Annotated in this window: 49 protein-coding genes (2 of these 49 only partly in view); 16 read left to right on the top strand and 33 right to left on the bottom strand. The window is 60.7% G+C overall.

What is annotated here, in order from left to right; all coding sequences use genetic code 11:
- Positions 1-305, top strand: partial view of a hypothetical protein gene (locus L8U58_RS04505; RefSeq protein ID WP_043012329.1) — the 3' portion only. Its footprint begins 121 nt before the window's first position; the window shows 305 of its 426 coding nt (coding positions 122-426); its start codon lies beyond the left edge, outside the window; its stop codon occupies positions 303-305.
- A gap of 125 nt (positions 306-430) precedes the next feature.
- Here the strand turns inward: L8U58_RS04505 and rplE are convergent, their stop codons facing one another.
- From rplE to rplN, 3 genes are read right to left on the bottom strand one after another with little or no spacing between them, the layout of a single operon-like run.
- Positions 431-1000: a 50S ribosomal protein L5 gene (gene rplE, locus L8U58_RS04500; protein ID WP_034971089.1), complete on the bottom strand. Its 570-nt coding sequence runs from the start codon at positions 998-1000 to the stop codon at positions 431-433.
- A gap of 2 nt (positions 1001-1002) precedes the next feature.
- The gene (rplX, locus tag L8U58_RS04495; RefSeq protein ID WP_005291939.1) at positions 1003-1317 is read right to left on the bottom strand and encodes a 50S ribosomal protein L24; all 315 of its coding nucleotides are present in this window, start codon (positions 1315-1317) and stop codon (positions 1003-1005) included.
- A complete protein-coding gene (rplN, locus tag L8U58_RS04490; RefSeq protein ID WP_034971088.1) occupies positions 1318-1689 on the bottom strand; it encodes a 50S ribosomal protein L14 in 372 nt (123 codons plus the stop codon).
- A 648-nt stretch (positions 1690-2337) separates the two neighbouring features.
- Between rplN and L8U58_RS04485 the strand changes: the two genes are divergently transcribed.
- Together L8U58_RS04485 and L8U58_RS04480 are read left to right on the top strand one after the other, a co-directional pair.
- The gene (locus tag L8U58_RS04485; RefSeq protein ID WP_269954773.1) at positions 2338-2709 is read left to right on the top strand and encodes a hypothetical protein; all 372 of its coding nucleotides are present in this window, start codon (positions 2338-2340) and stop codon (positions 2707-2709) included.
- 172 nt (positions 2710-2881) lie between these two features.
- Complete coding sequence (locus L8U58_RS04480; RefSeq protein ID WP_269954772.1) at positions 2882-3751, top strand: siderophore-interacting protein; 870 nt, start codon at positions 2882-2884, stop codon at positions 3749-3751.
- On the opposite strand, the gene L8U58_RS04475 is transcribed toward L8U58_RS04480, so the two are convergent.
- The 9 genes from L8U58_RS04475 to L8U58_RS04435 form a co-directional block, all read right to left on the bottom strand.
- Positions 3748-4542: an ABC transporter ATP-binding protein gene (locus L8U58_RS04475; protein WP_269954771.1), complete on the bottom strand. Its 795-nt coding sequence runs from the start codon at positions 4540-4542 to the stop codon at positions 3748-3750. The two genes, L8U58_RS04480 and L8U58_RS04475, sit on opposite strands and share 4 nt — an antisense overlap.
- On the bottom strand, positions 4539-5591 hold the full coding sequence (locus L8U58_RS04470; protein ID WP_034976805.1) for a FecCD family ABC transporter permease: 1053 nt from the start codon (positions 5589-5591) through the stop codon (positions 4539-4541). Before L8U58_RS04470 ends, L8U58_RS04475 begins: the two co-directional genes overlap by 4 nt.
- A complete protein-coding gene (locus tag L8U58_RS04465) occupies positions 5588-6649 on the bottom strand; it encodes a FecCD family ABC transporter permease (protein WP_080716777.1) in 1062 nt (353 codons plus the stop codon). The genes L8U58_RS04470 and L8U58_RS04465 overlap by 4 nt, the downstream gene beginning before the upstream one ends.
- 6 nt (positions 6650-6655) lie before the next feature.
- Complete coding sequence (locus tag L8U58_RS04460) at positions 6656-7612, bottom strand: iron-siderophore ABC transporter substrate-binding protein (protein ID WP_269954770.1); 957 nt, start codon at positions 7610-7612, stop codon at positions 6656-6658.
- Between the two features lie 317 nt (positions 7613-7929).
- Positions 7930-9987 (bottom strand): siderophore-interacting protein, encoded by a 2058-nt coding sequence (locus L8U58_RS04455; protein WP_034972581.1) that lies wholly within the window; start codon positions 9985-9987, stop codon positions 7930-7932.
- A gap of 57 nt (positions 9988-10044) precedes the next feature.
- A complete protein-coding gene (locus L8U58_RS04450) occupies positions 10045-17418 on the bottom strand; it encodes a condensation domain-containing protein (protein ID WP_035001372.1) in 7374 nt (2457 codons plus the stop codon).
- Between the two features lie 128 nt (positions 17419-17546).
- The gene (locus tag L8U58_RS04445) at positions 17547-18554 is read right to left on the bottom strand and encodes an ABC transporter substrate-binding protein (RefSeq protein WP_034971081.1); all 1008 of its coding nucleotides are present in this window, start codon (positions 18552-18554) and stop codon (positions 17547-17549) included.
- A gap of 95 nt (positions 18555-18649) precedes the next feature.
- Positions 18650-20317 carry an amino acid adenylation domain-containing protein gene (locus L8U58_RS04440; protein WP_034971080.1) on the bottom strand — a complete coding sequence of 556 codons (1668 nt, stop codon included), beginning with the start codon at positions 20315-20317 and terminating at the stop codon, positions 18650-18652.
- Positions 20314-21717 carry a SidA/IucD/PvdA family monooxygenase gene (locus L8U58_RS04435; protein ID WP_269954769.1) on the bottom strand — a complete coding sequence of 468 codons (1404 nt, stop codon included), beginning with the start codon at positions 21715-21717 and terminating at the stop codon, positions 20314-20316. The genes L8U58_RS04440 and L8U58_RS04435 overlap by 4 nt, the downstream gene beginning before the upstream one ends.
- Before the next feature lie 210 nt (positions 21718-21927).
- Between L8U58_RS04435 and L8U58_RS04430 the strand changes: the two genes are divergently transcribed.
- The 8 genes from L8U58_RS04430 to L8U58_RS04400 are packed head-to-tail and all read left to right on the top strand — an operon-like array spanning position 21928 to position 30217.
- Positions 21928-22581, top strand: a complete 654-nt coding sequence (locus L8U58_RS04430) for a GNAT family N-acetyltransferase (RefSeq protein WP_237744578.1) — start codon at positions 21928-21930, stop codon at positions 22579-22581.
- Positions 22578-23603, top strand: coding sequence for a FecCD family ABC transporter permease (locus L8U58_RS04425; protein WP_034971077.1), 1026 nt, complete (start codon positions 22578-22580; stop codon positions 23601-23603). The genes L8U58_RS04430 and L8U58_RS04425 overlap by 4 nt, the downstream gene beginning before the upstream one ends.
- Positions 23603-24706: a FecCD family ABC transporter permease gene (locus tag L8U58_RS04420; protein ID WP_034971076.1), complete on the top strand. Its 1104-nt coding sequence runs from the start codon at positions 23603-23605 to the stop codon at positions 24704-24706. The genes L8U58_RS04425 and L8U58_RS04420 overlap by 1 nt, the downstream gene beginning before the upstream one ends.
- Positions 24703-25578, top strand: coding sequence for an ABC transporter ATP-binding protein (locus L8U58_RS04415; protein WP_034971075.1), 876 nt, complete (start codon positions 24703-24705; stop codon positions 25576-25578). The genes L8U58_RS04420 and L8U58_RS04415 overlap by 4 nt, the downstream gene beginning before the upstream one ends.
- A 29-nt stretch (positions 25579-25607) precedes the next feature.
- Complete coding sequence (locus L8U58_RS10270) at positions 25608-25898, top strand: NAD-dependent epimerase/dehydratase family protein (protein ID WP_284804077.1); 291 nt, start codon at positions 25608-25610, stop codon at positions 25896-25898.
- Complete coding sequence (locus tag L8U58_RS04410) at positions 25823-26449, top strand: SDR family oxidoreductase (RefSeq protein ID WP_420839828.1); 627 nt, start codon at positions 25823-25825, stop codon at positions 26447-26449. Before L8U58_RS10270 ends, L8U58_RS04410 begins: the two co-directional genes overlap by 76 nt.
- Before the next feature lie 37 nt (positions 26450-26486).
- The gene (locus tag L8U58_RS04405) at positions 26487-29993 is read left to right on the top strand and encodes an isochorismate synthase (RefSeq protein WP_269954768.1); all 3507 of its coding nucleotides are present in this window, start codon (positions 26487-26489) and stop codon (positions 29991-29993) included.
- Positions 29993-30217, top strand: a complete 225-nt coding sequence (locus L8U58_RS04400) for a phosphopantetheine-binding protein (RefSeq protein WP_034984987.1) — start codon at positions 29993-29995, stop codon at positions 30215-30217. The genes L8U58_RS04405 and L8U58_RS04400 overlap by 1 nt, the downstream gene beginning before the upstream one ends.
- A 394-nt stretch (positions 30218-30611) precedes the next feature.
- Here the strand turns inward: L8U58_RS04400 and rpsQ are convergent, their stop codons facing one another.
- Genes rpsQ through rpsJ form a run of 11 tightly spaced genes read right to left on the bottom strand, consistent with a single transcriptional unit; the run spans position 30612 to position 35803 of the window.
- Positions 30612-30905, bottom strand: coding sequence for a 30S ribosomal protein S17 (gene rpsQ / locus L8U58_RS04395; protein ID WP_034971073.1), 294 nt, complete (start codon positions 30903-30905; stop codon positions 30612-30614).
- The gene (gene rpmC / locus L8U58_RS04390; protein ID WP_005291954.1) at positions 30902-31135 is read right to left on the bottom strand and encodes a 50S ribosomal protein L29; all 234 of its coding nucleotides are present in this window, start codon (positions 31133-31135) and stop codon (positions 30902-30904) included. Before rpmC ends, rpsQ begins: the two co-directional genes overlap by 4 nt.
- The gene (gene rplP / locus L8U58_RS04385) at positions 31135-31551 is read right to left on the bottom strand and encodes a 50S ribosomal protein L16 (protein WP_034971072.1); all 417 of its coding nucleotides are present in this window, start codon (positions 31549-31551) and stop codon (positions 31135-31137) included. Before rplP ends, rpmC begins: the two co-directional genes overlap by 1 nt.
- Before the next feature lie 5 nt (positions 31552-31556).
- Complete coding sequence (gene rpsC, locus L8U58_RS04380; protein WP_005291959.1) at positions 31557-32300, bottom strand: 30S ribosomal protein S3; 744 nt, start codon at positions 32298-32300, stop codon at positions 31557-31559.
- Positions 32300-32662, bottom strand: a complete 363-nt coding sequence (gene rplV, locus L8U58_RS04375; protein WP_005291960.1) for a 50S ribosomal protein L22 — start codon at positions 32660-32662, stop codon at positions 32300-32302. Before rplV ends, rpsC begins: the two co-directional genes overlap by 1 nt.
- A gap of 2 nt (positions 32663-32664) precedes the next feature.
- Positions 32665-32943, bottom strand: coding sequence for a 30S ribosomal protein S19 (gene rpsS / locus L8U58_RS04370; RefSeq protein WP_005291963.1), 279 nt, complete (start codon positions 32941-32943; stop codon positions 32665-32667).
- A gap of 16 nt (positions 32944-32959) precedes the next feature.
- Complete coding sequence (rplB, locus tag L8U58_RS04365) at positions 32960-33802, bottom strand: 50S ribosomal protein L2 (protein WP_011274164.1); 843 nt, start codon at positions 33800-33802, stop codon at positions 32960-32962.
- Between the two features lie 39 nt (positions 33803-33841).
- Entirely contained in the window at positions 33842-34147 is a 306-nt protein-coding gene (gene rplW, locus L8U58_RS04360; protein ID WP_005291980.1) for a 50S ribosomal protein L23, read from the bottom strand.
- Positions 34144-34797 carry a 50S ribosomal protein L4 gene (gene rplD, locus L8U58_RS04355; protein WP_011274166.1) on the bottom strand — a complete coding sequence of 218 codons (654 nt, stop codon included), beginning with the start codon at positions 34795-34797 and terminating at the stop codon, positions 34144-34146. The genes rplW and rplD overlap by 4 nt, the downstream gene beginning before the upstream one ends.
- Positions 34794-35450 carry a 50S ribosomal protein L3 gene (rplC, locus tag L8U58_RS04350; protein ID WP_005291985.1) on the bottom strand — a complete coding sequence of 219 codons (657 nt, stop codon included), beginning with the start codon at positions 35448-35450 and terminating at the stop codon, positions 34794-34796. The genes rplD and rplC overlap by 4 nt, the downstream gene beginning before the upstream one ends.
- A gap of 47 nt (positions 35451-35497) precedes the next feature.
- Positions 35498-35803, bottom strand: coding sequence for a 30S ribosomal protein S10 (gene rpsJ / locus L8U58_RS04345; protein ID WP_010120790.1), 306 nt, complete (start codon positions 35801-35803; stop codon positions 35498-35500).
- 739 nt (positions 35804-36542) lie between these two features.
- On the opposite strand from rpsJ, the gene L8U58_RS04340 reads away from it, so the two are divergent.
- Positions 36543-36890: a hypothetical protein gene (locus L8U58_RS04340; RefSeq protein ID WP_269954767.1), complete on the top strand. Its 348-nt coding sequence runs from the start codon at positions 36543-36545 to the stop codon at positions 36888-36890.
- Positions 36887-37645: a GntR family transcriptional regulator gene (locus tag L8U58_RS04335; protein WP_034980329.1), complete on the top strand. Its 759-nt coding sequence runs from the start codon at positions 36887-36889 to the stop codon at positions 37643-37645. Before L8U58_RS04340 ends, L8U58_RS04335 begins: the two co-directional genes overlap by 4 nt.
- A 130-nt stretch (positions 37646-37775) precedes the next feature.
- Here L8U58_RS04335 and tuf read toward each other — a convergent pair whose 3' ends face one another.
- From tuf to rpsL, 4 genes are all read right to left on the bottom strand, one after another.
- A complete protein-coding gene (gene tuf / locus L8U58_RS04330; RefSeq protein ID WP_034971065.1) occupies positions 37776-38966 on the bottom strand; it encodes an elongation factor Tu in 1191 nt (396 codons plus the stop codon).
- Positions 38967-39453: 487 nt separating this feature from the next.
- Positions 39454-41568: an elongation factor G gene (fusA, locus tag L8U58_RS04325; RefSeq protein WP_269954766.1), complete on the bottom strand. Its 2115-nt coding sequence runs from the start codon at positions 41566-41568 to the stop codon at positions 39454-39456.
- 265 nt (positions 41569-41833) lie between these two features.
- Positions 41834-42304 (bottom strand): 30S ribosomal protein S7, encoded by a 471-nt coding sequence (gene rpsG, locus L8U58_RS04320; protein WP_005291999.1) that lies wholly within the window; start codon positions 42302-42304, stop codon positions 41834-41836.
- 3 nt (positions 42305-42307) lie between these two features.
- Entirely contained in the window at positions 42308-42679 is a 372-nt protein-coding gene (gene rpsL / locus L8U58_RS04315; RefSeq protein WP_034971062.1) for a 30S ribosomal protein S12, read from the bottom strand.
- 434 nt (positions 42680-43113) lie between these two features.
- On the opposite strand from rpsL, the gene L8U58_RS04310 reads away from it, so the two are divergent.
- Both L8U58_RS04310 and L8U58_RS04305 read left to right on the top strand, forming a co-directional pair.
- The gene (locus tag L8U58_RS04310) at positions 43114-44070 is read left to right on the top strand and encodes a hypothetical protein (RefSeq protein WP_269954765.1); all 957 of its coding nucleotides are present in this window, start codon (positions 43114-43116) and stop codon (positions 44068-44070) included.
- Positions 44071-44110: 40 nt separating this feature from the next.
- Positions 44111-46531 (top strand): ATP-dependent RNA helicase, encoded by a 2421-nt coding sequence (locus tag L8U58_RS04305; protein WP_269954764.1) that lies wholly within the window; start codon positions 44111-44113, stop codon positions 46529-46531.
- 17 nt (positions 46532-46548) lie between these two features.
- On the opposite strand, the gene L8U58_RS04300 is transcribed toward L8U58_RS04305, so the two are convergent.
- The 6 genes from L8U58_RS04300 to rplJ form a co-directional block, all read right to left on the bottom strand.
- Complete coding sequence (locus tag L8U58_RS04300) at positions 46549-46743, bottom strand: DUF4236 domain-containing protein (protein WP_034972486.1); 195 nt, start codon at positions 46741-46743, stop codon at positions 46549-46551.
- Positions 46744-46872: 129 nt separating this feature from the next.
- Positions 46873-50844, bottom strand: a complete 3972-nt coding sequence (locus L8U58_RS04295; RefSeq protein WP_043012338.1) for a DNA-directed RNA polymerase subunit beta' — start codon at positions 50842-50844, stop codon at positions 46873-46875.
- Positions 50845-50978: 134 nt separating this feature from the next.
- Complete coding sequence (gene rpoB / locus L8U58_RS04290) at positions 50979-54491, bottom strand: DNA-directed RNA polymerase subunit beta (RefSeq protein WP_034971303.1); 3513 nt, start codon at positions 54489-54491, stop codon at positions 50979-50981.
- Positions 54492-54848: 357 nt separating this feature from the next.
- Positions 54849-55895 carry a cell envelope lipid trafficking protein PgfA gene (pgfA, locus tag L8U58_RS04285; protein WP_230580194.1) on the bottom strand — a complete coding sequence of 349 codons (1047 nt, stop codon included), beginning with the start codon at positions 55893-55895 and terminating at the stop codon, positions 54849-54851.
- 177 nt (positions 55896-56072) lie between these two features.
- Positions 56073-56459, bottom strand: coding sequence for a 50S ribosomal protein L7/L12 (gene rplL, locus L8U58_RS04280; RefSeq protein WP_005292020.1), 387 nt, complete (start codon positions 56457-56459; stop codon positions 56073-56075).
- 94 nt (positions 56460-56553) lie between these two features.
- The gene (gene rplJ, locus L8U58_RS04275; RefSeq protein WP_034971057.1) at positions 56554-57069 is read right to left on the bottom strand and encodes a 50S ribosomal protein L10; all 516 of its coding nucleotides are present in this window, start codon (positions 57067-57069) and stop codon (positions 56554-56556) included.
- A 466-nt stretch (positions 57070-57535) separates the two neighbouring features.
- Here rplJ and L8U58_RS04270 point away from each other — a divergent pair, with 466 nt between their 5' ends.
- Positions 57536-57671 carry the 5' portion of an esterase/lipase family protein gene (locus L8U58_RS04270; protein WP_034972488.1) on the top strand. The gene runs 794 nt beyond the window's last position, so only the first 136 of its 930 coding nucleotides appear in the window; the start codon lies at positions 57536-57538; the stop codon falls past the right edge of the window.

Raw genomic sequence — 57671 nt, 5'->3', positions numbered from 1 at the left:
CCGAGAACGAGGCTGGCAACAACGAGGCTGGCGCCGACGAGACCAAGCCTGCCGACGAAGCAAAGCCAGAGGACGAGTCCAAGCCTGCCGACGAGACCAAGCCCGAGGACGAGGCTGGCGCCGACGAGTCCAAGCCGGCTAACGGCTCCGCTGACAGCGAGAAGGGCCAGAAGCTGAAGGGCTCCATCGACAAGCTGATGGGCTGGGACGAGTCCACCTCCGTACTGAAGAAGATCCAGGACGTCATGGGCTTCATCGGCAAGATCGTGAAGACCTTCGCAGGTATCCCGGGCTCCTCCAAGTAAGAGGCCACCGCGCCGTGCCGATGGGCGCGCACCTAGACAAATAGAAAGACCCCCACTTCCCTACCTTCGAAGTTTCCTCGAAGGGGAAGCGGGGGTCTTTGTTGCGTTAGCGACTCAGCACTGAATTACTCAGCGGAGCCCTTCTGCTTGAACGGGAAGCCCAGCTCGCGCAGCAGTGCGCGGCCCTCGTCGTCGTTCGTAGCAGTGGTCACGACGGTGATGTTCATACCGCGCGGACGGTCGATCTTGTCCACGTCGATCTCGTAGAACATGGTCTGCTCGGTCAGGCCGAAGGTGTAGTTGCCGTGGCCGTCGAACTGTTGGTCGGACAGGCCGCGGAAGTCGCGAATACGCGGCAGCGCGACGGTCAGCAGGCGGTCCAGGAACTCCCACATACGGTCACCACGCAGGGTAACGCGGGCACCGATGGGCATGCCTTCACGCAGCTTGAAGTTAGCGATAGCCTTCTTCGCGGTGCGGATCTGCGGCTTCTGACCGGTGATCTTGGTCAGATCTTCGATTGCGCCGTTGATCAGCTTGGAATCGCGAGCAGCGTCGCCGACACCCATGTTGACGACAACCTTGGTGACGCCCGGGATCTGCATGACGTTCTCGTAGCTGAACTCGCCGTTCAGCTTCTCGCGGATTTCCTCACGGTAGCGAGTCTTCAAACGTGGGGTGTAGTTTTCGCTCATCGTTAGATGTCCTTCCCGTTGCGCTTGGACACGCGGATCTTCTTACCGTCTTCGTCGAAGCGGTAGCCGATACGGGTCGGGTTGCCGTCGGAGTCAACGACCATCACGTTGGACACGTGGATCGGAGCTTCCTGGGTAACGATGCCGCCGGACTCAGCGCCGCGCTCTGGAGCGGAGTTTGCAACGTGCTTCTTGATTCGGTTGACGCCCTCGACCAGGACCTTGTCGCGCTGCGGGTAGGCCTCGATGACCTTGCCCTTGGCACCCTTGTCCGGGCCGGAGATAACCAGTACGGTGTCGCCCTTACGGATCTTCATTTAGAGCACCTCCGGAGCCAGGGAAACGATCTTCATGAACTTCTTGTCGCGAAGCTCACGTGCGACCGGGCCGAAGATACGGGTGCCGCGGGGATCGTTGTCGTTTGCCTTGATGATGACAGCCGCGTTCTCGTCGAATGCGATGTAGGAGCCGTCCGGACGACGGGTCTCCTTCTTAGCGCGGACGATGACAGCCTTGACGATGTCGCCGGCCTTGACAGTGCCGCCCGGTGCAGCTTCCTTGACGGTTGCTACGACGACATCACCGATACCAGCGGAGCGTCGAACGGAACCACCGAGAGCACGGATGACCAGGATTTCCCGGGCACCGGTGTTGTCGGCAACTCGCAGACGCGATTCTTGCTGAATCACTTGAGTCTCCTAATTGACCTAGATGTTTTTGCGAATCGTGCGTGGGATTTCCGACCCTCGCGCACGCGGTCTGCGCCAGTGTGGCAGCCGGTTCTTCGTGAACTCGATGCGCCTTCTGGCAACCGCTATATTCTTCCACACCCCTACTGACCCAACAAAATCGCTCGTATCAGACATTCGGGAGTAGAGGCGCCATTTGTCCCACCGGGGGTGGTTTACCCTACCCCCGGCGGAATCTTTCTCTTTCCTTAATGACGCCACCCTGTAGATCAGTATTTTTGGACATCAAAAGGGTTTTCTAGGGAGCGCCGGTTAGCGCAACCCGGAGCACCCCAACCGCGAGTTTTTCTAATCCCCAGCCACGTTTCCCCACGCCAGCGCGCCATCAACTATAAACTGAGAGCTTTTCAAGATCGCCGACCTTCGCGCGCTAAATGCACCCCTCGTCCCAAGCAGCGCGTTTGCGTAATGCCGAAATACCACGCGCCAGCGATTACTCAAACGGTTATCAGCTCCCGCCAAGCACCCTCTAGGCGGACGAGGAGCTAATTCCCACTGTGCTTCCATGCAGCACCCGTGCTAGGTTGTTTGACGTACCCCGGCCCAAACCAGGCCGAAGCCCCCAACTTTTTCGTGAGGATTTAACACATGAAGCTCAAGAAGTCCCTGCTGGCTCTGACCACCGCCGCTACCGTTGCAGTTGCTGGCACCACCGCTGCAGTTGCTGCGGAAAACACGACCGCCGGCTCCCCTGCTACCACCCCCGGGAACGGCACCGACAACGGTGACAAGACCGACCCCGATCCGAGCAAGGAGCTGACCGACAAGGAGAAGCAGAAGAAGGAGCGCCAGGAGAAGCTGGCCGGCTCCGCAAACAAGTTCTTCGACTGGAACGACAAGACCTCCGGCCTGGATAAGATGAAGAGCGTTGTCACCCTGATCACCACCATTGGTGCTCTGGTTGCCGGCATCGTTACCCTGGCTTCCAACTTCGGCAAGATCGAGAAGCTGTTCAAGTAAGAACACTCGGTTCCACTAGGAACTTTAAGCCTCGCCGCGGTCCCTGGATCGTCGCGGGGCTTAATCTATATCCTCATCTTTTCTATTTGCTTTAGGCAAGGGTAAGCTAACCCTCACTATGACCTCGAGCCCTTCTGCCTTAAGCACCCCAGCGAACACTTCCGCGTACCGCGTGGCCTTCTCTGACCACCAACTCCTGACCGCCCCAGCTGAACCACACCACCGGATCATCCGCGCCACCGTTTACGACGTCAACACCCCAGCAGAAAACCTGAAACGGATTGTCATCCATTCCCCCGAACTGGTCGGCTTTCAGCTTTCCGGCCCCGACGAGTTCTTTGGTCTTCTTATGCCGCCAAACCCCCACGAGGATCTTCATTTGCCTCTCTACAGTGGCGACACCAATATCCGTGCATGCGTCGCAGGCATGCCAGACGACCAGCGCCCAAATCTACGTTGGTATACCGTTCGCTCATTCGATCCCGAGCGTGGGCTGATAGCCTTCGACGTAGCGACTCACGGCGTCAAGAACCCTAATGATGAGAACGTCGGACCAGGACTTGCCTGGACCCTTGAGGCTCGCACCGGCGATCAGGTAGGAATCTGGACAGGCCGGGGGCTATGGCACCGTGCACACAGTTCGCAAACGCTAGTCGCAGACCCATCTGCCGCGCCTTCCGTTCGTGCCATCTTGGAATACATGCAAACCTTCGTCCCGGAACAGTTGTGCGACATGCACGTCATTGTGGTCGCCGAGAGCCAGCAGGACCTCGAGCCGTCCCTCATCGCCGACTGGGAAAGCAAACTGGGCAGCCTAGAAGTGTTGTTCAGCGCGACAACGGATTTCAGTACGGCAGTGATGTCTCACCTGCAGCAACTGGACCGCGTCGAACACCCTGCAACGCAATCGAAGTACGTCTGGGTCGCTGGCGAAGGCCAGCTTTGCAAGGATGTTCGACACCACGTAGTTCACACTTGGGGCCTCAACATTGAATCCGTGAAGTGGCACCCGTATTGGTTCCTTGGCAGGGCGCGACCTTAATTAGCTACAATTCCTCGCGGCACGATGATCGGCGCCGGACCGCGGGGATCTTCCCACACCTCGGCATTCAGGCCATATGCCTCGCGCAGGACATCCACCGTCAAAGCCTCCTTTGGAGACCCCTCGGCGATCTTTTGCCCATCCTTCATGACGATCATCTCGTCGCTAAAAGCTCCCGCCAGGCCAAGATCATGAAGCACGGTAATCACCGTCTTGCCCTCTTGAGCGAGCTCCCGCACGATACTTAGAATCTCTATCGCATGCGCCGGATCTAGGTAGGTAGTTGGTTCGTCCAACAGCACAACTGGCGTATCCTGCGCCAATACCATCGCCATCCAGACGCGCTGCCGTTGGCCGCCGGATAGCTCCGCCACGTCGCGGGCAACAAGATGGTCAACCTTCGTCTTCTTCAGCGCCTCGCGCACCTTTTCTTTATCTTCTGACGCCGTCGCTCCCCCACCCCAGAGCGATCGACGATAAGGGTGACGTCCGCGCTCCACAAGTTCTCCAACGGTCAACCCCGCCGGACACAGCGGGTGCTGTGGCAAAAGCGCAATTAGTTGGGCGGCTTCACGCGCCCGCAAACGATGCACGTCCTTATCCTCTGCAAGAACACGTCCTTCGGTGGGAGCAAGCAGCCGAGAAAGCGTCTTGAGCAGCGTTGACTTACCACAACCATTGGGGCCTAAGAGCGTGGTGACCTTCCCCGGCTCTGCAGTGAAAGACACGTTCTTAACAATGCTTGGGCCGTCGTTGTAGCCCACGGTGACGCGATCAACACGAACGTTCATTGAACCATTCCTTTCAGAGTTCCGCGACGGGCTGCCAACCACACAAGCAACACCAGCGCGGGGCCACCGATGATGGCGGTAACCAAACCCACAGGGGATGTAAATGGCAGTGCGCCCGCTACGACGGCGCACGCAGCTAATAGAGCTGCACCTGCGAAAGTAGAGCACAGCGGATGGGGCGTGGGCGTTCCGGCCACCAGCTTGGCCAGCTGAGGAGCCAACAGTGCCACGAATCCAATTGGGCCGACAAAGGAAACCACCACCGCGACAATGCCCGTTGCGGCAATGAGCAAAATAGCGCGCACCCTCGTGACATCTACACCAAGTGTGGACGCGGTGGCGTCATCATGAGAAAGCAGAGGAACGTCGCGCGTAACGCAAAGGCCTAAAACTACGAAGGGCAATAGGCCCAACGCCATAGGCAACAATGCCTCCGTACGCACAAACCCGGTAGATCCAGCGAGCCAGGTTTGGGCATCCGTGGCACGAGTCAAGTCAGCCCTGAGCAGGAGATACTGCACTAAGGACTGTGTGAGGAACGACAGTGCCAGGCCGATGACCACTACGCGCTGGGACGTCCCGAAACCACCGAGTAGAACGAGCAAACCAACGATTACTAGTGCGCCAACCAAAGCGAGTGCAGCACGCCACCAGAATGTCGGCAACTCCTCGCTCCATGCGGGGCGGGCGACTACGGTACCCGCCACTACCAAAACCGCCGCGCCACCGGAGACACCGAGAATGTCCGGGCTAGCTAGCGGATTGCGAGCCATGGTCTGGGTCCACGCGCCGGCCAGCCCCAGCGCCGCGCCGACCAGAACGGTAGCGATTGCTACAGGCAGGCGGAGATCCCACACCACGTTGATTGCTTGCTGCGTTCCTCCACCGGTGAGCACTTCGATGACCTCCACCGGACTGAGCTTCACCGCGCCTTGCCCCAGAATTAGGCAATAACAAAAAGCTGCTATGAGGGCGAACCCTGAAGTAGCTGCCAGGATGCGTCTTTTTCGTGAACGCTTGATGCTACCGATAGACGTCGTATTACTCATATCGCTAGCTCCGAGTTATTCGAGGTTGGAGAGTTTTCCTTACGCCGTACCGCCAGAATCATCACCGGGGCACCGACAATCGCCAGGACAATGGACATTTCTAGCTCGTTAGGCTGCAGGACGAAGCGGCCAACAATATCGGCCAGCAACACAGCCGCGCCACCAACAATGCCGGTCGGCAGCAAGAGTCGGGTAAGGGCCGGACCAGTGAACGGGCGCAGTAAGTGCGGCACGGCGAAGCCCACGAAGGTCACAAGCCCCACGGTAGCTGTCGCGGAACCGGCGAGGATGATCACCGCTGCTGCCGCCAACACACGGGTTCTCGTGGGCGAACTGCCAAGGGAACGGGCGGAGTCCTCTCCCATCGCAAGTAGATCCAGCGGGCGTGCTGCAAGCGCACCGCATAGAGCGCCTAGCGCTAGGCCTAAAGCGGCCAATGCCACGTCGTCCATACCCCGCCCAGCCGTAGAGCCAACAGTCCACCGGCGGAGCCCCTCCAGGGTGTCGGAAGAGTAGAGACTCAGCATGTTCGTCGCCGCTTGCAGGGCAAAGGTTACTCCCACGCCCACGAGTACCAGAGTTAGCGGGTTACGCGATACACGGGAAATCAACAGCACGATCAGAGCAGCGACGGTCGCTCCGAGGAGCCCCACAAGTGTCCGCTCCCCGACCGTCGTTGCCCACCCCAACGTCAGCGCTGTGGCGACTGCGAAACTCGCCCCAGCGTTCACGCCGATAATGCCAGGATCTGCCAAGGGGTTGCGGGTCCAGCTCTGGGAAATGGCACCCGCCATAGCCAGAGCTGCGCCTGTGATCACAGCCAAGAGAGTGCGCGGAACGCGCAGATCCCAAATAATGCCGGACTGTTCAGCATTAATGCCGGACTGCACGGACGGGTGCGGACCATGCATGAGAATGCTGGTCACTTCGCCAATGGAAAGGTCCTTGGAACCCAGGTACAGGGAGGCGACCAGCAGCAATGCCAAGCCAACGAGTGTGGCCAGAATATGCAATCGCCTGGAATGAACCAAAGAATGTCGAATTATTGACACGGACACTTTCAACTAAACTGCGTCAGAGAATTTCTCGACTGCCCAGGGGATAGTCAATGGATTCGGCATGCTCATCGCATTTCCGACGTTTTCATCCATCCAGTGGACCTTGCCTTCGCGAACGACATCCAACTTGCTGAATGTCGGATCCTTCTTCAGGGTATCGGCAGCTCCCTGGTAATCAAGAACGAACAGGTAATCGACATTGTTGAGGTCGCTGTAGTTTTCAGGCGCGATGTCGCGGTAGAACTCGCCCCCGTTACCTTCGAGTTCCTTCGGGATCTCGAATCCTAGGTTTTCGATGAACTGGCCTCGGCCGTCACCGGAGGTGTACAAGCCGATCTTGCCCTGATAGGGCATGACGATAGCCGCTCGCTTACCCTTGAGTTCAGGGTGCTGCTTTTTGAAGTCGTCGAAGGCCTTCTGCGTTTCCTTGACGAGCTTGTCGCCTTCTGCTTGCTTGTCTACAGCGCCGGCGATCTGGTTAACCTGATCCCGCCACGGAATCTGCCAGTCCGTCGCCCCCTCTGGCTTGAGGGTGGTCGGGGCAATGTCGTTGAGGGCCTTCTTCGCCTGCGCATCCACAGCGGAGTTCACCGCAATGATCTTGTCCGGATCAGCGGCAGAGATCTTCTCCAAGATCTCAGCAGTGAATCCGGTGGCCGTACCGTAGACCACCTCTGGTTTGTTGTCGCCAAGCTTGTCGGTAGCCCATGGGCCGACGCCGGACGCATCAACATCTCCCTCAGCACCCCAGGGCGCTACGAGGACTGGTTGGATGCCAAGGGCGAGCAAGGTATCGCTGTCTCCCAGGCCAACTGCGGCGATGCGCTCGTCCCCGGTGCCCTCATTTTTTGACGCCGCCGCGTCATCGCCTCGGGAGCAACCAGACAGAACAAGAGTGGATGCTGCCAAGACAGCGGCGGTCTTCAGTGCCGCTCGACGGGTCAGCGAATTGTTTCGAAACATGTGGAAGCCTAACGTGTAAGGAACTCTTTGAGGCGCTGTAAAGTACCCGTAGCCCCAAGAGACTGATGGCCTCTTTCAGCTACGGTGGATTCAGCAATCGCGCCCGTTTTACACAGGGTAGGCTAACAACAAAACAGGCTACCCTAAGTTAATTATTTTGGGGGATGTGTAGCCGCCGATATGGAGGCAGCTCAGCCGCTAGGGGCCAGCCGACAGGGGGCACTTTAGAAACGGTTTAGCAAACCACCAAACGTCCGCCACTCCTCCGCACGCTTCGCCCGAGACAAATATCCTGAGGTTCGCCCTACCACCGGCAGTTACCTACCTCCCCTCCCCACCTCGAACAGCTGGGCACTCCACCCCACCGCCTGCTGCGAACGCGCTACCGCACCCACGGCAGCCAGGTGCTTCGCAATCACACGGGCCGTGGGCAGCTGCGATCCATACAGAACGAGGCGTGATAAATCTTCCTCGTAGTCATGATCCTCGGCCCCGCTTTCCTGCAACACTGGGGTCACCAGGAACAGCTGCGCCCCAGAACGTAGTACGGCAGCCACCAACTGCTGCAGCTCTATAGCTGGCCAACGTCGCCACGGATCAACCAGCACCACAGCATCTACCTGCTCGCACAAAGTAGCCACTGTGCCAGCCCAATCCGCCCGGCGCACATCCTCACCGCTACGCCCAACCGTTGGAGCGTGCAGTGCACTATAGCGAGCACGATCCCGGCGGCGTGGAGCAATATCGCGCAGCATAACCTCCTCTGCGCTGGCCCCAGGCTCCGTCATCGCTGCAGTTGTTGCGCCTACTGAAATCCTTGCGTCATCTTCTGCCTCCGAAAACGACCCCAACACCACGGCGTTGGCCTGCGGTATCTTACGTAGAATCTCATCCGCATACACCGCCGCGGCCGGACCTCCCACCGCGCACCGAAGCGAGCCAGCATCCTGTCGCGCTAGTAGCTTGCTGCTCAGAATCTCCGCTGCGGCCGGGGCCGACCACTGAGCGCTGGAGGCCGCCTGATCGTGTTCCTCCACGGCCAGTTGTGGCTGGGTTTGCACAATGTAGTCCCAGCGGTGCTCGCCCGTATCAGCCGGATTCTGCAGTGCCTGCCCTAGCTGGCCAAGTGCTGCGGTCTTGGCGGCTGCCGGCCCGGTAATCCAATCCCTTACTGGAGAATCCGGGTTTGCCAACTCGCTGCCCAGCGCAGTGAGGCCGATTCGAACCGCCCGTTGGTCCGCCACATCCTCCGCTGAGCTATCCAGTGCTGCATCCGCCGACAAAGTCACTAACCCCACTGCCTCCAGGTAACGCGCAATCCGGAGAGCCAGCTCCTGCTGCAGGCCAGTTGCTGCGGCCAGTTGATCCACTCGATCCTCGCCCTCATCAATCAGGCCAAAAATCCCCAACCCTACGGCTTGGCGCACCAGAATCGCCGACCCCATTTCGGTGAGTTCATGCAGCTCAATCAACGCATTACGGTGGCTCATCACAGCCCCTGTCTCCGCCCCCTCACTGTCGCCCTGCGTAGCCGTCGCCCCTGCTTCCGATTGTGCCGGTGCCATTGCGCGCCAGTACCCCGTAATCTCCACGTTTTCCCGCGGAATCCCCAGAGCTCGAACCCAGCGTCGGATCGCCTTCAATCGCCCGGCCTCTCCCGCAGCCCATACATAGGGCATCGCGGCGGGCTCGGCCGCCCACTCTGGGTGTTCTCCGTACAACTCGGTAGCTTTCGCCACGAAGTCCCCGCCCTCGTCTCGCACCTGCCAGTGAATGTCCACCTGTGCTTCGAACTCCAGTCGCTGGACATGTGCCCGCGTGGCTACCTCAATAATCGCCACTGCCCTATACCCGGCGGGCAAAGACTCTATACAGCGAGCAATCGCCGGCAGCGCCGTCTCGTCGCCCACCATCAGTAGCCACGGAGTGTGGGTGGGCAGCGCTGCGCAAGACTTCGGCCCTGCGATATACAGGGGATCTCCCGGTCGAGCTCGTGCGGACCAGTCCTCGGCCAGGCCTTGGCCATGCCGCGCGAAGTCTACGACGAGGCGGCCCTGGGAGGCGTCGAATGAACGGACGGTATATGTCCGAAACAGATCTTTGACCTCCTCTTGCCATAGCACCGTCGCGTCCTCCCGTGTGATGGGGTGAGGGCGCTCCCCGGTGGCCGGGTCTGGGAAGATGATGCGGATATCGTCGTCGAAACCATCGCTGACTAGCGGTGGTGCGTCTACGCCGAACGCACTATGGGCGCGTAGTTGTTCGCCCGTCAGAGTAATGCGACGCATCCCTGGTGTGATGTCCTCGATGTCATCGACCTGCAGTTCGCGGATCGTAATGGGGTAGATTTCCCTGTCTCGGCTATTCCTCGCCATGGTCATTCCTTTCTCGTTTCTGGGTTGGCGGTGTGCGGTGAGTCGGTGTGTAGCGGGTCAGTGCGCAGGGTCGGCATGCGGTGGGGCGGCATGCGCAGGGTCGATGCCTGTCGCCTCGGGTGCTGACCGGTCAGCCGAACTCTTGTCCAGCAGCCGCGGTGCCCATTGCTGGAAAACGTTCTTCCAGCCATCGGCTTTCACCAGCTGCGCGTGCGTAAGTTCAAGCTCGCTCACCTGCACCGGATACGCCCCCGGACGGCGCCTCCACGCAGCAGCCGGATCCCACTGCCCGTGTGCCACATCACTGTTGTTTTGCGTTGCCACCACTAGCTCGACCCGGCCTTCGTAGCTGGTGGGTGCTGCTGTGTGCAGCAACTGCATGCAGAAACGGATGTTGCTTTCTATATCGACGCCCACAGTACCCAATTCGTGTGACATCCCATCGGCACGCGCAATTGCCCGAACGTCGTAGTCACCAAAGGCTGTCCTGCCATCGGGCGTGCCCGGCGGCAAGGAATGCGTACCGGAGCTGGGGCTGCTGCCGCTGGGGTAGGCGTCAAGAATTCCTAAGAACCGCACCTCATAGCCCCGGCGCTGCAACGCGGCAGCGATGTTTTCAGCCACCACGCCACCGAAAGAGTAGCCCACCAACATGAAGGGTCCTTCTTGTTGCTCGGCCAGGATCTGTTCGGTGTAGAGCTCCGCTAGCTCGGCCAGTGTTTCCACCTGGGGTAGCGGGGACGGTAGTTCGATCAGGCGGGTGTCGAACTCAGTGTCCGCCAGAAGGCTGGCCAGCGGGGCGAAGGCCAAGCCATGTCCGCCGATCGGATGGAGGCACCACACCGGGCGGCGTTGCGAATGCCCGGCAGTCTGTAAGCGCTGGGATTGCTGCGGCTTCGGCAGCTGCTTAGCCTTCATAGCTCCACCAGTGCCCTGCCCCAGCCGTTCCGCGATGGCTGCCGGAGTACCAGCATCCACAATGTCCTGGATCTTCAACTGCATGCCCTGCTTGCGCAGCACACCCATCAAACGCATGGCCAGCAGGGAGTCACCACCGGAGGTGAAGAAGTTCTCTTCGGGGCCGATCGGGTTGCCTAGCAAGCTCTCCATGGCGGCCTGCACCTGGGCGCATACGGGGTTGTCCTCGGAAAGCTCCCGGTTACCGGTATTGCACGTATCCGCTTCCTCTACTTCGCTGTGCCCATCTAATTCTATTTGCCCGTCCGCTGGCTCCTCAAACTCGCCGCGCTCCGGAAGCAACTCCACCAACCGGAGATCCCTACCGGTGGCGGCGTCGCACAGTGCATTGAGGAATGTGCCGAACCACCTCGCGGCGGCGTCAGGAAGAATGCGTTCCACCACATCCGGACGGTGCACCAGCGTAATTTCCAAAACGTCCCCGGGCGGGCACACGACAGTCAGCGGGTAATGTGTGCGACCGCTGGTGCGCAGCCCCTGGATGCGCAGGCACGACTCGGAGGTCTCCACTGTGTGTGGACCGCTCGGTGCACCGAAGTGTGCGTGATGGTCGTACACCACCGCGGTGTCGAACAACGGTGCACTTCCCACCAGGGTCTCGATCTCCTGTAGCGGCGTGGTCTGGTTCTCGCTGATCAGCACCATGGTGTCTGCCACCTGTCGCACGGTATGGCGCAGCGTGTGCCCCGGTTCGAGTTGTACGTGCAACGGGAGTGTGGTGATGAACATGCCCACCGCACTAGCCATTCGCGGCTGCTCCGCGGACCGGCCGGAAAGAGTCACCCCCGTAGTCACTCGGCGCCCACCATGCAGCGCAGCCAGCGTGAGCAACCATGCGGTTTGTACCAGTACACTGGGTGTGGTTCCTAGGCTCGCCGCGGCGGTTGCCACCCGCCCATCTGTGTCGCGGTGCAGTACGTGCGGCACCTCTGGGGCTTCTGTTGTGCTCTTTTTACTTGACGCCACCGGCCGCAAGCCCGCAATCACACCTCCGTGCTCGCCTGTGCGGCTGGCCTCATGGGGCTGATCGGTGCCGGTGAAAATCTGTTGCCAGGCGCGGTATTCCCGCTCTAGTTGTTCGACGCTGCGTTGGCACAGGCTTCGAGCAAATTCCGCGAAGGAGGGCGCGGGGTCCAGATCCTCGCCGCTTAGCAGTCGCTGCAAATCCTGCAGCATCACGGCGGTGGACCAGCCATCGGTGAGGACGTGATGGCTGCCCAGCACAAGTGTGGCAGGGCGGTTGGTTTCTAGTCGGTTACTCTCTGGCAACAGCACCAGGTCTGCGGTGACTAGCGGGCCGGATTCCAGGTCCACGGCGCGGTGGCCACGCAACTCCCGTAGCTGTTCCACGAACGCATGCGCTGCAGCCGGTGAGAAGTCTCTGCAATCGTGGATTGTCCAGGGCAGATCGAGCCGCTCCGGAATCAGCATCAGCGGGAGGTCGCTGCAATCGAACACGGCGCGCAGTGCTGCGTGGCGGCGCAGAATTGCCCGCATCGACTGGTGGATAAGCTCTGGGGAGGCCACACCAGTAAGGTCCACGGCGGCGGCAATGACGTAGCGGTCGGTTCCGGCCAATCCGTGGAACAGCAGCCCCTGCTGGGAAGCAGTAGCCGGGACAATGTCTTCCAGGGGACCGTGGGCGGCTTCCAGGGAGCGCAGATGAGCAACGCTGAGGGTCGGTGTGGGCTGGTTGGTTGAGCTGTGGCCTAGCCGAGGGTTCGTCGGCTGTGTATCGAATGCCCGGTAGTCGCTAGGTAGTGCTTGGCGCAGTACCAACCGATCCGCGACCAGCAGGTCCCGCGCCGCACGTTGTAGCTGTTCGTGCAGTTTCTCCAGCACGGTCGGGGATGCATCCCTGAGTGCTGCCAGGTCCGCCACGTATTCCACGTCTGCGCCGTCCGAGGTGAGGAAGACATTTATCGTCAGAGCCTCCGTCATCCGCCGGTCGTCGGATTCCAACACGCCGAAGCTCTCCTCCGGCTGGGCATCCAGAACATTAATCACCACACGACGGTTTGGAGGGCACGAAGCTGGATCCCACGGCTGAGCCTGCGACTCGGCCTCGCGCCCAGCGCGAACCCACGCTGCCATAAACCTCGGAGAATTGGCGGATGAATGAACGGAGGCACCGTCAGCCCTCGCAGAGAAAGCCCAACGCTCCTCCGTAGTGAACCAACCGATCAGCTCCATGCAATCCACCGCGCTACCGGTGCTGCCATAGTCACCAGAACGAGTGGCACCGGTGCCGCCATCGCGGCCGTGCCCTTCCACCACCAGCTGAAGCTCGGTCAAACCTACGGCCTGCAGCGCTTGCGCTAACAATGACACCACCACGACCTGTCGGTCTGTTCGAAAACGCTGCGCCAGCTCGGCACTCATCGCCGCAGCATCCGGCATCGCAATTTTTCGCCACATCATCGTGGCCTGTCCCCGTGGGCATAGCAGTTTCTCCGGCAACTCCGGCAAGACCGACAGCTCCGCCGATCCCGGTGGCACGTTCTGCACGGCCTGGTGCTCCACGGCACGCTGCATCCCGTGGGCGCGCAGGAGGCCGGTGAGCGCGGGAAGCTTCACGTTGGCGTCAATTAATACAGCATTCCACTCGCGCTGCAGGTTCGGCCAGGACAGCGCATCGATTGCCAGGTGGTGCACCATCACCAGCGCGCCTTCCCCGCACAGTCCGACCTGCCACATCACTCCACGATCGGGGGCTATGCGGGCGGCCAGCTGCTCCACCGGATCTGGGCCGTCCGGCGCAAGCTCCACCACAATCTCCTCGGCGTTGGCCAGTGGCACACGCGGGATCAGCTGCACTACGTTGTCCCAGTCCAGCAACATCCGCAGGCTCGCATGCCGGCGCTGAAGCACCTCCACCGCGCGTAGCACATCGGTTTGGCCGCACCCGGGTGGCATATCTAGCCACCGGTACATCACGTGGCGACGCATCGCATGCACAGTGGGCGCAGCTGCAATCTGCGTGCGTGCCACCGGACTCCACGGCAATACACCCCAATCCAGCCATTGATTGTCCCCATTATTGGAGATCGAATTACCCCCCTTGCCCAGGTCTTCACCAGAACTAAGGTCGGTCGGGCGCGCAGCCTGCGAAGCCTGGGGAGCCTGCGGATTCTGCGGAGGACGGAAGGCCAATGGAATCTGCGCTAACGCAATGCCGCCCATTAGGTCCTTCGGCTGCAACAGCAGCCCCTGCTGACGTGCGCGAGAGGCCACATGAAGAGCAGCAATACTCTCCCCTCCCAAACTGATGAAGTCCTGATCAGGATCAGTCTGCTGCGGCGGTAGATGGAGGACATCACACACCGTGCGATGCAGCAGGAGGTGGGCAGGGTCGAGCGGCGCAAGCGGGTCGTTTTTACCGCTTGTAGTTGCGTTACCTGCGCTAGAGACCTCCACGCGTTCGGTCGCCTCGGGGGCTGCGGTATCCTCCTTCGCACCAGCGGTCGGCGGCTGCAGTCCGTATCCGGCGATGGCCTCCCGGTCGATCTTGCCGGAGGTGGTGGTGGGCAGCGCTCGCACTGGATGGATGCGCCGGGGGATCGCCGCGGCGGGTAAAGCAGCTTGCAACTGGTGCCGGATAGCGGTCAGATCTGAAGCGTCCACGGGCCAATCCCCTACCACCGCAGCAACCAACACAGTGGCCTGCCCACTGCGATTCAGTGGTGCCACGGCGCAGTGCCGCACGCCGTTCACGCTGGCTAGTACAGCTTCCACTTCGGCCAGCTCCACGCGCTGCCCATTGATCTCGACTTGCTCATCGGCACGCCCCAGAAACTGGTAGCCCCGCCCAGGAATCCATCGTGCCCGATCCCCGGTGCGGTAAATGCGCTCCGGAGCCCGACGCGGGTCGATGCGAACGTCCTCCTTGAACGCCGCATCGGTGGCCTCCGGAAGGCCACGGTAGCCGAGTGCCAGCTGTGGACCGGCTAGAACCAGTTCGCCTACTTCTTGGTCTCCTACCAGCTGCAGGGCGTTATCCACCAGGTAGGCACGCATACCGGCAACGGGCCGCCCCAGGTGCGCCACGCCCGGCTCCACTCGGGCCAAAAGGGCATCTACAGTGCTTTCGGTGGGGCCATAGGCATTGACGACCTCCAGGCCGGTGGCCGCCAGGTGATCCCACAGCTCAGCGGGCAGCTCTTCGCCACCCAAAACCACTAACTGCAGGCTCGGTACTTTCTCCAATAGCTGCGCGGCCAACAACGCCTTCATCATGGAGGGAGTCGTATCCACCACATTGATCTGCTGTGTAGCGAAGTGTTCCACCAGCTTGTCTGCATCCCCAGTGGCCTGTTCCGGGTAGAGGTGCACGTCGTGGCCCGCCAGCAGCCACAGCAACTGGTCGAATGCTGCATCGAAACTGAAAGACGCCGTATGCGCCACCACCGCGTGCGGCCTGTCATACAATCCACTGCGGTGTTGGGCAAACAGAGAGCTAATTGCACGGCGGGGAACCTCCACGCCCTTGGGCTTGCCGGTGGATCCAGAAGTATAGATCAGGTAGGCCAATTGCTCCGGGTCTGGACAGGCTGCCGATTCCGCGGACCGTTCTACGGCGTTCTCCTCCGAGGTGGTACTCCCCAAGGCTAGGGCGTAGCGGATGGCCGCCGCATCCACACTGGCTACCGGTTCAGCGTTCGCATGGATTTGCTCACGGCGCTGGACAGGACTGGTGGGATCGATATAGACGAAGGGCACGCCCGCGGCGAAAGCGGCCAACACAGCAAGGACCAATTCGCGTCCCCGCTCCATCTCGAGAGCGAGCACTGGTCGCGCCCTATCCTGCTTGGTGGCTTGTTCCGCCTGGCGCCACCTGTCGCTTCCCAAAACCTCACGGCGAAAGTAACCAGCCAGGCGATGCACTGTAGCGTGGAGATCCTTGCTGTCCAGCACTGCAGCGCCCAGTACCTCGCCATCCAACACCTCAGTTCCGGGCTCGGTATCCCAACCATCGGCAGTGTGAACCACCAGATGTGCCTGTGTGCGGTTTCGCAGCGTGGACAAAGCGGTGCTCAGAGCGTCCTGCGATCGGCTATTTTCGGCCACTTCGACACCTTGGGCGCGCCGCTGCTCTAACATTTCCACGCGCCGTCTCTGGCTATGCAGTGGCAGCTCCCCGATCTTTCGGGACGTGTCTTCAAGCGCCTGACACGTGAACTCCCGCAGTGCCTCCAACCGAGCCCGCGCATGCTCGGCACTCACGCGGGCCGGATCCGTCTCAAAAGCCATGTCCAGTCCGCCATCCTCGGCCGGGGTGAGCACCAATCCCAAATCCTCCGGCGGCCCACCCGCCACATTGCGCAACCGCCCCGGAACCCCCGCGAAATCCGCCCGGGTGGTGAAGGCCTTAGCATTCACTCCCACTCCGTGTAGCACATCAGCCACCCGGGAGTCCCCCGTGATCTGCGGTAGGCTCTCTCCACGCAGTCGCTGGTGGGCCAGCAGACCATGCAGCGACTCCACCGCATGGTGTAGATACTCCTGCACCGTTTGTTGATTGTCGACGTTGACTCGCAGTGGCAGCACATTGACGGCCATTGCAGGCGTGCGGAGCTCTCGCGTATGCGAGCGTGCCATCACGGGCACAGCCAGGAATTGTTCGCTGGTCGAGCGTGGAGCCAACAGACGGTGAACAAACGCCCCGTACAGTGCGATCATGAGCTCTACCCACGTAATCTGCTCATCAGTAGCGGCTTTCGTGGCCGTCTCCATGATCTCCGACCCCAGACGCACGGTGGTGGTGATTGTGGTTTGCCCTGTGCCTTCTGCTTTTGTGGCCGTATTCATCGTGGCGCGCTCAGCAACTTCCGGAAGCTGTGCGAGTACGGACGTCCAATACTGTTTATCCCGGGTATGCTCCGCGGATTCGCGGTACTCCTGATCCAGCGCCACCAGTTCGGACAGCGAAGCTGCCCGGAATGGACGAGCCTGCTTTCCTGCCACGCGAGCGGTATAAATCTGACTAAGGCGACGCGTGAGCAGGGAAGCCGAGAAGCCATCGACAATAAGGTGATGATAAAGCTGGACAACCCAGGTCTCGGTGTCGTCGAGAAGAATAATGACATAACGACACAACGGCTGATCCACCATGGTGCGCATCGTCTCGGCGCATTCGGCGCGTAGCGCATCCACCCAGGCTTCCGCGCTGCGCTGGGGATCCGCGGCGTGCCGCACGTCAATCACGCGGTCGACGCCGGGGCCTTCCTGTACCACGGACTGTTGCGGGGTAAGGCCATCCGTCGTGACGCGCACGCGCAATGTCTCAGCTTCCTGTTGCAGCTGTGCAATGGAGTGCTGCAGAGTTTCCAGCTCAATGTGCCCTGGCCCCAGGTGCAGTACCTCACCAACCACGTAGTAGGGCGATTCGGGGTTGAGCTTTTGGGCGTTCCAGACACCGTATTGAGCGCTCGTTAACGGCAGCGTAGAAGACAAGTAAAGTTCCTTGTGAGTCGGCGGGCGGCAGCGGGGAGGCGAGTGCGCGAACAAGAAAAGGCATAAGAAAACACCCCACGCTGCCACACCGGGCGACACACTCGCGAGGGGTGCTGGAGAAAAAGAGACTAAGAGATCTTTTTCAAGGTAGGCTTGACCTGCTCCAAGACCCATGCACGGGACAGGGCGGTCGGCGTGTTCAGGCCGGCAACCACAGCCTCGTTACCCGCCAGGGTGGCGCCGGACTGGACCTGTGGCAGGTCTGAGTAGCCCGGGATCTTCTCCACCTCCGCGATGTCACCGGTGCGGTTATAGATCACCATGAAGTCCGCAGCCAGGGCGGAGACGTTTTCTGGCGACAGAGTCACGCGCCCCTGCTTTACCTCAATAGAACCGTCGGTCAGAGATTCCGGGAACTTCATACCCAGGTCGTAGATGAAGGAGGCTCCTGGATCCTTCGGGTCGGCCACAGCTCCAAAGGATCCCTGAGCGAACTGGGAGACCACACCGGTCTTACCCTCGATATTCGGCAGCTCGGACTTCGCATCGGAGAAGACTTTCTCATCCTGGTCGATGACTTCTTGAGCTTTATCTTCCTTGTTGAAGATCTTGCCGAGCTCCTTCAGCTGCGACTTCCAGCCGATCCCCTCACCCTCGGTGCCAATACCACCCAGAGTGGGCGCGATCTCGGAGAGCTGTGCGTAGTTATCCTCGGAGATCGTCCAGTAGTCCCCGACGATGAAATCCGGAGCAGCGGCGGCGATCTCTTCCTTCGGCAGAGTCTTGAAATCGGTCTGCTTGATAATCTCCACGCCATCCAACTTGCCGTCGCGCCACGGGGCATTCATGTCCTTAGCAGACACCACCACGGCGGAGGGCTTGATGCCCATAGCCAGCAGGTTGTCGATGGCTGGACCAATGGCAACGACGCGCTCGGGGTTTACGGGGTATGTGTCTTCCCCCCTGGCGTGCTTGATGTTGACTTCGGAGGCATTATCGCCGGAATTCGCTGCGGAGTTTGCGCCTGAGGAAGTATTTTCCGCCTTGTCATCTGCATCGGAGCTGCAGGCTCCCAACACCAGGGTAGTGGAGAGCACGGCGACGCTGAGCGCACGGACAACGTTTGAGTTCTTCATTCTGAATGGGTTTCCATTTCACTAAACGAACAAGATTAGGTAAGGCTACCATCACCTAGGATAGGCTAACAAGGGTAATCTGAGACTTTTTTAACTTAATTTGGATCGGGGAGGGCGCGACGATTCAGCTTCCCATTACTGCTCAGCGGCAATGCCTGGAGAGTCACTACACGGCTGGGAACCATGTACTCCGGTACCGATTCGCGCAGCACAGCAGCCACCTCCGTAGGCGGTAGCACCACTGCTTCCTGATCCCACACCACATAGCCCACCAGCACTGATGAATCCTCGCCAACGACACGACTGGCCGCCTGCCGCACACCAGGAACCCGTCGCAGCGCCGCATCCACCTCTCCCAACTCCACTCGGTTGCCCCGGATCTTCACCTGGTCACCCACCCGACCTACGAATTCCAGCAACCCCGCCTGGTTCCATCGTGCTAGATCTCCGGTGCAGTACATACGGCCGCCATCGACCTGTGGGCACCAACTGGGCACAAAAGATTGTGCCGTTAGCTCCGGGCGGCGCCAATAGCCAGTAGCCACCTGCACCCCGGCAATGCAGAGCTCACCCACCTGGCCCGGATCGGTAACCTCTTTCCCATCCTCATCGCGCAGATAACAGCTCACATTGTCTTGAGGCAGACCCAACAGCGACGGTTGCCGACCATCCCCCGCGCTGTATCCCGCCAGCTCAGCCAGCAATTCCTCGGTATATTCAACCCACAGCACATCCATCGCGGCCTCCGTGGGCCCATAAAGTCCATGCACCCGGCAACCAATCTGTCGCAGGCACCGTTCTGCCAGCGCACTGGGCACAGCCTCGCCACCTAACAGCAGATGCTTGAGCCCAGCCAACCTTTCCAGAGGCTCACCCATGTCGTCCATGACATCCAACAGCGTGCCGAGCATACTCGGCACCATCGACAGCACACTGACCTGGTAATCCACCAGCAAATCCAAAAAGCCATCGATATCCCCCATCCACCACTGTGAATCGGGCATCACCACCGTTCCACCATTAGCCAGGGGGTTCAGGATCTCCGCGATACCCACATCAAACACCGCCGGCGCCTTCTGCAGCACACGAAGTTCCTCGCCAGGCCCCACGATCCGGGCGCTCCATTCCAAATGGCAGGCTACGCCACGGTGAGTATTCACCACCGCCTTCGGCCGCCCGGTCGAACCTGAGGTGAACGTGATGTAACAGGGATCCTCCGGGCAAATGTCCGTGTTCACATCCAACAGCGCACAGCTCCCCTGCAGCGGGCCACCCGATTCACCTATATTTTCGCGGTCACACTCTGCGCCACCAACCCACACTTCAGCGGCGCAAGCTTCGGCGACGACTCGGCGCAGCTCCTGTTCCGCAGACTGCTCCACACCGAGCAACATCACCAGCTCCGGCTGAAGATCTTCCAGCTGCCAACGCAAACGCTCTGTTGGAGAATCCACCTCCAATGGACAATAGACTGCGCCCGAGTGAAGAATCCCTGCCACCATTACCGGTAGCCGAGTATCCCGGCGCGCCAGTACCGCGATCCGGTCCCCTCTACCCAGCCCACGGCTGCTAATATTGCCGGCCACTCGACTGGCACCTCTAGCCAGTCCTGGCCAAGTAATGGCCCCAGCAGGCCCCGTAACCGCTAGCCGCGGGCTACCTACCCCACACTCCTGGACTGCTGCACAGATCATCGCATCCACCGTGGCATAGCGCTGCTCCACTCGGCGGCCATGAGGCCGCGGTGCTGGAAATGCACTCATGAACGCACCTCCGCCCGAACCCCAGCCTGCACCCCAGCTCGCATGCCAGCCTGCACATCGGCGGCATTATCGCCCAGGCCGTCCCCTACACCGAGCCCAGCTACTACCCGATCGGAAAGCTCGCCCAGGCAGCTCAGGTTCGCAAACCCCGGCCCCTGGCGCATACCTGCCAGTGCCGGAACAAACAGGTGCGGAACCAATCCCTCCACTGCCAGATCTGCCCCAATACTGGCCTCCCAGGCCGGAACGGAGCTCAGCGCTGCATCGGACTGGTTGCCTAGTGCGCGCTCCAGGAGGTGGCGCACCTGTGGCGTCATCACATCACAGAACCACAAGGGCCTACCACCGCGAGCGTCAATGACGAGATCGCACAGCTCGGTGTAGGAGCCACACACTTCATCATCAATATGCACCCGCAGGCGAAAATCAGCGTCCGGCGAGCCCGCCGGCTCCACACGGCGGACAACGCCACGGCGATGTGCCACGCGATCATCGGAATCTAACACCTGCTGCACCCGCACAGAAAGCACCCCACGGTCGGTTCTGCGGATGAAGTCTCTACGCGCTGCTTCGCTGAGTGTCACCCATTTGCGCGGATCTGTATACAACTCGTTTTCGAATTGACTCTCCCCACGACTAAACATCGTGGCCAGGGGCGATACGGCCAGAGCTTCCTCAATATTGAGGTGAATTAGCTGGTCCAACACGGAAGCTGCAGATTCCCCAGTACCGATCACCACAACACGAGGGACCTCGGGGAGGCTTCCACGCGCCTTGAGATCCCAAAATTCTGCCACAGAGAGCACACCCGGAACATCCGAAATTTTGCCGTCGCTACGGCCAGGGCCGGTAACGAGCACACTATCGGCCTCCAGAGTGAACTCGGCGCCACGTGTGTCCTCGGCAGTGAGGCGCCACCGGTAGGGCTGGGAGGCAGTGCCGGTGGCCGTGCCCGTAGGGCTAGTGGCACTACTTTCAGTGGTCACGTCGAGTAGCCGCACCGTTGCTGGAACCACCCGCATTCCCATCTTTTGCGCCGCCCACTCCAGGTAGCTAGCCCACAGGTAGTGCGGTGGGTTGGGGTGGCCACGGTCGATCCAAGAGGCATAACGATCCGACTCCGTAAGGAAGCGCACCCAGCTAAGCCCCAGCATGCTCCGGTCCACGGCCTCGTTGAGCTCGCCCGCGATGCGCGTGCGGTAGGGAAATCCCAGATCTTTATCGGGCGAGGTTCCCAGCAACTGCCGCCCGTCCGTCCACCCACCGCAAGGCTTCCAATTACCGCCAATGCCGTGCGGATCCAGCACGGTTACTTCCGGGGTTGGAACGCCCAGACTGCGCAGAGCGTGGAGTTTCGCATGAACGGCTAGCGCTTTTGGCCCCGCTCCGATGATCGCCAATGATTTCAACTTACCATTCCCTTACCAAGTGAAGGCTTACCTTACACATAGACGGTAGTATGCTTACCCATGATTGACAATGACCCCCAGCAACAGCCTGAGTCACTGCTCACAGGAAGCCCCCAACCCCGCCCGGAGGAAATACTGGCCCGGTTGCGCCACGACATCCCGACAGCGGATTTCCTCCCTTCCCCGCCACCGTTACCGCAGATGAAACCCCCCTTTTCCCTACGCCCTGCGGACCCAGATCCCGAATCTTCCGATGCCGATCTGGTGGCCGAGTGGATGTCCCGCCCTCACTTGCGCGAGACGTGGGAACAACCCTGGCCAGCCGAACGCTGGCGCCAGGACTGGGTCGCAAAAACTCACACCACCTACGCTCGCGCCGCAATACTGTCCTATTCGATACCCCGCTCCCCCCACATCCGGGCTGCAAAGGAAGCCACGAGGGGCGATGCCTCCGCAGCTCCTACACCGTCTGACGAGAATGACGCCACAACCCCGGTGGGGTACGTGGAAATCTATCGCCCACACCGGGACGAGATTGGCAGCAGCTATCTCTCTCAACCCCACGACCTGGGAGCCCATATCGCAATCGGCAAGCCAGAACTGACTGGCCATGGGATCTTCTCTTCTTTTCTGAGCGAGCTGGCCGCAGCACTGCTAGAGCAAGACCCGCAGTGCCAGCTGGTGCTTGGCGAGCCGGACTATCGCAACACCCGCACGCACCGGGCGCTGGCCAAGGCCGGTTTCCAAGATTTCGGCGAGCGACAGCAGCGGGCAGACCGGCGCGTACGGTTGTTCGGCTTAACACGGCCTAGCGCAGGGCGTGAGCCGCAACAGCGATTGGAGGCCACGCCATGAGTGTGCGCACCAGCCGCCTACTGGGTCTGGGGGTACTACTCCTACTGGTCGTCAGTGGCACGATCTGCAGTTTCCTGTACGGCGCCCGTTCCATCCCCGCAGAGGACGTGTGGGCTGCACTTCGGGATCTCCCTGCTACCAGTAGCTCCCCGGAGGAGGTTCCAGTCAACCAACGCGTGGTCGCCGAGCTGCGCCTGCCACGCACCATATTGGCCATTATCGTGGGCGCGGCACTAGGCGTAGCCGGCGCCCTAATCCAGGGACATACCCGCAATCCCCTGGCGGATCCGGGGATCCTGGGAATCAGTTCCGGCGCGGCACTGAGCGTGGTGGCCAGCTACGCCCTGTTGGGCATCAGCGCGCCTTGGGCGACTGCGGTGGTTGCCTTCCTTGGTGCAATCGCAGCCACGGCGCTGGTCTTCGGCCTAGCTTCCGCGGGCAGAGCCACGGTAAATCCCCTGACCCTCGTGCTGGGCGGAGCCGCGCTGTCGGCAGTGCTAAGTGCCATCACGAGCGCCTTCGTTCTCACAAGTGAAAACAACCTGGATAGGATGCGCTTCTGGACCGTCGGTTCCCTAGCGGGCCGGGATATGAACATCGCGCTCAGCGTCTTGCCGTTTGTGGCTCTGGGGTTGATCCTGGCCTTTGCCACAGGCCCACAGCTGAACATCCTAAATCTGGGCGACGACGTGGCTGCTGGCTTAGGTATCAACACTGCGGCCGCGCGACTAGGCGGCATGGGCATCATCGCACTGCTGGCAGGTGCTGCCACTGCCGCTGCAGGACCGCTGGGCTTCATCGGCCTGGTGGTACCCCATATCGTCCGAGCCCTCACCGGCCCGGATTACAAGTGGATTCTGCCGTACTCCGCGCTAGCCGGTGCAGCACTACTTCTTTACGCGGACGTGGTGGGGCGCCTCATCGCCCGGCCCGGCGAGCTCCAGGTGGGCATTGTGCTGGCGTTCGTGGGTGCACCGTTCTTCATCGTCTTGATTTACCGAAAGAAGGTGGCGACGCTCTGATGGGGCTCAACAAGACTTCGCGCAATAGGCTCACCGCTACCGAGCGGGTTCCAGGCCGTCCGGCATTCAGGATCGGACCAATCTCCTTCGTTTGGCGCCCACGAGTGCTGCTTGTATGCCTCATTGCCGCGGCCCTTATCGTTTTCTTGGGAGCATTTTCCATTGGACTAGGTGATTTCCCCATCTCCGTTTCCCGAGTGCTGGAGGTTGTCTTCCGCGGGGAGGGAAGCCGCGTGGAAAGGCTAGTGGTCCTGGACTGGCGCATGCCCCGTGTGGCAACCGCCATCGCGGTCGGCAGTGCTTTGGGACTGTCTGGCGCGCTAACTCAGACAGTCACCCGCAACGCACTGGCCAGCCCGGATATCCTTGGTATCACCACGGGCGCCTCAGCCATGGCCGTGACGGTCATCGTCCTCGGCGGTGGCAGCGGATTTCTCGGCTGGCTGTCCGGAATCGGAATCCCTCTGGCCGCACTACTAGGGGCGATACTCAGCGCTACAGCGATCTGGACACTGGCGTGGCGGCGCCAGGCGGATTCCTACCGACTAGTGCTCTTTGGCATCATCATCACCGCGCTGCTCAGTTCCTACATCAATTTCCTTATGATCCGCTCGGAGCTACGGAATGCTACCCAAGCGCAGTTCTGGCTCACAGGCTCCTTGGCCACAGCGGGCTGGAATACCACCATCCCGATGGTGATCCTGGTGATCGCGTGCTGTCCCCTACTGGCCTGGATCGGCTACCAGGCGCTGGCCACCACTTTGGGACCCGATCTGGCTCGGGCACTCGGCCAGCGGGTCAACGGTGTACAGGTCGCGATGCTGGCGCTGGCCGTGGCCCTAGCTGCGGTAGCAGTCTCCGCCGCCGGCCCCATCGGCTTCGTCGCCTTTGTAGCACCCCAGGTGGCTCTTCGAATGTGCGGCGTACCCACCCCACCGCTTGCTGCTTCGGCGCTCACCGGTGCAGTACTGCTGCTGGGGGCGGACATCGTCACCCAAGCGATTCTGCCGGTGGAACTTCCGGTGGGCATTGTGACCTCCGCCCTAGGTGGCATCTTCCTCATCTATCTGCTCGTTCAACGCACTAGGAGCACAGACGCATGACCTCTTCCACACCCCAGCCAAATACAGCACAGCACAACACGGCACTACCAAATGCAGCACAGCCAAGCGACACCAGCGGCGTAGTTGCGTCCTCGATCACGGTAGGCTACGGCGAGCGCACCATCATCCGCGACCTTAGCGCCACGTTCCCGGCGGGCAAGATTACTACCATCGTGGGACCCAACGGCTGCGGTAAGTCCACATTGCTGCGTGCCATGTCCGGCCTACTTGACCTCAATACGGGAACCGTTCGTGTGAATAACCAGGACATCACGGCCATGAAACGCAAGGAGGTCGCCCGACTATTGGGCGTACTTCCCCAATCGCCCGTGGCCCCAGAGGGCCTGCTGGTCTCCGATCTGGTAGCTCGCGGGCGGCACCCACACCAGGCGTGGTTCCGGCAATGGTCTTCCACGGACGAAGGGGCGGTACTCGAGGCCCTGGAGCAAACAGATTCCAAGGATCTTGCTAACCGCACGCTGGATGAACTCTCTGGCGGCCAGCGCCAGCGCGTGTGGATTTCCATGGTGTTGACGCAGAACACCGACATCCTTTTCCTCGACGAGCCGACCACCTACTTAGACCTGGCGACTTCCGTGGACATCTTGGAACTGGTTGAGGACCTGTGCCAACGGCTTGGCCGCACCGTGGTTATGGTGCTGCACGATCTAAATCTTGCGGTGCGTTATTCCGATTATCTAGTGGTCATGAATGAAGGCCAGGTGATGGCCTCCGGTTCGCCTTCGGAGATCATTACTGCAGAGCTACTGCAGCGGGCTTTCGACCTGCGAGCACGGGTGATCGAAGATCCGGAGACTGGAGACCCGCTCATCATCCCTCTCAAAAAATCCAGAAATAACACCCTTGATTAGCCTAACCTAAGTCGATTACGGTGTCCGCTATGGATTTCAACATTCCTCCGCACCTAGCCACACGGCAGCCAACCGAGTCGCCGCCGGAGCAAGCGCAACTACAACAAACGGTGATCGTGACAGGTGCTGCTGGAGGCATCGGCCGCGAGTGTGTGCGCCTGCTACGACAGAACGATCACACCGTGATCGGCTGGGATCTACCGGAAGTAGACATCACCTCTTCAACCCGACTGACCCACGCAGCGTGGAAAGCCACCTGTCGAAAGCACTGGCAGCTCACGGGCACATTGATGCACTCATCCACTGCGCGGGAACCTTAATCCCAGATAGCGCACTGACGGGCCCCACGGCAGTTGACACAGTTGACACAGTCTCGGGTATCGGTACGGACCCCGACGAGACCGGAGCCTGGGAAAACAACTTCGCTGTCAACGTCACCGGCTTAGCCCGCACATGCTCCGCAATCGCCCAGCACATGGTGGATCGCGGCACTGGAGCAATTGTGGCAGTGACTTCCAATGCAGCAGCACAGCCCCGGGCACGCATGGCCTCCTATGGAGCTTCCAAAGCGGCAGCGACCGCCTGGTTGAAAACTCTGGCGCTAGAGTGCGCCCCACACGGGGTGCGCTGCAACAGCGTATCCCCTGGTTCCACAGACACCGCGATGCTACGCACCAGCTGGCACGGCGAGGATCGAGCCGCGCAGACCCTTGCCGGTGTACCGGAGGACTACCGGTTAGGCATCCCCTTACAACGCATCGCGCAGCCAGAAGATATCGCGGCAGCATGCCTCTTTCTTATCTCCCCTGCAGCCTGCCACATCACCATGCACGACCTCCGTGTTGATGGTGGCGCCACCCTAGATGCCTAGCCTCTGTACCCCACCAGCCCAACGAAAGGTTATCTCTATGGCGATTCCACCCATTTCGCCCTATCCCATCCCCACTCCATCCACCACACTGCCCGCCGATTGTCCGGCGAGATCCTGGGCCCTGGAGCCCGCACGCGCAGCACTTCTGGTGCACGACATGCAGAAGTACTTCCTAGCTGCCTATGACTGGAACAAAGAACCGCTACACTCGGCGCTCGCCAACATCGCGCGCCTCATCACCACGGCGGATCAGCTGGGTATTCCTGTGTTCTATTCCGCCCAGCCGCCGCAACAGCACCCCACCCGACGAGGGCTCTTAAGCGATATGTGGGGACAAGGTTTACAAACAGCCGAGGAAGCGTCGATCATCAAAGAGTTGGCGCCAGGCAAGCATCACCAGATACTCACGAAGTGGCGCTATTCCGCATTCGAGCGCACGGACCTTTACCAGTCGCTGGCTTTCGCTCGGCGGGATCAGCTAATTATCACCGGGGTATATGGCCACATGGGCTGCAAGGTCACCGCGGTGGATGCGTTTATGAAGGACATTCAGCCGTTTGTGATCACGGACGGAATTGCGGATTTCACGGCACAGGACCACCAGGAAACGATTGATTGGGTAGCCAAGCGCTGTGGAAGAAGCCTGGATACGGCCAGCGCGCTGAAACAGCTGGGGGTGCACGATGGTCCGCCCAGTGGGGAGGCTAGTGGCCCACCCAGCTTTGTCATGAGCGACAGCGACCAGACTCTGACAACCTGCGGAGTCAAAACTCGTTATGGCACGGTAGAGCAAGCCGCCGCAGCACTTCGTAGGGCGGCGAAGGCAGGACGGGAAGACGTCGTGGTGGGAGCGCTGCCCTTCGATCCAGACACAGCACCGGTGTTGCTGGCCCCCGAGAGCTTTCAGCGGCACACGGGAGCTCCGCGTTGGAAGACGGCTCCATTGGTTCCCGACGTGGTGGACATCTCACAACGCCCCAGCCTGCAAGAGCATGGCCGACGGGTTAGCCGTGCCGTGGAGGCGATTGGGCGTGGCGAGTTTCAAAAGGTGGTGCTTTCCCGCGAGGAGGAGTACACGCTGGCTAGCCCTGTGGAGCCGGAAGCCCTGCTACGAGGGTTCATGGAAACCTCCGCCACGGGGCACGGGCACCTGGTAGCTACAACTAACGGCCCCGAAGAAGCTTTCTTCGTGGGATCTAGCCCGGAGCTACTGATCCGCAAGGAAGGCGCGCGGATTGTTTCCCACCCGCTGGCCGGAACTATCGCTCGATCGGAGGACCCGGTGACGGACTGGGCGCGGGCAATTGAGCTCACGCTCTCCCACAAAGACATCGCCGAGCACCGCTTCGTGACCACGGCCATCCGGGAGGTTCTTGAACCCCTGTGTACTCAGCTACACGTTCCGGAATTACCCACGCTGACCGCCACGTCGCATACCTGGCACCTAGGAACCCATATCGAAGGCACGTTGCGGAACCCTGATACCTCCGTTCTGGAGTTGGCTGCGTTGCTACACCCCACTCCGGCAGTCAATGGAGCACCGTCCGCTGCTGCGTTGGACTTTTTGCGCCAGCAGGAGCCGGAGCGGGGTCTGTACGGCGGCGCCATCGGATACGCAGATTCCCACGGCGATGGCGAGTGGCGGGTAGCTATCCGAAGTGCCACGGTTCAAGGCTCCCAAGTGTCTGCCCGAGCCGGCGGCGGAATCGTTGCCGAATCCCAGCCAGACCAGGAGATCGAGGAAACCAACTTCAAACTCGGTCCGGTGCGTGCGCTGTTGGGACTGGCCGCAAAGGGAGATACAGAAGGCACCGCGCAGCTCCCGTCAGCACACATAGCGCCCAATCCCGAGCCCCACCTCAGCCCGCTTAACGGAAGCCACGGCCCAGAGGTACTGGCCAACCACATGCCCCGTACCCTCGCGCAGGAATACCACCGCCAGGGAATATGGACCCACCACACCCACTGGGATGTCTTCCAACAAACGGTTGCCACCTTTCCCAATCGACCCGCCACGACGGACCGCCACCGCAGCCTGTCCTGGCACGAACTAGACAACAGCGTCGAGACCGCCGCCCACTACCTTCACCAAGCCGGAGTACGCCGGGGCGATGGCTGCATCCTGCAGCTTCCCAATAGTGTGGTGTTCCTCGAAACTCTCTTGGCATTATGGAAGCTCGGCGCCATTCCCATCTTCGCCTTGCCTGACCTCGGCTCCACGGAGGTGCGCCACTTCGCCAGCCACGCGCCAGCACGCTTCTACATCAGCACGTCGCGCCCCGATCGGCACCTTGCGGGCGTCCACGCCACGCTACAAGAGCCGCTGGACGATGGCCGCACTGTTCGAGCGATCCTCATCGACGAGACCGCCGAATCTCCCTGGGCTACCGAATCAACGGGGCACTCGGAGGCTGCAAACGAAGAGTCACCCGCCCCTCCAACCGCCGATGTAGAAGCAGACGAGCTTGCGTTCCTGCAACTCTCCGGTGGCACGACCGGCCTACCGAAGCTAATCCCGCGAACCCATGCGGATTATCTCTATTCGATCCGTTGTGCGCTGCAAGCCTGTGACTTGGAGACGGAATCTTGCCTGCTCGTCGCTTTGCCCGCGGCGCATAACTTCACTCTCAGCTCGCCGGGAATTCTGGGTGCGCTGCTGCGCGGAGCGCACATCGTTTTCGCCAAATCACCGATGCCCAGCGATCTGCTGCCTGCCATTGACCACCACGGTGCGACTCACCTCGCCCTGGTACCTCCGGCGGTACTGGGCATTCTCAACGCACCGGCCCGCGATCGCCACGACCTACGCACTCTGCGCACGCTATGGGTGGGTGGGGCGAAGCTATCTGCCGAGGTGGCCCGCCGCATCCGGCCGGAACTCGACTGCCAACTGCAACAGGTTTTCGGCATGGCTGAGGGACTCGTAAACTTCACACCGTTAAACGCCTCGACCGAGGAAATAATCAATACACAGGGTCGCCCCATGAGCAGCCACGATGAGATTTGCATTGTTGATGACGCCACGCTCCCCCTCCCCGAAGGCCACCCCGGACACCTACTCACCCGCGGGCCGTACACGATCCGGGGCTATCACCGTGCTGAAGAGATCAACTCTAGGGCATTCACCGAAGATGGCTTTTACATTACTGGCGACATCGTCACCGTCGACGATAGTGCTCTGACGGTTGTCGGCCGGGCAAAGGATCAGATCAACCGCGGTGGGGAAAAGGTGGCTCCGGAAGCAGTCGAAAACGCGTTGCTCAGCCATCCGGATATCCACGATGTTTCGGTGGTTGGCACTCCGGACGACAATCTGGGCGAAGCCATCACGGCCTATGTGATCCTGAGGGATGGGGTGGATGATCTAACGCCACTTGCTGTCCGGAAGCATGCTCGGGCTGCCGGTATCGCGCGGTTCGCAGTACCGGACCACGTGCACATCGTAGAGGAGTTCCCCACCACCGGGGTGGGCAAAGTGAATAAACGAATCCAACAGAACAACGCAGATAGCACGACCGAACGGAAGATTGAGGTAGTGAACTAATGGAACCAATCACTGAAGACCAGTTGCGCGGATGTGTAGCCGAGACGATGAAGATGGAGCCAGCGGAGATCGAGGTTTCCGAGGAACTCTATGACCAGGGTATGAACTCTCTGCAGCTAGTTACGGTTCTCACTTGGCTGCAGGAGAAAGGCTACGATGTGAGCTTCGCCGACTTAGCGGAGGATACTCGGCTGACGGCCTGGATCGAACTGCTGGATAGTTAAGCTAGATGTGGGTCTAGGCGGGCAACAGGCTGACACCCGAACAGATGCAGGTGGGTGTGGCATGACTCGGTCACGTGTACACGCGGACGCACCGTGAGGGTCTCCACTCGCCATGGCCACCCTCCAAACCTCACCCGTGCCTCCACTCTCCACGCTCAACGCTGCACTTTCCACGGGTCATCCGGGACAAATGTCCTAAACGCCCCGAAGTTAGACCCCCACGCCGGCAGCTACCTACCTCCGCTACATCCCAACAGCATTTGTCCCCTGCGAGGGCGTTAGCAAGAAACGAAAAAGACCCCTACCACAGCAAAGTGCGGGAGGGGGTCTAGCGCTACAGCCGCCTAAGCAGCCGTAGCTGCCATAGCAGGCTGAGCTCTCAGAGCTGCAGGGACTAGCGAGCCTTCTCGATGATCTCGGTCAGGCGGAAGTGCTTGTCCTTGGACAGCGGGCGGGTCTCCTCGATGCGAACGCGGTCGCCTACGCCGGCGGTCTCGTTCTCATCGTGGACCTTCACGCGGGAGTTACGGCGCATGATCTTGCCGTACAGTGCGTGCTGCTTGCGGTCTTCGAGCTCGACCACGATGGTCTTGTTCATCTTGGTGGAAACAACGTATCCGGAGCGAACCTTGCGGGCGCCCTTCTCGTTCTTCACAGCTGCGTTGTCATTCACGGTTGCCTCACTCATGCTGCGTCACCACCCGGGTTGGTAGACAGCCCGAGCTCACGCTCGCGCAGGACGGTGTAGATGCGGGCGATGTCGCGCTTGACAACACCCAGACGACGGTTGTTGGTCAGCTGGCCGGTCGCAGCCTGGAAGCGAAGGTTGAACAGTTCTTCCTTCGCCTCACGCAGGCGGGTGGTCAGCTCTTCGTTGTTGAGCTCGCGGAGCTCATGTGCCGGAGTTCCGGTAGCCATTAGAACTGATCCTCCTTCTTCACGATGCGAACCTTGCAGGGCAGCTTGTTACCAGCACGGCGCAGTGCCTCGAGGGCGATCTCCTCGTTCGGGTAAGAGGCCTCGAAGAGGATGCGACCCGGCTTAACGTTAGCAACCCACTTCTCCACCGGGCCCTTACCGGAACCCATACGCACGCCGAGCGGCTTCTGGGTCAGCGGACGATCCGGGAAGATGTTGATCCACACCTTGCCGCCACGCTTCATGTGGCGGTTAATGGCGATACGAGCGGACTCGATCTGACGGTTCGTGATGTAGGTCGGCTCCAGGGCCTGCAGGCCGTAGTCGCCGAACGTTACGCGGTTGCCGCCCTTGGACACGCCACGACGGGTCGGGCGGTGCTGGCGACGGTACTTAACGCGCTTCGGGATAAGCATTTGTCTTAGCCCTCCTGCTTCTGCTCAGCGCGCTGGCGACGTGCGCCACCGCGACGTGGACGCTCGCGACGGCCGCGAGACGGGCGCTCGTCGCGTGCATTCATCAGGCTCTCGCGACGGCCACCGACGACGTCACCCTTGTAGATCCACACCTTGACGCCAATGCGTCCGAAGGTGGTGTGAGCCTCGTAGGTGCCGTAGTCGATCTCAGCACGGAGGGTGTGCAGCGGAACGCGACCCTCGTGGTAGCGCTCGGTGCGGCCCATCTCCGCGCCGCCCAGGCGACCGGAGCAAACAACCTTAATGCCCTTGACCTGCGGCTGGCGCATAGCGCCCTGGATTGCCTTGCGCATAGCGCGACGGAAAGCAACGCGGTTGGTCAGCTGCTCAGCGATGGACTGTGCCACCAGCTGTGCGTTGGCATCGATGTTCTTAACTTCGAGGATGTTCAGCTGAACCTGCTTGCCGGTGAGCTTCTCCAGCTGGCCGCGGATGCGGTCAGCCTCGGAGCCACGACGGCCGATCACAATGCCCGGGCGGGCAGTGTGGATGTCAACGCGAACCCGGTCGTGGGTGCGCTCGATGACAACGTTGGCGATGCCGGCGCGGTCAAGACCCTCGGACAGGAAGTCGCGGATCTTGATGTCCTCGGCGAGGTAATCAGCGTACTGCTTGTCGGCGTACCAGCGGGAGCGCCACTCGGAAGTGATACCCAGCCGGAGGCCGTGGGGGTGGATTTTCTGGCCCACTACTGAGCACTTCCCTTCTGGCTCTCGACGACCACAGTGATGTGGCTGGTGCGCTTGCGGACGTGGAATGCACGACCCTGGGCGCGGGGACGGAAACGGCGCATGGTCGGGCCCTCGTCGGCGTAAGCCTCAGAGACGACCAGCGTCTGCGGATCCAAGCCGAAGTTGTTCTCGGCGTTGGCGGCGGCCGAAGCAACGACCTTCGCGACCGGCTCGGAAGCGGCCTGCGGAGCGTACTTCAGGATCGCCAGTGCGTCCTCGACGGACTTGCCACGGATCGTGTCGATCACGCGACGTGCCTTCATCGGAGTGACGCGGACGAAACGCGCGGTTGCGCGTGCGGTGGTTACGGTGTCAGACATGATTATCGACGACCCTTCTTGTCGTCCTTGACGTGACCCTTGAAGGTCTTCGTAGGAGCGAACTCACCTAGCTTGTGACCGACCATGGAATCGTCGATGAACACCGGTACGTGCTTACGACCGTCGTGGACGGCGAAAGTGTGGCCGATGAAATCGGGAAGAATGGTCGAGCGACGGGACCACGTCTTGATGACGTTCTTGTTGCCCTTTTCGTTCTGAGCGTCCACCTTCGCAAGGAGGTGTTCGTCGACGAATGGGCCCTTCTTCAGGCTGCGTGGCATTCTCTACTACCTCCTCTTAGCGCTTCTTGTTCTTGTTGGAGCGACGACGGCGAACGATCATCCGGTCGCTAGGACGGTTCGGCTTGCGGGTGCGTCCCTCAGGCTGACCCCAAGGAGACACAGGGTGACGACCACCGGAGGTCTTACCCTCACCACCGCCGTGCGGGTGGTCAACCGGGTTCATAACAACACCACGGACGGTCGGGCGAACGCCCTTCCAGCGCATACGGCCGGCCTTGCCCCAGCGGATGTTGATCTGGTCAGCGTTGCCGACCTCGCCGATGGTGGCGCGGCAGCGGATGTCAACGCGACGGATCTCTGTGGACGGCATACGCAGGACTGCGTACTTGCCTTCCTTACCCAGCAGCTGGATGGAGGCACCAGCGGAACGAGCCATCTTGGCGCCGCCGCCCGGCTTCAGCTCCACAGCGTGGATGGTGGTACCGGTCGGGATGTTACGCAGCGGCAGGTTGTTACCAACCTTGATGTCTGCGTTCGGGCCGGACTCCAGCAGGGCACCCTGCTGCAGGCCACGCGGGGCGATGATGTAACGCTTCTCGCCATCGCGGTAGTGCAGCAGTGCGATGTTAGCGGTGCGGTTCGGGTCGTACTCGATGTGAGCAACCTTAGCCAGCACGCCGTCCTTGTCGTTACGACGGAAATCGATAACGCGGTAGCGGCGCTTGTGGCCACCACCCTTGTGACGGGTCGTGATGTGGCCGTGAACGTTACGACCACCGGTCTTCGACAGCGGGCGCAGCAGAGACTTCTCAGGAGTCGAACGGGTAATTTCCGCGAACTCGGAGACAGAACTCTGGCGGCGACCCGGCGTAGTCGGCTTGTACTTACGAATAGCCATACTCTTGCTTCCTCTTTACCTTTCGGTATCCGGCCGCCCTTAGGCGGTCGCTCCACCGAAGATGTCGATCGGATCGCTGCCGGCGACCAGGGTCACCATGGCGCGCTTGGTTGCCTTGCGCTGGCCGTAGCCGGTGCGGGTGCGCTTACGCTTGCCCTCACGGTTAACGGTGTTAACGCTGGCGACCTTCACACCAAAGATCTGCTCGACGGCAATCTTGATTTGGGTCTTGTTAGAGCTGGGGTTAACCAGGAACGTGTAAACGTTCTGCTCCATCAGGCCGTAGGACTTCTCAGATACGACCGGGGCGATGATGATATCGCGAGGATCAGCTACAGTGCTCACTTTGCCTCCTCCTTGGTCTTATCAGCGGCGTTGATGAAAGCGTTCAGTGCCTCCACGGAGAACACAACGTCATCTGCGTTCAGAACGTCGTAGGTGTTCAGCTGGTCGTTGACCAGGGTGTGCACCTGCGGCAGGTTGTTCACAGACTTCCATGCGGTGACGTCTTCGCGGGTCAGGACGACCAGCACGGACTTGCGGTCCGTCAGACGCTCGATGAAAGCGCGTGCAGCCTTGGTGGACGGGGTCTGGCCCGGGACCAGCTCTTCGACCACATGGATGCGGTCGTGACGCACGCGATCGGTCAGGGCGCCACGCAGAGCGGCGGCCTTCATCTTCTTCGGGGTGCGCTGGGAGTAGTCGCGCGGCTGCGGGCCGTGAACCGTGCCACCACCGGTGAAGTGGGGAGCGCGGATGGAGCCCTGGCGAGCACGACCGGTGCCCTTCTGGCGGAATGGCTTACGGCCACCGCCGGACACCATGCCACGAGTCTTCGTAGCGTGGGTACCCTGGCGCTTTGCTGCGAGCTGAGCGGTAACGACCTGGTGCATCAGGGCGACGCTTGCCTCTGCATCGAAGATGGATGCGGGCAGCTCGACCGTGCCGTTGGTCTTACCGTCAGCGGTGTGGACATCAAGCTTTAGATTGCTCATGCGTGTGCACCGCCCTTCACTGCGGTCTTGACAACGACGAGGCCGCCGTTGACACCCGGAACTGCGCCCTTGATCAGGAGCAGGTTGGACTCTGCGTCGACCTTGGCAACCTTCAGGTTCTGCTGGGTAACGCGGTCGTTACCCATGCGGCCTGCCATGCGCTTGCCCTTGAACACGCGGCCGGGGGTGGCTGCCTGTCCAATGGAGCCCACGCGGCGGTGAGCAGCCTGGTTACCGTGTGCAGCACCCTGGCCGGCGAAGCCGTGGCGCTTCATGCCACCGGCGTAGCCCTTACCCTTGGTGGTGCCCGTCACGTCGACGAACTTGACATCGTTGAAGATGTCGACGGTGACGTCCTGGCCAACCTCGTAGCTGGATGCGTCTGCAACGCGGATCTCAGCGACGTGGCGGCGCGGAGTCACGCCAGCCTTCTTGAAGTGACCAGCGGCAGGCTTGTTGACCTTGCGCGGGTCGATCTCGCCGAAGGCGATCTGTACGGCCTCGTAGCCGTCGGTTTCCTTGGTACGCACCTGGGTAACGACACAAGGCCCAGCCTCGACGACGGTAACCGGTACAACACGGTTCTCTTCGTCGAAGATCTGGGTCATGCCGAGCTTCTTGCCCAGGATGCCCTTGATCTCAATATCACTCATAGTTTCTCTTCCGCTGCCGTTTTCAGTAGTTCAGACTCTTTTGCCGCTTACTGAATGTTGACGTCGACGCTGGCCGGAAGATCGATGCGCATCAGAGCGTCAACGGTCTTCGGGGTTGGGTCGAGAATGTCGATCAGACGCTTGTGCGTACGCATCTCAAAGTGCTCGCGCGAGTCCTTGTACTTGTGCGGAGAACGGATGACGCAGTACACGTTCTTTTCAGTTGGCAGTGGCACTGGGCCGACAACACGAGCGCCGGTACGGGTTACCGTCTCGACGATCTTCTTGGCAGAAGCGTCGATAGCCTCGTGATCGTAGGCCTTGAGCCTAATGCGGATCTTCTGTCCCGCCACGCTTGTCCTCTTCCTTCAAAGCGCACCTGCTGCCTGAACAGCGGGTTAACACGCTTTTTGTCTGTCTTAGTCTTAACGCTGTCCGGCCTTGGGGCCTGGTCCAGTCGCCAGTGTCGCTTGTGTCTTACATTTACTTGTTTGTGCCATCGATGGACGCGGGTCATTTGGTTTTAATGAACACACGCCATACGCACTTGGGTTAACAAGTCTTTGTAACAACACCCGGTTCCCGCCCCCTGTTGGTTCCACGTCTGGCCTTAACTAATTAAGTCCTCATATTTGGAGCCAAGCTTGGAAGCGTGTTCCGCGCTTTGTCGGAAGGATTTCCTTCGCCTTCTGCCGCTGTTCATTTACCATGCCCCATCCTCCGGCACCCGCGGTCGGGCGTGTCGCCTTTCCGCTTTTTAAGTACCGCACAGCAAAGCAGCCCCGCCACGATCCTTGGAGGATCACTTTCGCGAGGTTCTTCACCGACGATGGATCATGCTCACTTCACCATCGACACCTTCTTGGTTCAGCCTGGCTTCACCCGACTGGCCTCATGTGCCGTGTTAAAGCAACGTCAAGTATTCAACCACACCGGGCGCGCCGAAACCAAATCACTACTCTCTTTTCTTATTGACGCCCCAACGCGCCCACCTGCTTTTACTCCAGAAGGGCCACGGAGCACTACAATCACCACAAAGCTGAGATTGATGATGGATGGCCTAAAGGTGGCGTCCACAACAGAGGAACTGCATTGAGCGATTACCGCAGCAACCCCGAATACCAACGCCAACGGCGCGCACTAGTTCGGAAGCACCACCCCGACGCAGGTGGGACGGATGCCGAACTGATCGAGGCGCTGCGGGTACTCGACGAAAGCTGGGATCGGCGGACGCGCCTACGCCGCCAGGTCCGGGAACACCGGCCAAGCTTCATCTCCGAGCAGAGAGCGGAACAGGCCATGGACGCAGCCGAGCAGGCCGTCGGGATGGCAGAGAACCTCGCACGTAGCGCCGGACGATTTGCGGGGAACATCAGGAACACGGTCATGAACAAACTGCCGGAAGAGTTTCGCCGCGGATACAGAGAGGGCGACAAATGACCACCCGCTACGAGCAAATCGCACGCGAACTGCGCGAGGAAATCCGTAGCCAAAAGCTACGCGTTGGGGAACCCATTCCCAGCGAGAATGCCCTCGCAGACCGCTTCGACGTTGCCCCCGGCACCATGCGCCAGGCGCTGAATGTTCTGGTCGACGAAGGCATCCTGAGTTCGAAACGCGGCGCGCGCAAAGTAGTCATGCGCATGCCGGCGCGCTTCCCCGAGATCTCCAAGTTCCGCAGCTTCGCTCAATGGGCTTACAGCCGCGGACGCACGCCAGGCGGACACGTCATCTCCCAGGAATGGGCAGAGCAGACCGAACAGGATACCGAACTTCTGCGCGTTCCCCCGGGCGAGCAAGTACTCACCGTGCTGCGTGTGCGCACCATCGACGGTTCCCCCATCATGCTGGAACGCACCCGCTACCCGGCCTGGGTCGGCACCAAAGTCGAGCCGATGGATCCGACTTGCCCTTCGGTCACCAACGAACTGGCCTCCCGCCACAACGTCCACTTCTTTGCTGCCGACAACGTGTTCTCCGCGGCGAAGGCGGGCGAGGTAGATGCGCGCTGGCTGCCTCTCGATGCCGGCGACCCCGTACTGGTCCACCGACGCTTGTCGCGCGATGCGAAGGGCACGCCGTTGGAGATGAGTGAGGATCGCTATATTGCGGACGCCCTCAGCCTCGCCGTGCCGACGTCTGGCAAGAACAACACGCTCAGCTGGACTACGTTGAATCGCTTCCCCTGGGACTAGCCCTGGGACTAGCTTCCCTAGCGCTACCGGCACCGGTTGCCATAGCAAAAGCCCCGGATTCCTTTCGGAACCCGGGGCTATAACCGTTTATCGCCTAAGCGCTAAGCGGCGATCAGCTGCGTAGTTGAGACTACTTGGTGATCTTGGTAACGCGACCAGCGCCAACGGTGCGGCCACCCTCACGGATAGCGAAGCGCAGGCCCTCGTCCATAGCAACCGGCTGGATCAGGGTGACGGACATGTCAACGTTGTCGCCCGGCATAACCATCTCGGTGCCCTCCGGCAGCTTCACAACACCGGTAACGTCGGTGGTGCGGAAGTAGAACTGCGGACGGTAGTTGTCGAAGAACGGGGTGTGGCGGCCGCCCTCGTCCTTGGACAGAACGTAGACGGAGCCCTCGAACTCGGTGTGCGGGGTGTACTCGCCCGGCTTAGCGATGATCTGGCCACGCTCAACGTCCTCGCGCTTCAGGCCACGCAGCAGCAGTGCGGCGTTGTCGCCAGCCTCTGCGGTGTCCAGCAGCTTGTTGAACATCTCGATGGAGGTAACGGTGGTCTTCTGAGCCTTCTCGCGGATACCCAGGATCTCGACCTCGTCGTTCAGGTTCAGGACGCCACGCTCAACACGGCCGGTAACAACGGTACCGCGACCGGTGATGGTGAAGATGTCCTCAACCGGCATCAGGAACGGCTTGTCGGTCTCGCGCTCCGGATCCGGGATGGAGTCGTCGCAAGCCTGCATCAGCTCGAGAATCTGGTTAGCCCACTTCTCGTCGCCCTCCAGAGCCTTCAGTGCGGAGATGTGAACAACCGGAGCTTCCTCGTCGAAGTCCTGCTCAGCCAGCAGCTCGCGGACCTCCATCTCAACGAGCTCCAGCAGCTCCTCATCGTCAACCATGTCGCACTTGTTCAGTGCAACCAGGATGTACGGAACGCCAACCTGGCGAGCCAGCAGAACGTGCTCGCGGGTCTGCGGCATCGGGCCATCGGTTGCAGCAACAACCAGGATGGCGCCGTCCATCTGAGCAGCACCGGTGATCATGTTCTTGATGTAGTCAGCGTGGCCCGGAGCGTCAACGTGAGCGTAGTGGCGCTTCTCGGTCTCGTACTCAACGTGGGAGATGTTGATCGTGATGCCACGCTCCTTCTCCTCCGGCGCCTTATCGATGGCGTCGAAAGCGAAGGACTTGTTGGCCTCTGGGAACTTGTCAGCCAGAACCTTGGTAATCGCGGCAGTGGTGGTGGTCTTGCCGTGGTCGACGTGACCGATGGTGCCGATGTTTACGTGCGGCTTGGAACGCTCGAACTTAGCCTTCGCCACTTTGTGTCCTCCTGGACTGCTCGGTGGCTACGACTCTCGCAGCCACATTAACTTTTGTTGCCAGCCAGTTGTCTTCCCGTCTGTTTCGGGTCGCCGACTGGCTAGTTTCTTACTTCTTGCCGAATATCAGATTATCCGTGTAACGAACATCTTTGCCCCGACTTTGTGTTTCGAGGCCCGTCGCGCTACACGCGAACTGGGTAACGGCCAGCACACCGCATCCTACGTCACTTTAGTCATCTAGAAAAATTGACCGCCACGCTTGATCTGAAACCCCACGAACATTGGGGTAGCTTCCAGACCTGCAGCCATTCCTGGCCACGCAAGCAATCTATTTTTCTATTTGTTTATTGACGCAGGCCTACGCCGTGCTGACCCCTACCCTGCAAGGCCCCTCGCCCGTGCCTTCCCCCTTTAGACAGCGCCCGTAGAGACGGGCGCCGAAGGGGCGTCACTAACAAGAAACCTTGCTAGGGGTCTGCCTGTATTAGGCCTGACCGCCGTTACGCTCCGCGATGATGTCGGATGCGACGTTGGTCGGAACCTCACCGTAGGAGTCGAAGATCATGGAGAAGTTCGCACGACCGGCGGTGCGGGAACGCAGGTCGCCGATGTAGCCGAACATCTCGGACAGCGGCACCTTTGCCTTCACGACCTTGGCGCCAGCGCGGTCATCCATGGAGGAAACCTGGCCACGGCGGGAGTTAATGTCGCCGATGACGTCGCCCATGTACTCCTCAGGGGTGATGACCTCAACGGCCATCAGCGGCTCCAGCAGAACCGGCTTTGCCTTAGCAACAGCTTCCTTCAGTGCCTGGGAACCAGCCAGCTTGAAGGCCATTTCGGAGGAGTCGACCTCGTGGTAAGCACCATCCAGCAGGGTGGCCTTGATGTTCACCAGCGGGAAGCCGGCCAGGTAGCCGTACTGCATAGCGTCCTGGATACCAGCGTCGACAGACGGGATGTACTCCTTCGGCACGCGGCCACCGGTGACCTCGTTGACGAACTCGTAGGTCTGATCGGAGCCCTCTTCCGGCTCGTACGGCTCGACAGCGATGATGACGCGTGCGAACTGACCGGAACCACCAGTCTGCTTCTTGTGGGTGTATTCCAGCTTCTCGACCGGCTTGCGGATGGTCTCGCGGTAAGCAACCTGCGGGTTACCGATGTTTGCCTCGACCTTGAACTCGCGGCGCATACGGTCAACCAGAACGTCCAGGTGCAGCTCGCCCATACCGCCGATAACGGTCTGGCCAGTCTCCTCGTCCAGCTTAACGGTGAAGGTCGGATCCTCTTCCGCCAGCTTCTGGATAGCGGTACCCAGCTTCTCCTGGTCAGACTTGGTCTTCGGCTCGATGGCCACCTCGATCACCGGATCCGGGAAGTCCATGGACTCCAGGATGACCGGGTTCTGAGCGTCACACAGGGTATCGCCAGTGGTCGTGTCCTTCAGACCAATGAAGGCGTAGATGTGACCAGCGGATGCGCGATCCACCGGCTGCTCCTTGTTGGAGTGCATCTGGAACAGCTTACCGATGCGCTCCTTCTTGTCCTTGGTGGAGTTCATGACCTGTGCACCGGACTCGACGGAACCGGAGTACACGCGGACATAGGTCAGCTTGCCGAAGAACGGGTGAACCGCAACCTTGAAGGCCAGAGCGGAGAACGGCTCATCCTTGGACGGCTTGCGCAGAACCTCAACCTCGGCGTCCTTAGCGTCGTGGCCCTTGATGGAGCCGACGTCCATCGGGTTCGGCAGGAAGTCGATCACAGCGTCCAGCATCGGCTGGATGCCCTTGTTCTTGTAGGCAGAGCCACAGTAAACCGGGTAGACCTCAGAGTTGATGGTCAGCTTGCGGATCTGTGCCTTCAGCTCGTCGACGGTGATCTCTTCACCAGCGAAGTAGCGCTCCATCAGCTCTTCGTCGGACTCAGCAACGGTCTCGACGAGCTTCTCGCGGTACTCCTCAGCCTTTTCCTTCAGATCCTCCGGGATCTCTTCGTAGGTCGGCTCCGCGCCGATCTCAACCTTGCCGCGCCAGGTAACTGCACGCATGTTCAGCAGGTCGACGATGCCGTCGAAGTCATCCTCTGCACCGATCGGCAGGGCCATTACCAGTGGCTTTGCACCCAGGCGGTCGATGATGGTCTGCACGGTGTAGTAGAAGTCCGCACCCAGCTTGTCCATCTTGTTGACGAAGCAGATACGCGGAACGTCGTACTTGGTTGCCTGGCGCCAGACCTGCTCGGACTGTGGCTCAACGCCTTCCTTGGCGTCAAACACAGCAACGGCACCATCCAGAACACGCAGGGAGCGCTCCACCTCAACGGTGAAGTCCACGTGACCCGGGGTGTCGATGATGTTGATCTGGTTGCCTTCCCAGAAACAGGTGGTCGCGGCGGAAGTAATCGTAATTCCGCGCTCCTTCTCCTGCTCCATCCAGTCCATCGTGGAGGCGCCATCGTGGGTCTCACCGATCTTACGGTTGATGCCGGTGTAGAAAAGGATGCGCTCCGTGGTGGTGGTCTTACCAGCATCGATGTGCGCCATGATGCCGATGTTGCGGACCTTGTTCAGGTCGGTCAACGCTTCAAGTGCCACTGGGTTACCCCGCTCATTTCGTTGTTGAGCGACTTGGCCGAGGCTTCCATGATGTTCACATTGATGTTCAAAAGTGCTTTAAAAAGCCCCTGCAAGCCGCAGGTGATTACGTACTCGTTCTATTGTGCCAGCTTTGCGCCGTCAAGTCGCGTCGGGGGTCGGTTGTTTTCTAGTTGTTTTTCTAGATGACGCCCTCACGCGGTCAATAGCACTATAGCCCCACTGCCCTTTATGAAGTTAGGGCGGTGAGGCTATAAGGCCGCTGCTACCAGCGGTAGTGGGCGAAGGCGCGGTTGGCCTCTGCCATCTTGTGAGTGTCTTCGCGACGCTTCACGGATGCACCCAGACCGTTGGATGCGTCCAGGATCTCGTTGGCGAGACGCTCGGTCATGGTGTTCTCACGACGCTGACGGGTGAAGGTCACCAGCCAACGCAGAGCCAGAGTGGTGGAACGGCCGGGGCGAACCTCAACCGGAACCTGGTAGGTAGCGCCACCAACACGGCGGGAACGAACCTCAAGAGCCGGCTTAACGTTGTCGAGAGCCTTCTTCAGGGTGAGGATCGGATCGGTGCCGGTCTTCTCGCGGCACTGCTCCAGAGCGCCGTAAACGATGCGCTCTGCGGTGGACTTCTTACCGTCAAGGAGAACCTTGTTAACCAGCTGGGAGACGAGAACGTCGCCGTAAACCGGATCCTTGACTAGCTGTCGGGAAGGTGCTGGACCCTTACGTGGCATTGTTTACTTCTCCTTCTTAGCGCCGTAGCGGGAACGTGCCTGCTTGCGGTCCTTAACACCCTGGGTGTCGAGGGAACCACGCACGATCTTGTAACGAACACCCGGGAGGTCCTTCACACGACCGCCGCGGACGAGCACCATGGAGTGCTCCTGCAGGTTGTGGCCCTCACCCGGGATGTAGGCAGAAACCTCGATACCGGAGGTCAGGCGAACACGGGCGACCTTACGCAGTGCGGAGTTCGGCTTCTTCGGGGTAGTGGTGTACACACGGGTGCACACACCGCGGCGCTGCGGGGAGCCCTTCAGCGCAGCAGTGGCAACCTTCGTGCTCTTATCGTGACGGCCCTTGCGGACCAGCTGCTGAATAGTTGGCATAGATAGACTTTCTTCTTTGGGTTTTAAACTTGCAGAAGTCTCGGTACATCGTGACCCCGGAATTGGCTCCCCACCTGCCGCACTGGGCGAATAGACGCCTTTAAACAGCAAAAAATGGGGGCTCTTTCGGGGCCGCTACCGTTTTGTATCACTCCGCGCACTTGGCACGAAGATCCCTGTATTAAGCACCCTCTGCCGTTCACCTGATGGTGCGCGCCATTGGAGCAATACAATCTACGCCGGTGAGATTACCGCAGTGCACACAGGAAACCAAATGAGCTAGGACGTCACTACTAAGACCGTCCACACCAACCCGCTCCCCGAAAAGATTTTCTTGACCATTTTGCCCACAGGACAGAAGATACTCATGTTAATTTTAGTTTCGCCACAGAAACATCTGTTGGGTATTTGTTCGAGATCTTAAGGATGACCCGATGAAGAGTCTTCGTATTAATCGCGGTTTCGCTGCTGGTGCGGCCGCAGTTTCCCTTCTGTTCACCGCTACCGGCGTAGCTGCCCCCTCTCTGCTGCCTCAGGCTGCTGCGGAGGCCAAGAATCACAATCTAGACCTAAAGTGCTCCTACACTGCACCTCTAATTGGCACTAAGGAAGCCGGAACCACAGGCACAGTCACGGTAGACATGCCCAACGAGGCCGAGGCTGGCGCAGACATCCCGGTGAAGGTCACAATTGGCGAGTCCAAGATCACCTCTCTCGCATTCAGCGCCGTTTCCTCTGTTAAGGCAACGTCCAGTACTGCGCGCCTGCAGGTGTCCCCAAATGCCGAGCTAGTTGGTAACCCGGCAGGTGTATCTCTGTCCAATGGTGTTCTGACGGTCAGCAACGTCCTTTCGGCGTCGAAGACCAGCAGCAAGGAGATTACGGTCTCTGCGAAGCCAGCCGAATTCTCCCTTCGCTCCAAGGACGGGCAGAAGGTAACCGTCAGTGCCCCGAGCGACATCATTGAGGTGACTATGGATACATCTTTCGGAGTCGTTCCCACGAAGTGCACAACCACCGCCGTACAGCTGAATGAAACCAACATTAAGGCTGCGCCGAAGCCGGAGGATCCCAAGCCGGAAGACCCGAAGCCGGAAGACCCCAAGCCAGCGGATCCAAAGCCGGAAGACCCCAAGCCAGCGGATCCAAAGCCAGCGGATCCAAAGCCGGAAGACCCCAAGCCGGAAGATCCAAAGCCGGAGGACCCGAAGGATCCGGAGTCCTCGGCTAGTGGCTCTTCCAAGGAAGGCATCCTCTCCTTCTTCCAGAAGATCTTCGGCATCGACAAGTCGGATGAGGCAAAGGAAACCCAGAAGACCTTCTGGCTCTCCCTCTTCGGAGCCGGAGTTCTGGGAGTGCTGATTTCTTGCGTGATGAAGTTCTTCCACTAGAACCAAAGCGGAGGCATCGGGATGACCTACAATCATCCCGATGTTTCCTCCCCCTTTCGACCTAACAACCATCGGCGACGGCCTGCCCGCCGCCGAGCTTCTACCACGCATCCCAGAACGCGGCCCACTGGTGGTGGAAGCACCCCCTGGAACAGGTAAAACAACCCTCGTTCCGCCTGCGCTCTCCAATATTCTGCGGCACACAACGCGCACGGCCTCCCAAGCCGCCCGAGCCACCCAAGCCGCCCGAGCCACCCAAGCCACCCCGGCTACTCCGCCGAAAGTCCTGGTCACCGCGCCTCGTCGCGTGGCCGTCCGCGCCGCAGCCCGGCGTCTCGCCCACCTCGACGGCTCCCGCGTAGGCGACCGCGTCGGCTACAGCATCCGCGGCGAACACCACCCCGGCAGCCTCGTGGAATTCGTCACCCCAGGAGTCCTCCTCAACCGCCTCCTCGCCGACCCCGCCCTCGAAGGCATAGGCGCGGTCCTCATCGACGAAGTCCACGAGCGCCAACTGGATTCCGACCTCGTACTCGCCATGTGCCAGGAAGTCGCACTACTGCGCGAAGGCGACCCCGCCGGGGAACTCTACCTCTGCGCCATGTCCGCCACCGTCGACACACAGAAGCTCGCCGACTATATGGGTGCGCAGGTTGCCTCCACCCCAGCGGTCACCCATCCGCTGGATATCTCCTATCACCCGCACCCCGAGCGTGCCCAGGGTTCCCCTGCCTTCTACCGCCACGTCGCTGATCTGGCGCTGCAGGCCCACTCAAGCCAGCGCGAAGCAGGCCATCCCGACCATCGCACCCTTGTGTTCGTGCCGGGCCGCAAGGAAATCGACTGGGTCTGCTCCCACCTCCCCGATTCCGTACCGCTCCACGGAGGTCTGACCTCCCACGAACAGGATGCCGCGCTCGCCGGCAACTCCCCCATCGTCGTCGCCACGTCCATCGCAGAGTCCTCTCTCACCGTCCCCGGCGTACATGCGGTAGTCGATGCCGGCCTGTCCCGCACTCCCCGCCGCGACCAAGCGCGCGGCATGACGGGGCTGGTCACCACCTCTACCTCCAAAGCCAGCGCCGATCAGCGCGCCGGTCGCGCGGGTCGCCTCGGCCCCGGCCAGGTCTACCGCGCCTACTCCGCGGCAGACTATTCCCACTTCGCGCCCGGCATCACCCCGGAAATCCTCTCGTCGGATCTCGTCGCCGCCGCCCTGACCCTCGCTGCCTGGGGTTCGCCAGATATTTCTCTTCTGGACGCCCCTCCGACCGCAACCCTCACCGATGCCAACGAGGAGTTGCAGGCTATGGGCGCGCTGGATAGGCACGGCGCAATCACAGAGACGGGTCAGAAGCTGGCACGGATTCCCGCCGACCCGCGCCTGGGTGCCGCCTTGCTGGCTCACGGTTCCGCCGCAGCCGAGGTAGTGGCGGCACTGTCAACAGATGTGCAGGGCGACCTGGCTGAGGCTAAGCCCCAGGCCTCCGAAGTGCGTCGCTTCGCGCGCATGGTGGACGATCAAGGCCCGGCGGCTCCCGGCGAGGTTGTTGCCTCGGCCTACCCCGACCGCGTCGCGAGGCTTGTAAATAGTGGCGAGGATGCCGAGTACCTACTGGCCTCCGGAACACGTGCCACGCTGGCTCCGGAGCTGCGTCGCTCACTCGGCGGCTCCGAATGGTTGGCAGTGGCGGAAGTGCAGCTGGGTCGCACTCCCCTGATCCGCGCGGCCGCGCGGCTAGAAACACCACCCCTCGCCCAGGTGCGGGAGGACGTCACCGCGCATATTGCCGACGGGAAGCTTCGCGCCCGCCGCACGCGCCACCTTGGAGCCATCGAACTATCCAGCACGCCGGTATCAATCACAGAGCTCGGCGACGAAGAAAGGAGCCAGGCCGTCGCAGCCTTGGCTGCCCAGGGACTCGGTTGGCTACGGATGACGGAGGGGGCGTCAAGAATAAAGGAAAGAGTCGACTACCTCCGCGAACAACTCGGCGAACCGTGGCCGGAACTCACGGCAGGCGATTACACGCCCGAAGCCGAGAGGGTCGTGGCGGGCGAAAGGATCGCCGACATCGACGCGTACCAGGCAATCATGCGGCAACTTCCGTGGCCCGAGGCCGGGCGGATGGACGAACTGGCTCCGGAGAGGTTAGAGGTACCCAGCGGATCGGCGCCGAAGATCAGCTACGAAACCGGGCGCCCAATTGTGCGCGTTAAGCTGCAGGAATGCTTCGGGCTAGCGGAATCCCCCACGATCGCGGGGCAAAAAGTTCTGTTCCACCTACTGTCCCCGGCCGGGCGCGAACTTGCCGTCACCGACGACCTGCGGAGCTTCTGGGATGGCCCCTATCAGGGAGTGCGCAAGGACATGCGCGGGCGTTACCCGAAGCACCCATGGCCCGAGGATCCGTGGGCGGCAACGGCGACAAAGAAGACGAAGCGGGCGCTAGAAAAATAGCAGCGGGCGCTGGGGAACTAGCGGCGCTTGCGACCGAAGGTCTTGGTGAAGTTCAGGCCACGGATCGGCGTGTGAATGGTGACGGTCTGGCGACCGTCGGCGCGCTGAGTAAGTCGCACAGGGCCTAGGCGGGTGGAGCCGCCGACTCCACCAGAAGAGGTGTTTACTCGGAATGGCCCGAAGTTCTTGGAGTTGCGAAACATGATTCCCATGCAGTTCATCTTAGGGCACCGACGCGCCAGGACGCACAAAAGCGGGCGCCTCCCCGTTCGAAGGGAAGCGCCCGCTTAAATGGTGAACTGGCAAACCCGCAGGGCAGCCAGTCCGGGGATCTTAATGGGTTACATCAGATCCATGTCGTCCAGCGGCACGGCAGCGCCGGTGAACTCGCCGTAGTTGTCATCGGCGTAGAAGCCATCGCCGAAGGAAGACGGCAGGGAGTACGCCGCTGCGCGAGCCTCCTCGGTCGGCTCCACGGTGATGTTGCGGTAGCGGGAGATACCCGTACCAGCCGGGATCAGCTTACCGATGATCACGTTCTCCTTCAGACCGATCAGCTTGTCGGAACGCTTGTTGATGGCAGCGTCCGTGAGCACACGGGTGGTCTCCTGGAACGAGGCGGCGGACAGCCAGGACTCGGTAGCCAGGGAGGCCTTCGTGATACCCATGATCTCGGCGCGAACCTCCACCGGACGGCCACCGGTCTTGACGGCCTCCTTGGACGCAGCCACCGCGTCGGCGTGATCCACCAGGGAGCCCGGCAGGAACTCGGTCGAGCCGGAGTCGATGACGGTCACGCGGCGCAGCATCTGGCGCACGATGATCTCGATGTGCTTGTCGTGGATGGCCACACCCTGATCGCGGTAGACCTTCTGGACCTCGTTGATCAGGTGCTGCTGCACGCCACGGCGGCCGAGCACGCGCAGAACCTCGTGCGGATCCGCGGCACCCTTCAGCAACTGCTGTCCCATCTTCACGTGGTCGCCATCGCGGATCGGACGCTCCACGCCACCGGTGCCCAGCGTTGCCAGACCCTGGCGCTTGGACAGCTTCTCGTACACCACATCATCGGAGCCGTCATCCGGCTCGATGGTGAGGGTGAAGAAGTTGTCGTCGTCCTCGATGCGAACCTTGCCGTCCACCGAAGCGATCGGGGACTTGGCCTTCGGAACACGAGCCTCGAACAGCTCCTGAACACGCGGCAGACCACCGGTAATGTCGCCACCGACACCACCCAGGTGGAACGTACGCATGGTCAGCTGGGTACCCGGCTCACCAATGGACTGGGCGGCGACGATGCCGACGGCCTCGCCGATTTCCACCTTCTTGCCGGTCGCCATGGAGCGGCCGTAGCAGGTGGAGCACACGCCAGTGTTGGTAGCACAGGTCATCACGGAGCGGACCTTGACTTCCTCCACGCCAGCTTCGATGAGCTTCTGCAAACCGGCTTCATCGATGACCTTGCCCTCTTCGATGAGGACGGTGCCTGCGGAGTCGGTGGCGTCACTAGCTAGGTAACGCCCCAGAACAGACGTTTCGACGAAGTCTGCCGGAGTGTAGTTACCGGTCGGCTTGCCCTCGCCATCCAGAACCGGAACAGCGACGGACATCATGGCACCCTGCTTGGTGCCACAGTCGTCCTCGCGCACGATGACGTCCTGCGCCACGTCGACCAGACGACGGGTCAGGTAACCCGAGTCAGCGGTACGCAGAGCCGTATCGGCCAGGCCCTTACGGGAACCGTGGGAGTTGTTGAAGTACTCCAGCACGGACAGGCCTTCGCGGAAGGAGGTCTTAATCGGGCGGGTGATGTACTCACCGCGGGAGTTCGTAACCATGCCCTTCATGCCGGCCAGGGTCCAGATCTGACGCATGTTACCGGCAGCACCCGACTTCACGATCATCGGAATCGGGTTGTCGTCCGGGTACAGATCCTCGACGGACTGACCCACGAAGTCGGTAGCTTCCTTCCACAGGTCAACCAGGGACTGGTAGCGCTCGGCCTCGTTGATCTTGCCGCGTGCCATCTTCTTCTCGATAACTCGAGCCTTGGCCTCGTAGTTATCCAGAACTTCCTGCTTGTTCGGCAGCACCAGCACGTCGTGCATGGTGATGGTCACGCCGGAGCGGGTAGCCCAGTAGAAGCCGGCATCCTTCAGCTTGTCCACCGTCTGCGCCACGGTGATCATCGGGTACTTCGCCGCGAGGTCGTTAATGACGGTAGCCTGTGGCTTCTTCGCCATGACGCCCTCTACGTATGGGTAGTTCCACGGCAGCAGCTCGTTGAACAGCACGCGCCCCAGGGTGGTCTCCGCCAGCCAGGTCTGGCCTCGCTGCCAACCATCCGGGAACCGCTCGGCCTCGATCTCCGCGGTCGGGCGCAGGTGGTTGATGCGCACGCGGATCGGAGCCTGCAGGCCCAGCACGCCACGGTCGTAAGCCATGATGGCCTCGGCCAGGGAGGAGTACACGCCCTGTGCGGGAGCCTCGTCGATAGCCGGGGTGTAGGCACCCTGACCGCCGAACTCTTCCGGCTTCTTCAGCAGGGTCAGGTAGTACAGGCCGGTCACCATGTCCAGACGCGGCATAGCCAGTGGCTTACCGGAGGCCGGGGACAGAATGTTGTTGGAAGCCAGCATCAGGATGCGGGCCTCTGCCTGCGCCTCGGCGCTCAGCGGCAGGTGGACTGCCATCTGGTCACCGTCGAAGTCCGCGTTGAAGGCCTCACAGGCCAGCGGGTGCAGCTGGATAGCCTTACCCTCGACCAGGATCGGCTCGAAGGCCTGGATACCCAGGCGGTGCAGCGTAGGTGCACGGTTCAGCATCACCGGGTGCTCGGCGATGGCCTCTTCCAGCACGTCCCACACCTCGGGGCGCTGGCGCTCCACCATGCGCTTAGCGGACTTGATGTTCTGCGCGTAGGACTTCTCGACCAGGCGCTTCATCACGAACGGCTTGAACAGCTCCAGGGCCATCAGCTTCGGCAGACCACACTGGTGCAGCTTCAGCTGCGGACCAACGATAATCACGGAACGACCGGAGTAGTCCACGCGCTTACCCAGCAGGTTCTGGCGGAAGCGGCCCTGCTTGCCCTTCAGCAGGTCAGACAGGGACTTCAGCGGACGGTTGCCCGGGCCGGTGACCGGACGGCCACGACGGCCGTTGTCGAACAGCGCGTCGACGGATTCCTGCAGCATGCGCTTCTCGTTGTTCACGATGATCTCGGGGGCGCCGAGGTCCAGCATGCGCTTCAGGCGGTTGTTGCGGTTAATCACGCGACGGTACAGGTCGTTCAGGTCGGAGGTCGCGAAGCGGCCACCGTCCAGCTGCACCATAGGGCGCAGCTCCGGCGGGATCACCGGAATGCAGTCCAGCACCATGCCGGCCGGGTCGTTGCCGGAACGCAGGAACGCTGCGACGACCTTCAGGCGCTTCAGTGCACGCAGCTTCTTCTGTCCCTTGCCGTCGCGGATGACCTCGCGCAGCACCTCAGCCTCAGCCTCGAGGTCGAAGCTGCGGATCAGGGTCTGGATGGCCTCTGCGCCCATGCCGCCGGTGAAGTAGTCCTCGTAGCGGTCGACCAGCTCGTTGTAGATGTTCTCATCCACAATCATCTGCTTCGGTGCCAGCTTGACGAAGGTGTTCCAGATCTCGTCCAGGCGGTCGATTTCGCGCTCGGCGCGCTCGCGGATGTGGCGCATCTCGCGGTCAGCCGCGTTCTGCACCTTCTTCTTGGCATCGTTCTTGGCACCAGCGGCCTCGAGTTCAGCCAGGTCCTCTTCAAGCACCTTGGCGCGGTCGGCCAGCTCAGCGTCGCGCTCCTGCTCGACCTCCTTCTTCTCCAGCATCATCTCTGCCTCGAGGGTGGACTGGTCGTTGTGGCGACCTTCCTCGTCGACGGAGGTGATGATGTTGGCGGCGAAGTAGATGATCTTTTCCAGATCCTTCGGAGCCAGATCCAGCAGGTAGCCCAGGCGAGAGGGCACGCCCTTGAAGTACCAGATGTGGGTGACGGGAGCGGCCAGCTCGATGTGTCCCATGCGCTCACGGCGAACCTTGGACTTGGTCACCTCAACGCCACAGCGCTCACAGATGATGCCCTTGTAGCGCACACGCTTGTACTTGCCACAGCCACACTCCCAGTCGCGGGTGGGGCCGAAAATGCGCTCGCAGAACAGGCCATCCTTCTCCGGCTTCAGGGTGCGGTAGTTAATGGTCTCAGGCTTCTTGACCTCGCCACGGGACCATCGACGGATGTCGTCAGCGGTCGCTAGTCCGATGCGAAGTTCATCGAAAAAGTTGACGTCCAGCACGTGGACTTCCTTTCCCCTCCTCTTGGCGGAGGGCTTTGGGTAGTTACGGCGCTTTAAGCTGTGTTGTTTGTCGGGCTCAAGCGCCGAAAGTACGGCGAATGTACGAAAGTCAGATGTTTAGGGTCGTCAACGCCCTAGCTGACATCCATGTCAGCATCCGGACGCTCGTCACGGGACAGGTTGATGCCCAGAGCTGCGTTAGCATTCTCCAGCTCATCGTCATCGTCGGAGGACAGCTCCATCGGGGTGCCGTCGGCTGCCAGAACCTCAACGTTCAAGCAGAGCGACTGCAGCTCCTTCAGAAGGACCTTGAAGGACTCCGGGATACCAGGATCCGGGATGTTCTCGCCCTTCACGATCGCCTCGTACACCTTCACACGGCCAACCACGTCGTCAGACTTGATAGTCAGAAGCTCCTGCAGGGTGTAGGCGGCACCGTATGCCTGCATTGCCCACACCTCCATCTCACCAAAGCGCTGGCCACCGAACTGTGCCTTACCACCCAGCGGCTGCTGGGTAATCATGGAGTAAGGGCCAGTGGAACGGGCGTGGATCTTCTCGTCGACCAGGTGGTGGAGCTTCAGCATGTACATGTAGCCCACGGAAACCGGGTACGGGAAGGGCTCGCCGGAACGGCCATCGATCAGGTTGGACTTACCGAAATCGTCGACCTGGCGCTCGCCGTCGCGGTTCGGCAGCGAAGAACGCAGCAGGCCGGACAGCTCGGCATTGGAAGCACCGTCGAACACCGGGGTGGCGGTCAGGGAGTCCGCCGGAACGTCGTACAGCTCCTCCGGCAGGGTCTCCAGCATCTTCTGGATCTTCGGATCCTGGGATTCGGTATCTACCTTCCAGCCGGCCTTAGCCAGCCAGCCCAGGTGCACCTCGAGGACCTGACCGATGTTCATACGGCGCGGCACGCCGTGGGTGTTCAGGATGATGTCGATCGGGGTACCGTCCGGCAGGAACGGCATATCCTCCTGCGGCAGAATCTTGCCCACGACACCCTTGTTACCGTGGCGGCCGGCGAGCTTATCGCCGTCCTGGATCTTGCGCTTCTGAGCGACGTAGACGCGAACCATTTCGTTAACGCCCGCGGCCAGATCGTCGTCGTCCTCGCGGGAGAACACGCGAACGCCGATCACCTTACCGGTCTCGCCGTGCGGAACCTTCATGGAAGTATCGCGAACCTCGCGGGCCTTCTCACCGAAGATGGCGCGCAGCAGGCGCTCTTCCGGAGTCAGCTCGGTTTCACCCTTCGGGGTGACCTTACCGACCAGGATGTCGCCGTCGCGGACGTCGGCGCCGATGCGGACAATACCGCGGTCGTCGAGGTCTGCCAGGACATCCTCGCCGACGTTAGGAATGTCGCGGGTGATCTCCTCTGGGCCCAGCTTGGTGTCGCGGGCGTCAATCTCGTATTCCTCGATGTGGATCGAGGTCAGAACGTCTTCCTCAACCATGCGCTGGTTCAGGATGATGGCGTCCTCGTAGTTGTGGCCTTCCCACGGCATGAAGGCAACCAGCAGGTTCTTACCCAGTGCCATCTCGCCGTTGTCGGTGCCCGGGCCGTCGGCCAGAACCTGGCCGGCCTCCACACGGTCGCCCTCGTCCACCAGCGGCTTCTGGTTGTAGCAGGTGCCCTGGTTGGTGCGCTCGAACTTGCGCAGCATGAAGGTATCGCGCACGCCCTCGTCGTCCATGACGGTGATGTAGTCGGCGGAGACGTACTCGACCACGCCGGCCTTCGGGGCGATGATCATATCGCCGGCATCGTAGGCAGCGCGCAGCTCCATACCGGTGCCCACGTAAGGAGACTCGGAGCGCAGCAGCGGCACAGCCTGGCGCTGCATGTTCGCACCCATCAGTGCACGGTTAGCATCGTCGTGCTCGAGGAACGGAATCATAGCCGTTGCCACGGAAACCATCTGTCGTGGCGAGACGTCCATGTAGTCCACCTCGGTGTACGGGACGACCTCCACGTCGCCACCGCGCAGGCGAACCTCAATGCGGTCCTCGGTGAACCGGTGATTCTCGTCGAACGGGGTGTTCGCCTGAGCGATCACATGGCGGTCCTCTTCGTCGGCGGTGAAGTAGTAGACCTCATCGGTGATCTGGCCGTCCACAACCTTGCGGTACGGGGTCTCGATAAAGCCGAACGGGTTCACGCGTGCGTAGGAAGAAAGGGAACCGATCAGACCAATGTTCGGACCTTCCGGGGTCTCAATCGGGCACATGCGGCCGTAGTGAGACGGGTGAACGTCGCGGACTTCCAGGCCGGCGCGCTCACGGGACAGACCGCCCGGGCCCAGCGCGGACAGGCGACGCTTGTGAGTCAGGCCGGACAGAGAGTTGTTCTGATCCAGGAACTGCGACAGCTGAGAGGTGCCGAAGAACTCGCGGATCGCCGCGGAAACCGGGCGAACGTTGATCAGGGAGGTCGGGGTGATGGACTCCGCATCCTGGGTGGTCATGCGCTCGCGCACGACACGCTCCATGCGGGACAGGCCAACGCGAACCTGGTTCTGGATCAGCTCGCCGACGGTACGCAGACGACGGTTGCCGAAGTGGTCGATGTCGTCGGTATCGATCGGGATCTCGGTGCCGTCGGGGGAAGTCATGGACTTCTCGCCAGCGTGCAGGCGCACCAGGTACTCGATGGTCGTCAGGATGTCCTCTTCAGTCAGGATCATCGTGCCATCGTTGTCACCGCCGAGGCCGAGCTTGCGGTTGATCTTGTAACGGCCGACCTTGGCAAGGTCGTAACGCTTTGCCTTGAAGAAGGAGTTTTCTAGCAGAGCCTGGGCAGAATCGCGCGTCGGGGACTCACCGGGGCGCTGCTTGCGGTAAATCTCCAGCAGTGCCTCGTCGGTGTTCTCCACACCGTCCTTTTCCAGGGTGGACATCATCAGTTCGGAGAAACCGAAGCGATCGGTAATCTCCTGGGTGGTCAGACCCAGCGCCTTCAGCAGCACGGTGACGGGCTGGCGACGCTTACGGTCGATACGCACACCAACGGTGTCGCGCTTATCCACGTCGAACTCCAGCCATGCACCGCGGGAAGGAATAACCTTCACGGAGTGCAGCGGGCGCTCGGTGGATGCGTCGATGGATGCGTCGAAGTACACACCCGGGGAACGAACAAGCTGGGAAACAACGACACGCTCGGTGCCGTTGATGATGAACGTGCCCTTGTCGGTCATCATCGGGAAGTCGCCGATGAATACGGTCTGGGACTTAATTTCACCAGACATAGAGTTGGTGAATTCCGCGGTCACGTACAGCGGTGCCGCGTAGTTGATGTCCTTATCCTTAGCCTCGTCGATGGTGGACTTCACGTCATCAAAGCGGGGCTCGGACAGGGTAAGGGACATGTTCTCGGAGTAGTCCTCGATCGGAGAAAGCTCCTCGAGAATCTCCTCGAGTCCGCTCATAATGCGGACGTCCTCCCCTGCCTCGGCTTGGGCGCGGGCACGCCACTCGGGCGTGCCGACGAGCCAAGCGAAGGACTCTCGTTGGAGGTCTAGAAGGCCTGGAACCTCAATCGGAGCGTCGATCTTCGCAAAGCTGTGTCGCTGCGGAGCTCCGGGAATTCCGGCCACTGAGCTGGTCTGGCGGGAGACTGCCAAGATGGGTCCTTCCAGCACAACCTCGGCCAGCACTACGTGGTGGAGCTGTAGTGCACGGTCTTGATTGTGTGTGTACGGTCTCGTGATGGTCGATTTAGTTGGATTTCCCCCACTGAGCCACCGCCACGTAGAAACGACTAAACGACCTTGTCAAATGGCCTTTTTGGCACTTTTGGCAAAGTCTGCATCACGCGCAATACCTTCGCATTGGTTCTGCGAAGATCCGTAGTCGTTCCTTTGAAGCAAATAACTCAACAAAGTAAATCCAGCGCAACGAACTATCCTATAGCATGGCTGCTCAATTGTCTAGGCTTCCGCCACAGTCCCAGCGCCCCTCCCGGCGCCCCCTCCCAGCGCCCTCTGCGCGGCTTATCATTAAGCCTTCCGCTGAGCCCTGCGTTCCGCCCTCCGCTTAGCGGTCTTCCACACGACCAGCACCACGGATGCTGCTGCCACAATAACACCCGCAACGATCAATGCAACCCCCCATTTATCGGTGTGGCGCTGTCCGCTGACTTCCATGGCCTGGTTCAGCATGGACTGCGTTACACTCTGCGGGGTCTTGCCGTGGAACTTCAGCAGGTTTTCCACGTCCTTGCCAGAGCTATCGCGGTAGGTGTCCTTCACGTCCTCTTCCACGCTCACCAGCAGGCCGGACTTCGGCTCCACCGTCAGCTCGCGCCACCCTTCGTGGAAAAGCTGTGCGCGCTGCGGCTTTCCGTTCTCATCCTCCACCGTGATGGTGTTGCGGATGCCTGCGTACTCCTTAGCCACCGACGTCGCCGGAATTTCCTGGCGGAAAACGTACAGCTCATGCTCGCGGCCCTCGGCGGTGGTCACATTGCGCGTGCCGGTGAATTCGGCAGGCAGTGCACGACGCAGCGTCATATCGAAGTAGTCGTAGGTGCGCTTCTCAGTTCCCTGAGGGAACTTAGCCCAGTAACCCGCGATCTCGCCGTCGGTCGCAGGGGTAGCCGGCGTGTCAGACACCTTGGCGTCCCCCTTCGCCTCGCCCGTCCGGCGATCCACGGTAAAGCTCCAGACCTGCGCATCCAGCAGGGATTCTAGATCGTCCTTGACATCCGTCCGCGCGGTACTCACGCCGACGCGGGCACTTGCCTCGTCTTCGGTGGCGGGTTCTTCCAGGGTGATCTTGAACTGGCGGTTAACCGGCGCCGTCACGTCCTCTTTCCCCTTAGGCCCCTGGTAGTTGGGGCCGATCACCGCAGCCGGATCCTTGAGGGTGATGGTCGTTGCGGCGAGATCTAGCGGTAGCGCTTTGTCGTTCGCGACGACCTTCGGGAGCATGACGCCCACAGTGATCAACGCACAACCAATCAGTGCACCTAAAGCGCCCAATAGGTAAAGACCTTTGTTAGAGCTCTTCATCGGAGCCTTCGTGGAGCTGTCTTCGTTCGTCACTTCAATGCCACCATCTATGTCTTTAAAACTTTTATGCCGACCCTACCCGGCATCTAATCTTCACCCCAGGGTAGCAAGACAACAAAAACCGCTGGAAGCCACAGAATGTGATTTCCAGCGGTGTGTTGTGCCCACGCATTCGGCACTAGGCCGCTGTGCGCGGAAAGTAAGGCGATCTTACTTGAGGGAGACCTTTGCACCAGCCTCTTCCAGCTTGGTCTTAGCAGCCTCAGCGTCGTCCTTGGAAGCACCCTCCAGCAGAGCCTTCGGAGCACCCTCAACCAGCTCCTTGGCCTCCTTCAGACCCAGGCCGGAGACGATCTCGCGGACAACCTTAATAACGCCGATCTTCTTAGCGCCTGCGTCCTCCAGAACGACGTCGAACTCGTCCTTCTCCTCAGCAGCAGCGCCACCCTCAGCGCCCGGAGCAGCTGCAACAGCAGCAACCGGAGCAGCAGCGGTAACGTCGAAGACCTCTTCGAATTCCTTAACGAACTCAGACAGTTCGATGAGGGTCATTTCCTTGAAAGCCTCGATGAGCTCGTCCTTGGTGAGCTTAGCCATGATGGCATCCTTTCGTAGTTGCGCCGGTGGGCCAGAAAGTGTTGGCGACCCGGCCGGCAAAGTGTTTTATGTCTTATGTATTCGGGGAAGGAACTTACTGTTCCTTCTTCTCCTGCAGTGCAGCGGCCAGGCGTGCAACCTGGGATGCTGGTGCGTTGAACAGGCCTGCGGCCTTTGCCAAGGAACCCTGCATGGCACCGGCCAGCTTGGCCAGCGTGGTTTCGCGATTGTCCAGCTCGGCGATTGCCTCAACCTGAGCTGCATCAATCGTGGCACCGTCCATGTAGCCACCCTTGATCACGAAGTTCTTGTGATCCTTGCTGAAGTCCTTCATGGCCTTCGCAGCGTCAACGGCCTCGCCGTGGACGAATGCGATTGCGGTCGGACCGGTCAGCAGGGACTCATCAAGCTCAATGCCGGCTTCACGAGCAGCCAGCTTGATCATGGTGTTCTTGGCGACGGAGTAGGTAACGTCCGAACCCAGAGCGCGACGCAGCTCGGTGGTCTCAGCCACGGACAGGCCACGGTACTCGGTCAACAGAGTGGACTGTGCCTGCTCGAAGCGTGCCTTCAGCTCTGCCAGCGAAGCGGTGTTCTTCGGATTAGCCATACTCTCGCCTCCTTCCTGATGTTTACGGTGTACGTTCTACCTGTACGTCCACCGACGATCATTGTTGAAGGGCAACACTGTACATAAACGACAAAGCGCCTTGCGTTTCCGGCGTTTTACGCAAGAAGCACAAGGCGCATTCGTAGGATCCCCGGCTTTCTAGGGCTGGAATCCGATCCGAACGTCTATCGTGTTACCTGCGTGGGCCGTCATCTATGACGATGATCCTTCAATCTCCTGCCCACGCTCCCCCTGAGGGTTTGTGCGGGCGGTGATGACCGACGGTCTTCGGTGAAAACTTGACGTTTCTGATCTAGTTGTTGATCTAGTCAAACTTCCTCGAAGGAGGTTACACCCCTCCTCACCCCTTCTCCAAATCGCTGTTTTTATTTATCGACGCCCCCTCACGCCCCAATTTCTTTCGAATTCAAAACTAGGCCCTGCGATTTGATTACCCTTGGGGGTCATGGACGCATTCATCCCGAAATTCCTTTCCAGCCTGAGGCGCGAAAATCCACTTCCGGAGGGCGTCAATAGATGGGACACACCTTTAGACGGCAGAACGCCGGTCGTGCTGATCCACGGCACGTGGCTCAATGCAT

It is taken from the genome of Corynebacterium macclintockiae (assembly GCF_027570165.1).
GTDB classification, from domain to species: domain Bacteria; phylum Actinomycetota; class Actinomycetes; order Mycobacteriales; family Mycobacteriaceae; genus Corynebacterium; species Corynebacterium macclintockiae.
Note: the sequence above shows the minus strand (reverse complement) of the source record. Positions and strands in the feature narration are given on the sequence as shown.

Bases quoted from the DNA above. Each gene is read 5' to 3' on its own strand.
- rpsG (WP_005291999.1), bottom strand. From the start codon at position 42,304: ATGCCACGTAAGGGTCCAGCACCTTCCCGACAGCTAGTCAAGGATCCG.
- L8U58_RS04460 (WP_269954770.1), bottom strand. From the start codon at position 7,612: ATGTTTCGAAACAATTCGCTGACCCGTCGAGCGGCACTGAAGACCGCC.
- L8U58_RS04400 (WP_034984987.1), top strand. From the start codon at position 29,993: ATGGAACCAATCACTGAAGACCAGTTGCGCGGATGTGTAGCCGAGACG.
- rplD (WP_011274166.1), bottom strand. From the start codon at position 34,797: ATGAGCAATCTAAAGCTTGATGTCCACACCGCTGACGGTAAGACCAAC.
- rplC (WP_005291985.1), bottom strand. From the start codon at position 35,450: ATGAGTGATATTGAGATCAAGGGCATCCTGGGCAAGAAGCTCGGCATG.
- L8U58_RS04425 (WP_034971077.1), top strand. From the start codon at position 22,578: ATGAGTGTGCGCACCAGCCGCCTACTGGGTCTGGGGGTACTACTCCTA.
- L8U58_RS04485 (WP_269954773.1), top strand. From the start codon at position 2,338: ATGAAGCTCAAGAAGTCCCTGCTGGCTCTGACCACCGCCGCTACCGTT.
- L8U58_RS04470 (WP_034976805.1), bottom strand. From the start codon at position 5,591: ATGAGTAATACGACGTCTATCGGTAGCATCAAGCGTTCACGAAAAAGA.
- rpsL (WP_034971062.1), bottom strand. From the start codon at position 42,679: ATGCCAACTATTCAGCAGCTGGTCCGCAAGGGCCGTCACGATAAGAGC.
- rplP (WP_034971072.1), bottom strand. From the start codon at position 31,551: ATGCTTATCCCGAAGCGCGTTAAGTACCGTCGCCAGCACCGCCCGACC.
- L8U58_RS04420 (WP_034971076.1), top strand. From the start codon at position 23,603: ATGGGGCTCAACAAGACTTCGCGCAATAGGCTCACCGCTACCGAGCGG.
- L8U58_RS04405 (WP_269954768.1), top strand. From the start codon at position 26,487: ATGGCGATTCCACCCATTTCGCCCTATCCCATCCCCACTCCATCCACC.
- L8U58_RS04475 (WP_269954771.1), bottom strand. From the start codon at position 4,542: ATGAACGTTCGTGTTGATCGCGTCACCGTGGGCTACAACGACGGCCCA.
- L8U58_RS04440 (WP_034971080.1), bottom strand. From the start codon at position 20,317: ATGAGTGCATTTCCAGCACCGCGGCCTCATGGCCGCCGAGTGGAGCAG.
- L8U58_RS04430 (WP_237744578.1), top strand. From the start codon at position 21,928: ATGAAACCCCCCTTTTCCCTACGCCCTGCGGACCCAGATCCCGAATCT.
- rpmC (WP_005291954.1), bottom strand. From the start codon at position 31,135: ATGGCTACCGGAACTCCGGCACATGAGCTCCGCGAGCTCAACAACGAA.
- L8U58_RS04445 (WP_034971081.1), bottom strand. From the start codon at position 18,554: ATGAAGAACTCAAACGTTGTCCGTGCGCTCAGCGTCGCCGTGCTCTCC.
- L8U58_RS04305 (WP_269954764.1), top strand. From the start codon at position 44,111: ATGTTTCCTCCCCCTTTCGACCTAACAACCATCGGCGACGGCCTGCCC.
- L8U58_RS10270 (WP_284804077.1), top strand. From the start codon at position 25,608: ATGGATTTCAACATTCCTCCGCACCTAGCCACACGGCAGCCAACCGAG.
- rplX (WP_005291939.1), bottom strand. From the start codon at position 1,317: ATGAAGATCCGTAAGGGCGACACCGTACTGGTTATCTCCGGCCCGGAC.
- L8U58_RS04310 (WP_269954765.1), top strand. From the start codon at position 43,114: ATGAAGAGTCTTCGTATTAATCGCGGTTTCGCTGCTGGTGCGGCCGCA.
- L8U58_RS04455 (WP_034972581.1), bottom strand. From the start codon at position 9,987: ATGGCGAGGAATAGCCGAGACAGGGAAATCTACCCCATTACGATCCGC.
- L8U58_RS04300 (WP_034972486.1), bottom strand. From the start codon at position 46,743: ATGGGAATCATGTTTCGCAACTCCAAGAACTTCGGGCCATTCCGAGTA.
- L8U58_RS04415 (WP_034971075.1), top strand. From the start codon at position 24,703: ATGACCTCTTCCACACCCCAGCCAAATACAGCACAGCACAACACGGCA.
- rplE (WP_034971089.1), bottom strand. From the start codon at position 1,000: ATGAGCGAAAACTACACCCCACGTTTGAAGACTCGCTACCGTGAGGAA.
- L8U58_RS04335 (WP_034980329.1), top strand. From the start codon at position 36,887: ATGACCACCCGCTACGAGCAAATCGCACGCGAACTGCGCGAGGAAATC.
- rpsS (WP_005291963.1), bottom strand. From the start codon at position 32,943: ATGCCACGCAGCCTGAAGAAGGGCCCATTCGTCGACGAACACCTCCTT.
- rpsQ (WP_034971073.1), bottom strand. From the start codon at position 30,905: ATGAGTGAGGCAACCGTGAATGACAACGCAGCTGTGAAGAACGAGAAG.
- rplL (WP_005292020.1), bottom strand. From the start codon at position 56,459: ATGGCTAAGCTCACCAAGGACGAGCTCATCGAGGCTTTCAAGGAAATG.
- rplJ (WP_034971057.1), bottom strand. From the start codon at position 57,069: ATGGCTAATCCGAAGAACACCGCTTCGCTGGCAGAGCTGAAGGCACGC.
- rplB (WP_011274164.1), bottom strand. From the start codon at position 33,802: ATGGCTATTCGTAAGTACAAGCCGACTACGCCGGGTCGCCGCCAGAGT.
- rplV (WP_005291960.1), bottom strand. From the start codon at position 32,662: ATGTCTGACACCGTAACCACCGCACGCGCAACCGCGCGTTTCGTCCGC.